The organism is Williamsia sp. Y844, assembly GCF_056786475.1.
Window position 1 is genome coordinate 402006 of record NZ_JBXCJB010000001.1, and the last position, 57671, is coordinate 459676.

General features: G+C 64.0%; 51 protein-coding genes, 3 tRNA genes and 1 other RNA gene (2 of these 55 cut by a window edge). 22 read left to right on the forward strand and 33 right to left on the reverse strand.

Annotated elements, in window-relative coordinates; translation table 11 throughout:
• Nucleotides 1-305 carry the 5' end (the start) of a 3-oxoadipate enol-lactonase gene (pcaD, locus tag AC1TQG_RS01945; protein ID WP_482135270.1) on the reverse strand. It extends 445 nt beyond the left edge of the window, so only the first 305 of its 750 coding nucleotides appear in the window; the start codon lies at nucleotides 303-305; its stop codon lies beyond the left edge, outside the window.
• 91 nt (nucleotides 306-396) lie between these two features.
• Between pcaD and AC1TQG_RS01950 the strand changes: the two genes are divergently transcribed.
• Nucleotides 397-1146, forward strand: coding sequence for a CoA transferase subunit A (locus AC1TQG_RS01950; protein WP_482135271.1), 750 nt, complete (start codon nucleotides 397-399; stop codon nucleotides 1144-1146).
• Entirely contained in the window at nucleotides 1143-1790 is a 648-nt protein-coding gene (locus AC1TQG_RS01955; protein ID WP_482135272.1) for a CoA transferase subunit B, read from the forward strand. Before AC1TQG_RS01950 ends, AC1TQG_RS01955 begins: the two co-directional genes overlap by 4 nt.
• A gap of 76 nt (nucleotides 1791-1866) precedes the next feature.
• Here AC1TQG_RS01955 and AC1TQG_RS01960 read toward each other — a convergent pair whose 3' ends face one another.
• The 6 genes from AC1TQG_RS01960 to AC1TQG_RS01985 form a co-directional block, all read right to left on the reverse strand.
• The gene (locus AC1TQG_RS01960) at nucleotides 1867-2805 is read right to left on the reverse strand and encodes a type IV toxin-antitoxin system AbiEi family antitoxin domain-containing protein (RefSeq protein ID WP_482135273.1); all 939 of its coding nucleotides are present in this window, start codon (nucleotides 2803-2805) and stop codon (nucleotides 1867-1869) included.
• Nucleotides 2806-2981: 176 nt separating this feature from the next.
• Entirely contained in the window at nucleotides 2982-3263 is a 282-nt protein-coding gene (gene catC / locus AC1TQG_RS01965; protein ID WP_482135274.1) for a muconolactone Delta-isomerase, read from the reverse strand.
• Nucleotides 3264-3292: 29 nt separating this feature from the next.
• The gene (locus tag AC1TQG_RS01970; protein WP_482135275.1) at nucleotides 3293-4414 is read right to left on the reverse strand and encodes a muconate/chloromuconate family cycloisomerase; all 1122 of its coding nucleotides are present in this window, start codon (nucleotides 4412-4414) and stop codon (nucleotides 3293-3295) included.
• Nucleotides 4415-4420: 6 nt separating this feature from the next.
• Complete coding sequence (catA, locus tag AC1TQG_RS01975) at nucleotides 4421-5275, reverse strand: catechol 1,2-dioxygenase (protein WP_482135276.1); 855 nt, start codon at nucleotides 5273-5275, stop codon at nucleotides 4421-4423.
• A 224-nt stretch (nucleotides 5276-5499) separates the two neighbouring features.
• On the reverse strand, nucleotides 5500-7059 hold the full coding sequence (locus AC1TQG_RS01980) for an adenylate/guanylate cyclase domain-containing protein (RefSeq protein ID WP_482135277.1): 1560 nt from the start codon (nucleotides 7057-7059) through the stop codon (nucleotides 5500-5502).
• Between the two features lie 164 nt (nucleotides 7060-7223).
• Nucleotides 7224-7808, reverse strand: coding sequence for a TetR/AcrR family transcriptional regulator (locus tag AC1TQG_RS01985; protein WP_482135278.1), 585 nt, complete (start codon nucleotides 7806-7808; stop codon nucleotides 7224-7226).
• A 109-nt stretch (nucleotides 7809-7917) separates the two neighbouring features.
• On the opposite strand from AC1TQG_RS01985, the gene AC1TQG_RS01990 reads away from it, so the two are divergent.
• From AC1TQG_RS01990 to AC1TQG_RS02000, 3 genes are all read left to right on the forward strand, one after another.
• Nucleotides 7918-9693: an acyl-CoA dehydrogenase gene (locus AC1TQG_RS01990; protein WP_482135279.1), complete on the forward strand. Its 1776-nt coding sequence runs from the start codon at nucleotides 7918-7920 to the stop codon at nucleotides 9691-9693.
• Nucleotides 9694-9764: 71 nt separating this feature from the next.
• Nucleotides 9765-10550: an SGNH/GDSL hydrolase family protein gene (locus AC1TQG_RS01995; RefSeq protein ID WP_482135280.1), complete on the forward strand. Its 786-nt coding sequence runs from the start codon at nucleotides 9765-9767 to the stop codon at nucleotides 10548-10550.
• 134 nt (nucleotides 10551-10684) lie between these two features.
• Nucleotides 10685-11650, forward strand: a complete 966-nt coding sequence (locus AC1TQG_RS02000) for a DUF3616 domain-containing protein (protein WP_482135281.1) — start codon at nucleotides 10685-10687, stop codon at nucleotides 11648-11650.
• Here the strand turns inward: AC1TQG_RS02000 and AC1TQG_RS02005 are convergent.
• Complete coding sequence (locus AC1TQG_RS02005) at nucleotides 11614-13272, reverse strand: CotH kinase family protein (protein WP_482135282.1); 1659 nt, start codon at nucleotides 13270-13272, stop codon at nucleotides 11614-11616. The genes AC1TQG_RS02000 and AC1TQG_RS02005 overlap by 37 nt on opposite strands.
• A 404-nt stretch (nucleotides 13273-13676) precedes the next feature.
• Between AC1TQG_RS02005 and AC1TQG_RS02010 the strand changes: the two genes are divergently transcribed.
• Entirely contained in the window at nucleotides 13677-14525 is an 849-nt protein-coding gene (locus AC1TQG_RS02010; protein WP_482135283.1) for an SGNH/GDSL hydrolase family protein, read from the forward strand.
• A 130-nt stretch (nucleotides 14526-14655) separates the two neighbouring features.
• On the forward strand, nucleotides 14656-15711 hold the full coding sequence (locus AC1TQG_RS02015; protein WP_482135284.1) for a zinc-dependent alcohol dehydrogenase family protein: 1056 nt from the start codon (nucleotides 14656-14658) through the stop codon (nucleotides 15709-15711).
• Nucleotides 15712-15777: 66 nt separating this feature from the next.
• Here AC1TQG_RS02015 and AC1TQG_RS02020 read toward each other — a convergent pair.
• Together AC1TQG_RS02020 and AC1TQG_RS02025 are read right to left on the reverse strand one after the other, a co-directional pair.
• Nucleotides 15778-15850: transfer RNA gene (locus tag AC1TQG_RS02020), tRNA-Ala, on the reverse strand.
• 122 nt (nucleotides 15851-15972) lie between these two features.
• A complete protein-coding gene (locus AC1TQG_RS02025; protein ID WP_482135285.1) occupies nucleotides 15973-16719 on the reverse strand; it encodes a DsbA family protein in 747 nt (248 codons plus the stop codon).
• A gap of 132 nt (nucleotides 16720-16851) precedes the next feature.
• Between AC1TQG_RS02025 and AC1TQG_RS02030 the strand changes: the two genes are divergently transcribed.
• Nucleotides 16852-17601, forward strand: a complete 750-nt coding sequence (locus tag AC1TQG_RS02030) for a VIT1/CCC1 transporter family protein (RefSeq protein WP_482135286.1) — start codon at nucleotides 16852-16854, stop codon at nucleotides 17599-17601.
• A gap of 15 nt (nucleotides 17602-17616) precedes the next feature.
• On the opposite strand, the gene pgm is transcribed toward AC1TQG_RS02030, so the two are convergent.
• Nucleotides 17617-19257, reverse strand: a complete 1641-nt coding sequence (gene pgm / locus AC1TQG_RS02035; RefSeq protein ID WP_482135287.1) for a phosphoglucomutase (alpha-D-glucose-1,6-bisphosphate-dependent) — start codon at nucleotides 19255-19257, stop codon at nucleotides 17617-17619.
• Nucleotides 19258-19471: 214 nt separating this feature from the next.
• Here pgm and AC1TQG_RS02040 point away from each other — a divergent pair, with 214 nt between their 5' ends.
• The 3 genes from AC1TQG_RS02040 (at nucleotide 19472) to AC1TQG_RS02050 (ending at nucleotide 22643) form a co-directional block, all read left to right on the forward strand.
• A complete protein-coding gene (locus AC1TQG_RS02040) occupies nucleotides 19472-20659 on the forward strand; it encodes a lipase family protein (RefSeq protein ID WP_482135288.1) in 1188 nt (395 codons plus the stop codon).
• Nucleotides 20659-21237 (forward strand): alpha/beta hydrolase, encoded by a 579-nt coding sequence (locus AC1TQG_RS02045; RefSeq protein ID WP_482137228.1) that lies wholly within the window; start codon nucleotides 20659-20661, stop codon nucleotides 21235-21237. The genes AC1TQG_RS02040 and AC1TQG_RS02045 overlap by 1 nt, the downstream gene beginning before the upstream one ends.
• Nucleotides 21238-21356: 119 nt before the next feature.
• The gene (locus AC1TQG_RS02050; protein WP_482135289.1) at nucleotides 21357-22643 is read left to right on the forward strand and encodes an alpha/beta hydrolase; all 1287 of its coding nucleotides are present in this window, start codon (nucleotides 21357-21359) and stop codon (nucleotides 22641-22643) included.
• Nucleotide 22644: 1 nt separating this feature from the next.
• Here AC1TQG_RS02050 and AC1TQG_RS02055 read toward each other — a convergent pair whose 3' ends face one another.
• From AC1TQG_RS02055 to AC1TQG_RS02065, 3 genes are all read right to left on the reverse strand, one after another.
• Complete coding sequence (locus AC1TQG_RS02055) at nucleotides 22645-23490, reverse strand: aldo/keto reductase (protein WP_482135290.1); 846 nt, start codon at nucleotides 23488-23490, stop codon at nucleotides 22645-22647.
• An 85-nt stretch (nucleotides 23491-23575) separates the two neighbouring features.
• Nucleotides 23576-23943: a transfer-messenger RNA gene (gene ssrA / locus AC1TQG_RS02060) on the reverse strand.
• 256 nt (nucleotides 23944-24199) lie between these two features.
• Nucleotides 24200-25987, reverse strand: coding sequence for a cutinase family protein (locus AC1TQG_RS02065; RefSeq protein ID WP_482135291.1), 1788 nt, complete (start codon nucleotides 25985-25987; stop codon nucleotides 24200-24202).
• 350 nt (nucleotides 25988-26337) lie between these two features.
• On the opposite strand from AC1TQG_RS02065, the gene AC1TQG_RS02070 reads away from it, so the two are divergent.
• Nucleotides 26338-30240, forward strand: coding sequence for a WD40 repeat domain-containing protein (locus AC1TQG_RS02070; protein ID WP_482135292.1), 3903 nt, complete (start codon nucleotides 26338-26340; stop codon nucleotides 30238-30240).
• Nucleotides 30241-30273: 33 nt separating this feature from the next.
• On the opposite strand, the gene smpB is transcribed toward AC1TQG_RS02070, so the two are convergent.
• The 7 genes from smpB to AC1TQG_RS02105 form a co-directional block, all read right to left on the reverse strand.
• Nucleotides 30274-30747 (reverse strand): SsrA-binding protein SmpB, encoded by a 474-nt coding sequence (gene smpB, locus AC1TQG_RS02075; RefSeq protein WP_482135293.1) that lies wholly within the window; start codon nucleotides 30745-30747, stop codon nucleotides 30274-30276.
• Nucleotides 30748-30846: 99 nt separating this feature from the next.
• Entirely contained in the window at nucleotides 30847-31752 is a 906-nt protein-coding gene (ftsX, locus tag AC1TQG_RS02080; protein ID WP_482135294.1) for a permease-like cell division protein FtsX, read from the reverse strand.
• A gap of 64 nt (nucleotides 31753-31816) precedes the next feature.
• On the reverse strand, nucleotides 31817-32506 hold the full coding sequence (gene ftsE / locus AC1TQG_RS02085; RefSeq protein ID WP_482135295.1) for a cell division ATP-binding protein FtsE: 690 nt from the start codon (nucleotides 32504-32506) through the stop codon (nucleotides 31817-31819).
• A gap of 82 nt (nucleotides 32507-32588) precedes the next feature.
• Nucleotides 32589-33059, reverse strand: coding sequence for an Rv3103c transmembrane domain-containing protein (locus AC1TQG_RS02090; protein WP_482135296.1), 471 nt, complete (start codon nucleotides 33057-33059; stop codon nucleotides 32589-32591).
• Complete coding sequence (locus AC1TQG_RS02095) at nucleotides 33056-33994, reverse strand: mechanosensitive ion channel family protein (protein ID WP_482135297.1); 939 nt, start codon at nucleotides 33992-33994, stop codon at nucleotides 33056-33058. The genes AC1TQG_RS02090 and AC1TQG_RS02095 overlap by 4 nt, the downstream gene beginning before the upstream one ends.
• A gap of 78 nt (nucleotides 33995-34072) precedes the next feature.
• Nucleotides 34073-35191 (reverse strand): peptide chain release factor 2, encoded by a 1119-nt coding sequence (gene prfB / locus AC1TQG_RS02100; RefSeq protein WP_482137229.1) that lies wholly within the window; start codon nucleotides 35189-35191, stop codon nucleotides 34073-34075.
• Nucleotides 35192-35240: 49 nt separating this feature from the next.
• A complete protein-coding gene (locus AC1TQG_RS02105; protein ID WP_482135298.1) occupies nucleotides 35241-35648 on the reverse strand; it encodes a hypothetical protein in 408 nt (135 codons plus the stop codon).
• A gap of 67 nt (nucleotides 35649-35715) precedes the next feature.
• Between AC1TQG_RS02105 and hisN the strand changes: the two genes are divergently transcribed.
• Both hisN and AC1TQG_RS02115 read left to right on the forward strand, forming a co-directional pair.
• Nucleotides 35716-36522, forward strand: a complete 807-nt coding sequence (hisN, locus tag AC1TQG_RS02110; protein WP_482135299.1) for a histidinol-phosphatase — start codon at nucleotides 35716-35718, stop codon at nucleotides 36520-36522.
• A 39-nt stretch (nucleotides 36523-36561) separates the two neighbouring features.
• Entirely contained in the window at nucleotides 36562-37224 is a 663-nt protein-coding gene (locus AC1TQG_RS02115; RefSeq protein WP_482135300.1) for an MBL fold metallo-hydrolase, read from the forward strand.
• A 13-nt stretch (nucleotides 37225-37237) separates the two neighbouring features.
• On the opposite strand, the gene AC1TQG_RS02120 is transcribed toward AC1TQG_RS02115, so the two are convergent.
• From AC1TQG_RS02120 to AC1TQG_RS02130, 3 genes are all read right to left on the reverse strand, one after another.
• On the reverse strand, nucleotides 37238-37675 hold the full coding sequence (locus tag AC1TQG_RS02120) for a DUF2752 domain-containing protein (protein ID WP_482135301.1): 438 nt from the start codon (nucleotides 37673-37675) through the stop codon (nucleotides 37238-37240).
• On the reverse strand, nucleotides 37672-38091 hold the full coding sequence (locus AC1TQG_RS02125) for an NINE protein (RefSeq protein WP_482135302.1): 420 nt from the start codon (nucleotides 38089-38091) through the stop codon (nucleotides 37672-37674). Before AC1TQG_RS02125 ends, AC1TQG_RS02120 begins: the two co-directional genes overlap by 4 nt.
• Nucleotides 38092-38237: 146 nt before the next feature.
• Entirely contained in the window at nucleotides 38238-38657 is a 420-nt protein-coding gene (locus AC1TQG_RS02130) for a nuclear transport factor 2 family protein (protein WP_482135303.1), read from the reverse strand.
• A 267-nt stretch (nucleotides 38658-38924) separates the two neighbouring features.
• Here AC1TQG_RS02130 and AC1TQG_RS02135 point away from each other — a divergent pair, with 267 nt between their 5' ends.
• The 3 genes from AC1TQG_RS02135 (at nucleotide 38925) to AC1TQG_RS02145 (ending at nucleotide 42309) form a co-directional block, all read left to right on the forward strand.
• On the forward strand, nucleotides 38925-40292 hold the full coding sequence (locus AC1TQG_RS02135) for an acyl-CoA dehydrogenase family protein (protein WP_482135304.1): 1368 nt from the start codon (nucleotides 38925-38927) through the stop codon (nucleotides 40290-40292).
• A gap of 85 nt (nucleotides 40293-40377) precedes the next feature.
• Nucleotides 40378-41601, forward strand: a complete 1224-nt coding sequence (locus tag AC1TQG_RS02140) for an acyl-CoA dehydrogenase family protein (protein WP_482135305.1) — start codon at nucleotides 40378-40380, stop codon at nucleotides 41599-41601.
• Nucleotides 41602-41982: 381 nt separating this feature from the next.
• On the forward strand, nucleotides 41983-42309 hold the full coding sequence (locus AC1TQG_RS02145; RefSeq protein WP_482135306.1) for a transglycosylase family protein: 327 nt from the start codon (nucleotides 41983-41985) through the stop codon (nucleotides 42307-42309).
• On the opposite strand, the gene AC1TQG_RS02150 is transcribed toward AC1TQG_RS02145, so the two are convergent.
• The 5 genes from AC1TQG_RS02150 to AC1TQG_RS02170 form a co-directional block, all read right to left on the reverse strand.
• Nucleotides 42306-43382, reverse strand: a complete 1077-nt coding sequence (locus tag AC1TQG_RS02150) for a zinc-binding metallopeptidase family protein (protein WP_482135307.1) — start codon at nucleotides 43380-43382, stop codon at nucleotides 42306-42308. The two genes, AC1TQG_RS02145 and AC1TQG_RS02150, sit on opposite strands and share 4 nt — an antisense overlap.
• A 390-nt stretch (nucleotides 43383-43772) precedes the next feature.
• Nucleotides 43773-44252: a DUF5709 domain-containing protein gene (locus tag AC1TQG_RS02155; protein ID WP_482135308.1), complete on the reverse strand. Its 480-nt coding sequence runs from the start codon at nucleotides 44250-44252 to the stop codon at nucleotides 43773-43775.
• Nucleotides 44253-44398: 146 nt separating this feature from the next.
• Nucleotides 44399-44472: transfer RNA gene (locus AC1TQG_RS02160), tRNA-Met, on the reverse strand.
• A 229-nt stretch (nucleotides 44473-44701) separates the two neighbouring features.
• Nucleotides 44702-44775: transfer RNA gene (locus AC1TQG_RS02165), tRNA-Met, on the reverse strand.
• An 86-nt stretch (nucleotides 44776-44861) separates the two neighbouring features.
• Nucleotides 44862-47849, reverse strand: a complete 2988-nt coding sequence (locus AC1TQG_RS02170; RefSeq protein WP_482135309.1) for a UPF0182 family protein — start codon at nucleotides 47847-47849, stop codon at nucleotides 44862-44864.
• Nucleotides 47850-48133: 284 nt separating this feature from the next.
• Between AC1TQG_RS02170 and AC1TQG_RS02175 the strand changes: the two genes are divergently transcribed.
• Nucleotides 48134-48739 carry a PPA1309 family protein gene (locus AC1TQG_RS02175; RefSeq protein WP_482135310.1) on the forward strand — a complete coding sequence of 202 codons (606 nt, stop codon included), beginning with the start codon at nucleotides 48134-48136 and terminating at the stop codon, nucleotides 48737-48739.
• Nucleotides 48740-48841: 102 nt separating this feature from the next.
• Here AC1TQG_RS02175 and AC1TQG_RS02180 read toward each other — a convergent pair whose 3' ends face one another.
• On the reverse strand, nucleotides 48842-49897 hold the full coding sequence (locus tag AC1TQG_RS02180; protein ID WP_482135311.1) for a YlbL family protein: 1056 nt from the start codon (nucleotides 49895-49897) through the stop codon (nucleotides 48842-48844).
• 131 nt (nucleotides 49898-50028) lie between these two features.
• Here AC1TQG_RS02180 and AC1TQG_RS02185 point away from each other — a divergent pair, with 131 nt between their 5' ends.
• From AC1TQG_RS02185 to AC1TQG_RS02195, 3 genes are all read left to right on the forward strand, one after another.
• Nucleotides 50029-51390: a zinc-dependent metalloprotease gene (locus AC1TQG_RS02185; RefSeq protein WP_482135312.1), complete on the forward strand. Its 1362-nt coding sequence runs from the start codon at nucleotides 50029-50031 to the stop codon at nucleotides 51388-51390.
• A 123-nt stretch (nucleotides 51391-51513) separates the two neighbouring features.
• Nucleotides 51514-52413 (forward strand): hypothetical protein, encoded by a 900-nt coding sequence (locus AC1TQG_RS02190; RefSeq protein ID WP_482135313.1) that lies wholly within the window; start codon nucleotides 51514-51516, stop codon nucleotides 52411-52413.
• 48 nt (nucleotides 52414-52461) lie between these two features.
• Nucleotides 52462-53778: an ABC1 kinase family protein gene (locus tag AC1TQG_RS02195; RefSeq protein ID WP_482135314.1), complete on the forward strand. Its 1317-nt coding sequence runs from the start codon at nucleotides 52462-52464 to the stop codon at nucleotides 53776-53778.
• 75 nt (nucleotides 53779-53853) lie between these two features.
• On the opposite strand, the gene AC1TQG_RS02200 is transcribed toward AC1TQG_RS02195, so the two are convergent.
• Nucleotides 53854-54177, reverse strand: coding sequence for a WhiB family transcriptional regulator (locus tag AC1TQG_RS02200; protein WP_482135315.1), 324 nt, complete (start codon nucleotides 54175-54177; stop codon nucleotides 53854-53856).
• Between the two features lie 506 nt (nucleotides 54178-54683).
• Entirely contained in the window at nucleotides 54684-56768 is a 2085-nt protein-coding gene (locus AC1TQG_RS02205) for an ATP-dependent DNA helicase UvrD2 (protein ID WP_482137230.1), read from the reverse strand.
• Nucleotides 56769-56968: 200 nt separating this feature from the next.
• On the opposite strand from AC1TQG_RS02205, the gene AC1TQG_RS02210 reads away from it, so the two are divergent.
• Nucleotides 56969-57193 (forward strand): mycoredoxin, encoded by a 225-nt coding sequence (locus AC1TQG_RS02210; RefSeq protein ID WP_482137231.1) that lies wholly within the window; start codon nucleotides 56969-56971, stop codon nucleotides 57191-57193.
• Nucleotides 57194-57212: 19 nt separating this feature from the next.
• On the opposite strand, the gene nudC is transcribed toward AC1TQG_RS02210, so the two are convergent.
• Nucleotides 57213-57671 carry the final stretch of an NAD(+) diphosphatase gene (gene nudC / locus AC1TQG_RS02215; protein ID WP_482135316.1) on the reverse strand. It continues 486 nt past the right edge of the window, so the window shows 459 of its 945 coding nt (coding positions 487-945); the start codon falls outside the window, past its right edge; it ends in the stop codon at nucleotides 57213-57215.

Below are 57671 nucleotides of genomic sequence, written 5' to 3' on the forward strand. Positions count from 1 at the left end.
GTCTTCACGCGGGCCGTACAGGAGATGGCGAGTTGTTGCGCAATGGCACCGCCGAGCGAGAGTCCCACGGCGTGAAACCCGTTGACACCCAATTCATCCAGGGTGACGATCACGTCATCGGCAAGGTCGGCGACACTGTACGGTCCCACCGGCGTCGGCGAGGTTCCGTGCCCACGGAGATCGAGGGCGATGACCCGATTCCCGGCACGCGCCAGGGCCTCTCGCTGCGGATCCCACATCGAACGGTTCGAACCGAGAGACCCCAGTAATACAACCGTCTGTGCGGCGTCGCCGGCACCGCTCACCACATGACCTAACCGGACAGGCATCATCACCCTTTCGTTGTACGCTGATCGTACACTTGTACTATATGCGTACAAGCGCTACGGTGTCCATATGCTCGACAAAGTCATCAGCACCCCAGCCCAGGCCGTCAGCGACATCCCTGACGGCGCATCACTCGCCGTCGGCGGCTTCGGTCTGGTCGGTGTGCCGGAGGTCCTCATCAAAGCCCTACTCGAACAGGGCGCAACCAACCTCGAAACGGTGAGCAACAACTGCGGCACCAACGGGTTCGGTCTCGGCCTGCTCCTCAATGACCACCGCATCCGGCGGACGATCTCGTCCTACGTCGGGTCCAACGAGGAGTTCGCCCGGCAATATCTGTCCGGCGAACTCGAGGTCGAACTGACCCCGCAGGGCACGCTTGCCGAGCGCCTCCGCGCCGGTGGTGCGGGTATCTCCGCGTTCTTCACCCCGGCCGGTGTCGGCACTGCGGTGGCCGAAGGCGGACTGCCACTGCGTTACGACGGATCGGGGGGCGTCCTCCTGGCCAGTCCACCCAAGGAAACCCGGGTATTCGACGGCGAAACGTACGTCCTCGAGCGCGGCATCGTCACCGACTACGCACTTGTGCACGCATGGAAGGGCGATCGCCACGGCAATCTCGTCTTCCGCCGCAGCGCACGCAACTTCAATCCGCCTGCCGCGACCGCCGGGCGAATCACCATCGCCCAGGTCGAAGAGCTTGTCGAGCCCGGGGACATCGATCCAGATCAGGTACATGTCCCGGGTATCCACGTCCAACGCGTGGTTCACGTCGGCAAGGTCGAGGTGGGCATAGAGAACAGGACGGTACGAGCATGAGCTGGACACGCGCACAGATGGCCGCCCGGGTGGCCGCTGAACTAGAGGACGGTCAATACGTCAACCTCGGCATCGGCATGCCCACCCTTGTCCCGAGCTTCCTCCCGCCGGACATCTCCGTCGAATTGCATTCGGAGAACGGCGTATTGGGTGTGGGTCCGTACCCGACCGAGGAAGAACTCGATCCGGAACTCATCAACGCGGGCAAAGAGACCATCACTGTGAACCCCGGCGCCTCCTACTTCGACTCGGCCGATTCGTTTGCGATGATCCGCGGTGGACATGTCGATGTCGCAGTGCTCGGCGCCATGCAGGTCAGTGCCTGCGGCGATCTGGCGAACTGGATGGTCCCCGGCCAGATGGTCAAAGGCATGGGCGGTGCGATGGATCTGGTCCACGGAGCCCGCAAGGTCATCGTGATGATGGATCACCTCACGCGCAAAGGTGCCCCGAAGATCCTCGACACCTGCGACCTGCCACTGACCGGAAAAGCCTGCGTCCAAAGGATCATCACCGATCTCGCGGTCCTGGACGTCACCCCCGCCGGTCTGCGCCTGGTCGAACTCGCCCCCGACGTGACCTACGACGAACTCCAGTCAAAAACCGGCACGACCATCCTCGTCGACGCCGACGTCCCCGCCTGACCCCACAGAAGCACACGTTCCAGTCATAAGCACATGTTGCAACGTGTGCTTATGACTGGAACGTGTGCTTCTGTCGTCAGATCACACCGGCGATGGTGAGTGCTCTGCGAATCCGCGCACGCAACTGCTCAGGATTTCGGAAGTCGTCCCAAACCCAACGGATCACCAGCAGACCATCCTCACGTAGCCGATCCTCGCGGCGTTTCTCCCGGACCACGGCGTCCGCCACCGATTCGCCGGGACGGCGATGCTTTTCGTACTTCACCCGACCGTCGAACTCGCCGACCACCTTTCCGTCCCAGTCGAAGTCGACTCGGGCAATCAATCTCCCCGACTCGTCGCGGTACTCGGTCTGTAGCGCCGGAACCGGAACGCCCACCCATTCGATGAACAGGGCCCGGCTCACGGACTCGCCGACGGACTCCGCGTTTCGATCCGCGACGTCGAGCGCCCGGCGCAGTACTGCGATGCCGCTGGTGTTCGACAACCTGCTCACAACTGCTTCGAGTTCTCGGCGGTCGACGCCCAGACGAAGCGCATGGTCCAGGACCACCACCGCCTGCGTGAACGACCCCTGACGCGCAATGTCGCATGCAGTAAGCGCCAACTTGGTCAGCAGCACCCCGTCCACGATGGCCACATCCGACGTCGTCAACATTCCTGCGCCTTTGTGCAGGTGCACCTCACGGCCGACGCGCCCGCCGGCGCGGACGTAGAAGTGGACGCGACTCTGGTCAGGCGCAAACTGGTTCAGCCCGTGGATCACCGCGGCCGACGAGTGGCTGACAACCCGGGTCGTCGATCTGCCGGCAACCGCTTTCACCAGTTCGCGGTAGGCCTCGTCGTAGATCGGGTCGTCGGCGTTCTCGTCGGGATCGACAGGCCGGTACACCCCGCGGGTTACCCGTACCAGCTTTCCCTGGCGCCTCGCCCGCCGCAGTTCGGCCTCATCTCCACCGCCATGAACAAATGTGTTCCGGCGAATGAGGCCATCTGAATCGGGGGTGAGGTCCATAGAAGCCGATGATGGTCGATCACCAGTACCGAAACCTGCGACGTTCTTCGGTTTCGTCGCGACTGTGGATCACCCCGCCAACTGGGGACAACGGCAAAAGCACACGCTTAAGTCATAAACACATGTTTGAACGTGTGCTTATGACTGGAGTGTGTGCTTCTGGGTTGTGGCGCAGTCTATTTGATCGACGAAGGGTGCTTGGCCAGCGGATGGATGTCGATGTTCATGTAAGGGAACAGCGGGAGGTTCCACAGCAGGTCGTGGAGTTCGTCCGGGGTCTCGACGTCAAAGATGCTGACGTTGCTGTACTTTCCGGCGATCCGCCAGATGTGTACCCACTTGCCCTGACGCTGCAGATCCTGCGAGTACGCCTTCTCTTTCGCGAGTGTCTGCGCCCGAACCTCGGGGTCGAGGTCGCGGGGGATGTCGACGTCCATGCGTACATGGAATAGTGCCATTGCTGTGTACCTTTCGGATTTTCCGCGGATCAGTCCCGGGTCAATTTGTCGACCATGTCCATATCGAGTTCTACGCCGAGTCCCGGGCCTTCCGGCAACCGAACCTGGCCGTCGCCGTACCGCAGCGGCTCCTGCAGGATGTCAACGGCAAAGAGCAGCGGCCCGAAGAGTTCGGTCCCGAAGTTGATGCCCGGCTCACTGCAAGCGAAGTGGATCGATGCCGCGGTTCCGATCGGTCCCTCGATTGAGGTCGCCCCGTGGCAGGCGATGCCTGCAGCCTTGGCGATGGCAGCGATTTCACGACTGCGCGCCAGGCCACCGCACTTGGTGGTCTTGATGGCGATGACATCGGCGGCACCGAGGCGGACCACCTCGAGTGCGTCATGCGGCGTACTGACACTCTCATCGGCCATGATCGGTATCGGCAGAAGATGATTCAGTTCGGCGAGGACGTCGATCTGCTCCCCCGGCGTCGGCTGCTCGATGAGTTCGACACCACCGTCGGCCAGACGCGGAAGATACTTCAACGCGGTGAACCGATCCCAGCGAGCGTTGACGTCGACGCGCACGCCCGCGCGCCCGCCGAGTCCGTCGACGATGTCGAGAATCCGCCGGGTGTCGACCTCGGGTTCGAGGGCACCCATCTTCAGCTTGAAGCTGAAATGCATTCGGGTATCGAGCTTTTCCATCGCCTCGTCGAGGATCTCTGCGACCGGTGCGGCGCCGAGCGCCCAGGTCACGTCGACGCTGTTGCGAAAGGCTCCGCCCAACAATGTGTGCACCGGGACATTCAGACACCGCGCCCATGCATCGTGTAAGGCGATCTCGACGGAGGCTTTGGCGAACCGTGCATTTGCCACCACCCGCTCGATGTCGAGCATGATCTTGGTCAGGTCATCGACGGTGCGGCCCAACAGAATCGGGGTGATGTACTTCTCGACGATGACCTGCATCGTCTCGACCGATTCACCGCCCCACCACGGACCGCCCGGGACAACACCTTCGCCGTGACCGACCACTCCACCGTCCGTCTTGATCGACACCAGCAGGATCGGCTGGGCGTCCATCGAGGTGGTCGCGAATTTGTGGCTGCGGACCAGGGGGACGTCGATGATCCGGGTTGCGACCTCGACAATCTTCAGATCAGGCACTGGGCGCTACTTTCCCGCCGGATCGAGCGCAAAGTCGTAGCCGACGTGGTTCTTGCCGTCGTCACCGAGTGTCGGCGACAGGATCAACTCGGGCTTGGTGGCTGATGCGACGTCGCTGTCGATCCATTCTCCGCCGTCGAAGTAGAGCTGGGTGGTGACGGACTCTTTGCCCGGGGCCGAGACGATCAGGTGCAGGTGCGCCGGACGCCACGGGTGACCATTCTGGGCAAGAACGAATGCACCGGTCGGCCCATCGGTCGGAATCTGGTACGGCGCAGGCTGAATCGTGGTGATCTCGTAGCGACCTTCGGCATCGGTGATGATCTTGCCGCGCAGGTTCCACTGCGGCAGATGATCGGCGAACTGCGAGTAGTAGCCGTCTGCGTCGGCGTGCCAGAGTTCGATGATCGCGCCGTCGATGCCCTTGCCATCGAGATCGGTGACCTGACCGCCGAACACCAGGAGCGTCTGCTCGCGGTCCACATCCCGCATCGGCAGGGTGCAGACCGAGGGCAGTTCCGGAGCATCCGCGACGTAGTAGGGACCCTCGATGCTGCCCTTGGTGCCCTTACGGCTTCGAGCCAGCACCTCTTCGACGGCGTGCTCGATGAAGACGTCGAGGAACAGGGGCCATTCGCCGCCCTCACCGACATCGATCAGCCATTGCTTGAGCACGCGGTACTCGGGATAAGTGACGTTGTGGTCGAGGATGACCTTGTGCAGGGCCGACAGCGCATCCTTGGCGATGGCGGCGACCCGCTCGGGTGAGGTGTCGGCACTGACCCGCTCGTTCTTGAACTTGTCGGTGGCAGCAGTGCCGGAACCGACCGCGGACGGGCTGTTGAAATCGGTGGTTGTCATGAGGATCTCCCAGGTCGCAGACTTTGTGTGTACGCATTGCGTACGTCTGGATCGCATTGCGTACTCACACTGTGCGGCCAATCACACCGGCTTGTCAAGTACCTCCCCGACCACACCGCTCATCGGATGTCGAAATGCAGCCCCGCCCAGCCGCGACAACGGCCGCCGCCGCCGCGCTACTTCTCGGTGTGCGAATCCTTGCGATCGCGCTGACTTCGAAGCGTTCAGCTGCGACGGGTGGTCGGGGCGAGGCGGGCCATCCCGCGAAGGATCCACGGTGTCCGCCTCGCCATCATCCCCACGGCGAGGTCCGTTCGGCGCATCGCGAGACGAGGGCCGGGGGTCGAGGCGGACGCGAGTACGGCCTCGGCCGACCTCTTCCGCGCATCATGCCGATCGACCGCCAGGAGTTGCCACATGCCGGGCACGCCGCGCAACTCGACGCTGCCGCGGACCTCAAAGCCTGTGCCCGAGCCGACGACCAGGTCACGGACGGTGCCCGAGACGAGGATGTCCCCGGCACCGGCCTGGCCGAGGATCCGCGCCGCGATGTGTACGGCGAGTCCCCCGATGTCGTTGTCGAGCAGTTCACACTCGCCGGTGTGGATTCCCGCGCGGATCTCGATGCCCAGCGTCTCGGCGTCAGAACGCAATGCCTCGGCACACCGAATCGCCTGCGTTGGACCGTCGAACGTGGCGAGGTGCCCGTCGCCGGTGTTCTTGACCAGCGTGCCGCCGAAACGTTGGGTGACCGCGATGGTCATCTCACCAAAGCGTGCCAGCACCGCCCGCCACCGCTCGTCACCCGCTGCCGCAGCGTGTCGGGTCGAGGCAACCATGTCGGTGAACAACACGGTGCGCAGCGCGCGATGGGATTGCGCAGGCGCGGCATGGCTACCGGTGAGGAACTCCTCGATCGCGGCCAAGATCCTGTCGGGACCGGTGATCCAGGGCGCGTGGTCCATGCCGTCGACTTCGAGCCACCGCGCCTCCGGGATGTGGTCGGCGAGATAGCGGCCGCATTGCACCGGCATGCAGTCCTCACGGGCATGAATGACCAAGGAAGGCACGGTGATCGTCGGCAGGATGGTCCGGATATCGATCCGAAAAACCGATTCGGCCGTTGCCCGCACCATCCCGGGGCTTGCGCTCATCCGCTCGAACATTGCGAGCTGGCGTATCGACCGGACTGACGGGAACATGCACTTGGCTGCCGCACCGGTGCCCCACTCCGAACGGGTCGCGCGTCCCAATTTCTGAAGGCGGACGATCTGCTCGGTCGACGGAAGGTAGTCCGCACCGGTCCCGGACAAATCCTCACCGGCGTCGAAAACGAAGCGCTTCCGCACCTCCGCCGGATCTCGATCGAGGTCGTCCCAACCGGTTGCCATGAACGGGTAAGCGCCGTAGAGGATCAACGCCCGCGTTCGCTCTGGCCGTTTCGCCGCGAACAGGATCGAGGCCGTGCCTCCCTCGCTCATACCGAATACGGCGGCCTTTCCGAAGCCGGCGGCGTCCATGACGGCCTCGATCTCCGTCACCCGATCATCCAATGTACGAACTTTCGCCACCGGATCCGACAGCCCGACCCCTGCCTTGTCAAACAGTAGGACGCGACAGAACGTGGCGAGTTGGTCGAAGAAGGCCTTGAATTCGGGCAGAGTCCAGAACAGCTCGATATGGCTGACGAAAGGCCCGACAAAGACGAGGTCGACGGGTCCATCGCCGAACACCTGGTAAGCCAGACTCAGATCGCCGCAGGGCGCGTACGAGGTTTCTGGCACGGCCTTGATCCTACGGTCTCCACACGCTACAGACAACGACGCGAAACCGGTTCGGCACCAGTATCGAGCGAGTATCGACAACCTTCGCGATTCCTGTCGGACAATTCAAAAACATTGCGGAGCACCAATATTGGATGCAGATGACCCATGAACGACCGCGGCGCCTAACGCACCATCCGCACGGCCAGTTCGCCGTACGCCTGACCCAGCGCCACCGGATCGCGATGACTCCGGGTCGGGAACCATCGGCACACGTCGACGCACAACGACGACAACGCCAGCACCGCATCGTCGGCGGCAGCGACGGAGAACTCCCCCGAGTCGACACCACGGCGCACGATCGCCGCGAGTACCGCCGAGGTGTCGCGGCGGATGGCGGTGATCGTCAGATAGTGCTCGCGGGTGAGTTCGTGCAGTTCGTACTGCACCACCTTCGCCAGTTCGTGTTGCTCGGCCTGCCATCGCGCAAACTCGCCCACCACAGCCCGGAGCCGATCACTGTCAGACAAAACAGGCTCGTCAACCGCGCGCAGCGCGGCCAGCACACCGCGGTGCCCCTCCAAGGAGATCGCGTACAGCAGTTCCTCTTTCGACCCGAAGTGCGGGTACATCGCCGCCGGACTCATGCCAAGCCGCTTGGCGATCTCGCGGGTCGACGTGCCGGCATAGCCCAGTTCGGCGAACGAGGCGATCGCCGCCTGGCGGATCCGTTCCGCTGCAGCCGAGCCGCGGGCGTTCGTCACAGCCATCTGGCGACCTCGTTCTCCCGATCGTGGCCCGGTTGACCCGATCGCATTGTCGAGGGCATCATAAGCGAACGCTTAGTAAATAAGCGATCGCTTGGTTTGAAGGAGTCCCATGGCCACCCCACTGTCCCGTCGCGACCTCGAGTTCATGCTCTACGAATGGCTCGATGTCGAGAAGCTGACAACCCGTGACCGGTTCGCAGAGCATTCCCGGGAGACCTTCGACGCGATCCTCGAACTCAGCGAAGACCTCGCCACCAAGCGCTTTGCCCCGGTCAACAAGATCGGCGACCAGAACGAACCGTTCATCGGGGACGACGGCAAGGTCGTGCTGCCGGACGGCATCGGGGCCGGCATCGACGAGTTCGTCAAAGCCGGACTGCTGTCGGGCTCGTTCGATGAATCACTGGGCGGCATGCAGCTGCCCACCGTTGTCAACAGGGCCGCGATGGCGTGGTTCCAGGCCGCCAACGCAGCGATGTCGTCGTATACGTTCCTCACCGTCGGCAACGCGAATCTCGTCGCCGAGTACGGCTCCCCCGAGCAGATCGACACCTGGGTGCGACCCATGGTCGAAGGCCGATACTTCGGCACGATGTGCCTGTCCGAACCGCAGGCCGGATCGTCGCTCGCCGACATCACGACCAAGGCCGAACCGATGTCCGACGGCACCTACCGGATCACCGGGACCAAGATGTGGATCTCGGCAGGCGATCACGAATTGTCTGAGAACATCGTCCACCTGGTCCTCGCCAAAGCGCCCGGCGGCGGCCCGGGGGTCAAGGGGATCTCGCTGTTCATCGTTCCCAAATATTTGACCGACGGTACCCGCAACGACGTTGCGCTCGTCGGCCTCAATCACAAGATGGGCAACCGCGCGACCACGAACACCCTCCTGAACTTCGGAGACGGAACCCACTCTCCCACACCGGAATCGGGCGCGGTGGGCTATCTCGTCGGCACGGAGCACCGCGGCCTGTCGTATATGTTCAAAATGATGAACGAGGCCCGGATCGGAGTCGGCTTCCTCGCCACCTCACTGGGTTACGCCGGCTATCTCGCCTCGCTCGAATACGCCAAGGTGCGGGCACAGGGCCGACCGGTCGATCAGAAGGACCCGGCGTCGCGGCCCGTCCCGATCATCGAGCACGCCGACGTCAAGCGGATGTTGCTGGCCCAAAAGTCTTATGTCGAAGGCGCTCTCGCTCTCGGCCTGTACTGCAGCAAACTGGTCGACGAGCAGAGCACCAGCACCGGAGAGGACCGGGATCGCGCCGGCCTTCTTCTCGACGTCCTCACCCCGATCGCAAAGAGTTGGCCATCCCAGTGGTGTCTGGAGGCGAACAGCCTGGCGATCCAGGTCCTCGGCGGCTACGGCTACACCAAGGAATACGACGTCGAGCAGTACTACCGCGACAACCGGCTGAACCCGATCCACGAAGGCGCGCACGGCATCCACGGACTCGACCTCCTCGGCCGCAAGGTCGTCATGCAGGGTGGTGCCGGGCTCACGCAGCTCGCCGAGACCATCGGCGACGCCATCCACCGTGCCACCGACGATGATGCCGCCTCCGTGTACGCGGCAGACCTCCGAACTGCCCTGGACCAGCTGGTCACCACAACCACAACCGTCTGGTCGTCGGGCGATCCCGCACTCGCGCTGGCCAATGCAACCGCCTACCTCGAGGCTGCCGGCCACATCGTGATCGCCTGGATGTGGCTCGAACAGCTGCTCGCGGTCGGCTCCAAGACCGGCGACTTCTACGACGGCAAACGCGCTGCGGCCCAATACTTCTTCCGCTACGAGCTGCCCAAGACCGCCGCACAGCTGTCGCTGGTCGCCGCGCTCGACCGCACCACCCTCGATGCCCGGCCGGACTGGTTCTGACCGGCGATCGGGCACAGATGTCAATCGGTGACGCCACCGCCACCGCCGAAGTCGAGAGTTACAGGAGCACAATGCGTTACGTTGCAGTCGGAGACAGTTTCACCGAGGGAGTCGGCGACGAACCCGACGGTGTGAACCCGCGTGGTTGGGCAGATCTCGTCGCAGCAGGGCTTGCCGCGGAACACGGCAGCGCCGACTACGCGAATCTCGCGATCCGCGGTCGCCTGCTCGCGCCCATCGCCACCGAGCAGATCGATGCGGCGCTGTCGATGGACCCGCTGCCGACGCTGCTCACGTTCAACGGCGGCGGCAACGACATGCTGCGCCGAGGCAGCGACCTCCCCGGCCTCATCGAACTGACCCGCACCGCAGTGCGGCGGTGCCGCGATGCCGGGATCGAGGTCGTCCTACTCGCCGGCGCCGACCCGTCCGATGGGCTGCCGATGCGCGAGAAGATCCGCGGACGCGGCGAGTACCTCACCACCGGGGTCGCCACCCTCGCCCACGCCGAAGACATCACGTTTGTGGACATGTTCCACGACAGCGAGATCCGCCGCGCGGTCTATTGGTCTGATGACCGTCTGCACCTGAACCCGATCGGGCATCAACGGGTGGCGGCCCACATCCTCCGCGCGCTCGGTGTCCACACGATCCCGGTACCCGACCGACCCACCGACGCCGACAAGCGACGGGTCATCGAGAACATGCGCTTCGTCCGCAGTCATCTGGCGCCGTGGGCGATCAGACGGCTGCGTGGCAGGTCATCGGGCGACAATCGCTCGGCCAAACACCCCACGTGGGTGAGGGTGAACGCGTCCGACGTCCACCGGTCCGTCGACGGCGCCAACACACCCTGATTCGGTGACCACTTTCGGCCCCGAGAGCGGGGCCGAAGGGCAATACGCCCTCGGAGGTCACCGAGGTGGATGAAGTTGGGCCGGAGTAGTGCATGCAAGTCCGCGACTCGGCGTGCGGTGGTAGGAAGGATCACGTGGAGCGGTGGGTCGCCTCAGGCCGGAGACGGAAGAAGGTCAGGTCGACGCCGTTCCGTGAGAAGAACGGCACCAAGCCGTTCAACGCCTCGGGGGTCGCGCAGGTGGGTCCGCGCCGCTTCGTCTTCGTCGACAATCGGGACCCGGGCGCGCTCTTCGAATTCACGCTCGACGTCGACGGTGCACAGGTCGACAAAGTTCGGCGGCGCCCACTGGTCGGCATTGCCGATGGGATATTGCGCGATCCCGAAGGCCTCACCAGCATCGAATGCCAGGGCGAGACCTACCTCGTCATCGCGTCGTCATTCAGTGTCGCGGGCGGCGGCGGGTCCAGACGCGAAAAGGTCAACGACGGGTTGGTGCGAGTCCGCTACACCTCTGATGGTGACCTCCACGCGGATGCCATGCACGGATTCCGCGCGTGGCTACTGGCCAACGAACCCTCGCTCGCCGTACTCGGCGACCGCGAACCGGACGCGGGCGGACTCAACGTTGAAGGCCTGGCCTGGGATCCGCGCGCGAGCACGCTCGTGTTCGGGCTGCGAGGTCCCGCGAATCCCGGAGGAATCGCGGTCGTGGTGATCCGCGTCGCTGCCGGCGCAGCCTCGTGGACAACGGCGTCGATCGAGGCTCCATCCATCCTCCGCGCACGCGTCGCGCGCTCGATCGCGAGACAGGGCATCCGGGATATTTCCTATGACGAGCGAACCGGCGACTTCCTGATTCTGTTGGGGCGTGCGATCAGTCGAGACAACGAACCGTTTCAGCTGTGCAGGTGGAACGGCCGGAGCGACGAGGTCCTGCTGCTTGATGTTGACTTCCATCGATCCATGAAGCCAGAAGGCATCACGACGTTTTCCAGCGGCGGCGCGAACAAGATCCTCATTGTCGACGACGATGGCGGGTACGCGGTACTCGGTCGCACCGATCACGTGAAGAAGAGTTTGGACTCGCCGGAATCCTGATGAACTCTCGGTTCGCCTGACGGCGTGGGGTCGGACCCGAACTTCGTACTCAGACCGGTCCGTATGCTGACCAAGTTGAAATAGCCACTGAAGGTGAACGTGTCCGGCGTCTCGATGGGAACTACCGAAAACTCTTCGGCGCTTTCGTTGTTATTCGCCGCACAGGTGTAGAGCAACTTGTGCCCTTGGCTCGACACAATCGAGCTAGCATGGAGCAAACGGTCGAAAGCCTTACTGGTAACCGACTTTCCCGATCCGAGATCGTCGAAGCACCACAGATCCGAATCGTCGACAACGGGCGGACGTCGGCGATGGACGACCTCGAAATTCACCGGATTCGGTGTACCCGCCGGAATCCCCTCAGAATTGCCGGCATGCAGACAGTCGTTGGTGACGTCGTCGCGAATGTAGGCCCCGTCTGCGTCCGGCAGTCCGGCGCAAAGATAGCCGGCCGATCCGGCCAATCGCAATTGCTTCCGAACCACCCCCAACTCCGCTGACGCGTTGGGCACACCGAATCCGTTCAGCAGCGCCTCCATCTTTTCGATCATCGGATGCAGCACGGTCTCCTGGGTAGCGCGACCGAACACAGTGTCTCGATAGGTCCTGATTTGACCGATCAATTGCGCCCGGCGTGCCGGGTCGTTGCGCACCAGCTTCGCGATCAGCCCACTGGTGTCGAGCTTGAAATGTCTGGTGGGTTGGAGAGTTTGGTCGAGGCCCCACGGGATCATCTTGAACTTGACGTCGTCCTCACCAGGTACTGCCACGGCTTCCGTGTCGTTGTAGACATAGGTGTTGTTGGTGTTTCTGGAGTAGCCGTCCCAATGTTTCAGAAAAAATTCCATCGCATTGATCCGGATGAACTGATCCAGGTCGAATACCTCGCTCGCCCCGGCCAGTCCGTGTTCGTCGATATGGTCGATGGCGACCCGTAGGTCGGCCTTGTCCTCGAATTCGGAAAGCGACTCCACCCCGATGAACTGCAACCGGCTGCTGACGAAATCGTCGTTGTGTTCGAGTTCGTACAGGTTCCCCTTCATGTTGCCGTTGAAGTTGCGCTCGATATAGCGCGGCATGATCGGTTCTGCGTTGACGAAGACGCCCGGACTGTTGACGCCCGCGAACCCTTGGCCGATTGGCTTGCCGTTCACCAAGACCCGGGCGAAGTTGCATCGCGAGTTGGGCAGGCCGGCCATGGCGAGCAGTTTGTAGCCCAGCGGCTGCCGAATGTAAGAGGGATCCTGGATGGAATTGTTGAGGGTCAGATAGCGTGACCCGATGAGCTGGTTGATGACCGGAACGTTGGCCTTACGGAATTTTCCGAAGTCGATGTGAAGGCACGGCTTTTCGCTGCTGATCGAGCCGCAGAACGATTTCTTCTTGATGCCGACCTCGGTGAAGGTGGTTCGAGCGGGGAAACGGGTTCCCTCAATCTCGACCGAAATTGCCTTTTGCCATGTGTACCGGCTGCCGCCGGACCAGTCGAAGTTGCACCTCCCACCGGCCGGCTGCTCGGTTCGCACTGCATCCCAGTCGTTTTGCGACATCGAAATCTTGATCGTCAACACGTTGTCAAGCGCGTAGAGGGAATCGAGGGCTTGCTGTTCTTGAGCGCTCATTGTCGGACCCCTGTGCGTAGGTGCAAGCTCACGACACGGCCATCCCTATCCGTAGCCAAGCGCCCAGCCTGCACATGCGGCGCAGTCGACTGAATCCGACGGTAGTCGATTCCCTGCGGCGCATCGTGAGTACTCGACTACTCGATCCGGCGACTGGAGTTACCTCAATTCACACCCGCGTCGACGAACCGAGAGCCGGGAGCGCGACAAGCCGGTTCTTCAGGGGCATCCCCCCGAGCGTGAAGGGCGAGAACTCAACTCCCGTACATGAATTGAGTGCGACGGTCCGAAATGCACCTGGGGTGACCGCGCCGAGACGCGAGGCCGAAAACAACACTCACGCGTTCGTATGAGCGCTGCTGATTTGCCACCTCATGGGGATCGGCCACCCATACGCTGCGCCGGTGAAGATCCTGGTCGTAGTACTCGTAGCCCTACTGATGTTCGCCGGCACAGGGGTGGCAACCGCCGACGCCCGAGGGCCGGAATACGTTGCGCTCGGCGACTCGCGTGCCGCCGCGCCGACGTGGATGTCGGTTCTGATCGGCGACCATTGCGGCCGGACCGCAGATGCATATCCGGTGAAAGTGGCCGCCCTGATGGGTCTCACCTACCGCTCGGTGGCCTGCATCGGCGCCACCTCCGCCAACGTCCTCGAAGGGCAGCAGATGCTCGCGGTTCGGCCGCTGCCGCCGCAAGTCGATGCGCTGTCGAAGACCACGAAACTCGTCACGCTGTCGATCGGGGGCAACGACATCGACTGGTGGGGGTTGATCTCATCCTGTTTCCCGTCGTTGCCCATTGCAGACGCTCGCTGCCGCACCAGCGCCGCTGTCGGCGCGGCGATCGACACGAAACTTGCGGCACTACCGGCCAAGCTCGATGCAGTACTCGCCGAGATCGGCCGCCGATCGCCGAAGGCGCGCGTTGTGGTCGTCGGCCATGGCGGCTATTTCGGATACTTCGGACCGCGGGGTTGCGTGCCGCAGGCGAACATCTCGGCCGCCGATTCGATGTTCGTCGGCAGGTTCTTCGAGCGATTCGACGGTGTGCTGTCGTCGGCCGCGCAGAGGGCCGCCGCTACCCATGTCGACATCGTGGCGGCAGCGGTCGGGCATGACGTGTGCACCGGGGCGAAGAGATGGTTCGAAGGGAACGCACCCCGATCAGCGACCCAGGTCCGGCACCCGACACCGCTGGGATCGTCGAACATGGCCCGGCTGATCGTTGCCCAACTCGATTCCACGATGTAGGCACGTCCGAGTTTCCTTGAGCGGTCGGGTTGCCAGAGTTCCCAAGGCCCTGCGAACGACACTGTGCCGACGAACAATGGGGAGTGTCCAGCCCTCAACGGGAGGACCGGATACCGCATAGGAGGCACTGATGAAGGCGCTTGTGTATCACGGACCCGGCAAGAAATCGTGGGACGACGTCCCCAACCCGACAATCAAACATCCGACCGACGTGATCGTGAAAATCGATACGACCACGATCTGCGGCACGGACCTCCACATTCTCAAGGGCGACGTGCCGGCGGTCGTCGAGGGGCGCATTCTCGGCCATGAAGGCGTGGGCACCATCACCGAGATCGGCGATGCGGTGACCACACTGAACGTGGGCGATCGCGTCATCCTGTCGTGCGTGAGCGCCTGCGGACGGTGCAGCTTCTGCAAGAACGGTGTCTACTCCCACTGCCAGGCCGATGAGGGGGCGCCCGGGATCGGCTGGATCTTCGGACATCTCATCGACGGAACCCAGGCCGAATACGTCCGGGTGCCGTTCGCCGAGACCTCGGTGTACAAGCTGCCCGACGGGGTCAGCGACGCCGAAGGCGTGCTGTTGTCGGACATCCTGCCCACCGGTCACGAGATCGGCGTTCAGTACGGCCGGGTGAAGCCCGGTGACGTGGTGGCGGTGGTCGGCGCAGGCCCGGTCGGCCTGGCCGCGATGCTCACAGCCGGCCTCTACGGCCCCTCCCGGATCATCGCCATCGACCTGGACGCGAACCGTGTTGCAGAGGCGAAGAAGTTCGGGGCGACCGACGGGGTGGTTTCCTCCGACGCGGACTGGAAAGAACAGGTCGTGGCGCTCACGGACGGGCTCGGGGTCGACGTCGCGATCGAAGCCGTCGGTATCCCCGCCACCTTCACGATGTGCCTCGACATCGTTCGCCCGGCGGGCACCGTCGCCAACGTCGGCGTGCACGGCACCGGGGTGAACCTCCCACTCGAGACCCTGTGGATTTCGAATATCGCCATTTCGATGGGGTTGGTCAACACGAACACCACCGACACCCTGCTGAAGATGGTCGCTTCGAAGAAGCTCGACGCGACACCGTTTGTCTCCCACACGTTCGCACTGAACGACATTCTCGAGGCCTACGACATCTTCGGGCGGGCCGCGGAGACGAAAGCACTGAAAGTGGTACTGACCACCTGAGTCACCGCCCAACCCACAACAAAAAGGCAGGCCAGAGAAAATATCCTCTGACCTGCCTCTTATGGGTGGAGCTAAGGGGATTCGAACCCCTGACCCCCACACTGCCAGTGTGGTGCGCTACCAGCTGCGCCATAGCCCCGTATTCGGTTTTCGCAAGCTTTGCGGCTAATTTCTCCGCTCTGCTTGCTCGACCGAAATTACACCATCAGCGTGAGCCCGACCAAATCCGCTCGTCGGCGGGACCCGGTCGGGCCCCACCGCTCAGCCGTTGTCGGAGCTGATCAGCTGCTCGACCCATTCCGGTCCACTGGTGACCGTGACCTGCTTGCCGTCGCGGAGCACGCTGGGTGTGCCCACCTGACCGCCGAGCGCGTCGGACAGCTCTTCCTGCGACTGCTTGGCAGAAGCCTGCGCAGCGGCCACCTCAGCGCCGTCCGCGATGCACTGCTGCGTCGCCTCATTGGCACCGACATCTTTGGCGTAGGCGGCCAACGCCTTATTGTCGTGGTCGACGTCACCTTCGGCGGGCTGCTCCTCGAAGAGCTTCGAATGGAAGGCCAACTGGACGTTCTGGTCCTCACCGTCCGCCACACACTTCATCGCCCCCGCGGCGCGCGAGCTGTAGTCACCCGACCCGGATCGCTTGTCCAGGAAGTTCAGCATGTGATAGCGGACCTGCAGCTGGCCGCTGTTGATCGCATCGGTCAGCGCCGGACCCGAGGACTCCTCCAGGTTGCGGCAGGCGGGGCACTGGAAGTCTTCGAACAAATCGATCGTCGTGGGTGCCGCCGCGTCACCCGCGGTGAAGGTGGCACTCGATGCCAGGGCATTGACGTCTGCAGTTCCGCTGTCGCGGTTGCTGTTCCAGATGATCCCGCCGATCACCACGGCGGCGATGACCACCACGGCCAGTCCGGCCAGGATGTAGGTCGTGGTGCTCGACTGTGCACGGGGCTGGTAGTTACCGCCCGACACCTTGGGCACCGACTGCTTCTTCTTGTTGCTCACTTTGTCCTCACCGAACCGATTCTCACCGACTGAAGTCACCGCGCGACACACGCGCATCGCCTACCAGGGTATCGAGCGACGCCTGAGAACAATCTGAGCAGATCCGCCGATGGCCCGGCGTACGATCGCGAGGTGTCGCCGCGAATACCTCCGCATGAGCAACCCCATCCGCCCCAATCCGGGCGCAGCGAGGCCACTCACACCCATGCCGACGTCGCAGGCGGACGCCTACGCGCGGCCACCTTCGGTGCGATGGATGGCCTGGTCACCAACATCAGCCTGGTCGCAGGCGTCGGTGCGGCCGGAGCGTCGGGCCACACGATCATCCTCAGCGGGGTGTCCGGCCTCGCGGCAGGCGCCTTCTCGATGGCGCTGGGTGAATACACCTCGGTGACCACCCAGAACGAACAGATCGACGCCGAAGTCGCGGTCGAACGCCGCGAACTCGCCAAACACCCCGAAGCCGAACTGAACGAACTGATCGAGACGTTTGTCGACATGGGAATGAGCGAGGACACCGCACAAGCCGCCGCAACCGAGGTCCACGAAGACACCGAGCGGGCCGTGTATCTGCACTTGACCCACGAGCTCGGCGTCGACCCTGAGGACAAGCCGTCGCCGATCGTCGCGGCCGTCTCATCATTTGCAATGTTCTCCGTCGGTGCGGTGGTCCCGCTGATCACCTACCTGTTCGGATTCGAGTCGCTGACCGCCGCCCTCGTGGTCGGCGCGATCGGACTGCTCCTGGCAGGTGGAATTGCCGCGCAGTTCACCAACCAGCCGATCTGGAAAGGTGCACTGCGACAACTCGCCTTCGGCGTGATCGCCGCCGCTGCAACCTATCTCGTCGGTTACCTGATCGGCGTCCCGGCATCCGGTTGATTTGAGGGCATCGGCTCAGCCCAGGACACCATCGACAAGTTCCTGCGCCTGCGCCTGCACTTGCGCCAAATGCTCTGGCCCGTTGAATGATTCGGCATAGATCTTGTAGACGTCCTCGGTACCCGAGGGCCGCGCGGCGAACCAGGCATTCTCGGTGGTCACTTTCAATCCACCGATCTTTGCCCCGTTACCCGGCGCCTCGGTCAGGATCGCGGTGATCGGCTCACCGGCGAGTTCGGTCGCGGTGACCTGAGCCGCCGAAAGCTTCGCCAGCTTGGCCTTCTGCTCTCGGTCGGCCGGAGCATCGATGCGCGCATACGACGGCGAACCACCATGCTGCTGCGCCAATTCCGCGTAACGCTGCGAAGGCGTCTTGCCGGTCACCGCCAGGATCTCCGAGGCCAGCAGAGCCAAGATGATGCCATCCTTGTCGGTGGTCCACACAGTGCCATCGGTGCGCAGGAACGACGCCCCGGCACTCTCCTCACCACCGAAACCTACTGAGCCGTCGAGGAGTCCGGGTACAAACCACTTGAATCCGACCGGCACCTCGATCAGGTTCCGCCCGATACCGGCAACAACGCGGTCGATCATCGACGACGACACCAGCGTCTTGCCCACCGCCGCACTCGGCGACCAACCGCCGCGATGGGTGAACAGATAGTCGATGGCAACGGCCAGGAAGTGATTCGGATTCATCAGTCCACCGTCCGGGGTCACGATGCCGTGCCGGTCGGAGTCGGCATCGTTGCCGGTGGCGATGTCGTACTGATCGCGCGCACTGATCAGCGAGGCCATCGCGTTCGGTGAGCTGCAATCCATCCGGATCTTGCCGTCGGTGTCGAGGGTCATGAACGAAAATGCCGGATCCACAGAGGGATTGACCACGGTCAGGTTCGGCAAGTCGTAGCGGCGTCCGATCTCTCCCCAGTAACCGACCGAGGCACCACCGAGTGGGTCGGCACCGATTCGGACACCTGCGGTCCGGATGGCCGCCATGTCGATCACCGACGCCAGGTCGTCGACGTACGCGGCGAGGTAGTCGTAGGTTCCGTAGAACTCCGATTTCTGGGCACGCTCGAAGGGGATCCGTTTCACACCGGACAATCCGCTGCGGAGCAGCTCGTTGGCGCGGGCGGCGACCAAGCCGGTGATGTCGGTGTCCGCCGGGCCACCGTTGGGTGGGTTGTATTTGAAACCGCCGTCACGGGGCGGATTGTGCGACGGGGTGACAACGATGCCGTCGGCCTGCGGGCCACTGCCCCGATTGTGGGTCAGGATCGCGTGGCTCAACGCCGGCGTCGGAGTGAAACCGTCTCGGCTGTCGACCAGGACCCGGACACCAGCTGCAACCAGGACCTCGATCGCGCTCTGCCAGGCAGGCAGTGAGAGGGCGTGGGTGTCGCGGCCGATGAACAGTGGCCCGGTGATGCCTGCACCGGCCCGGTACTCGACGATGGCCTGCGTGGTCGCCACGATGTGATCTTCGTTGAACGCGTTGTCCAGACTCGATCCGCGATGGCCGGAAGTACCGAAAACTACTTGCTGCAAAGGGTTTTCAGGATCTGGTTTGCCGGAATAGTAGGCATCGAACACAGCCGACACATCGATCAGATCTTCCGGCAACGCCACGGTTCCCGCGCGCGGATGAGCCATTGGTCTTTCCTTCCGGTTGTGCTGCAGCGAACCGGCGAACCGTCCGCTGCGTCCTGGCGACTTCGACTGGACGCCCTGAATTCTGCCACCGATCGTCCTTGCAGGTCGGGTGAGCGGGCTACACTCCACCGTAGAAATGTCGCGCCCGGTAGCATTCCGGTCCGACGAAACCTCGGTTGGGGGACGGAGGGGCACCATGCGTGTTCGGAAACCGATGAGACGGCGAATCCTGCGAAGCCTTGCCGCCGTTGCACTCACCGCTGCAGCAGTCGCCGGCTTCACCGCGGCCCCGGCGGGCGCGGCACCGTTCATGCCGGCCCCCAACAGCGACCCGTTCTATGCCGCGCCCGGCAATCTGAACTCGGCAGCCAACGGACAGGTACTCAAGGTGCAGAACCTGAGCAGCCCGTTCCCGGGGTCCACCGCCCAGAAGATCCAGTTCCGGACCACCAACTCCGCCGGTGACCCGATCGCCGCGGTGACGACGCTCCTCGTCCCCGACGGCGGTGGCCGCCACGACCTGCTCTCCTACCAGCCGTTCACCAACTCCCTCGGTCTGCAGTGCGCACCGTCGCACCAGCTGTTCTCCGGCGGGTTGCAAGAACAACAGTTGATCGCATTGGCCCTGGCCCGGGGTGTCGCGGTCAACGTGCCCGACCACCTGGGCCCCACCAGCGCGTACGGCGCGGCCAGGCTGGGCGGCACCATCACTCTCGATTCCATCCGCGCGGTGCAGTCCGACGCCCGATTCCGGGTCGGCACGACCCCCACCGTGCTCGCCGGATACTCCGGTGGCGCGATGGCCAGCGCGTTCGCCGCGGTCCTCGAACCGACCTATGCCCCTGAACTGAACCTCGTCGGACTCTCCGCAGGCGGAACCCCCGTCAACCTCGATGCCATCGCCCGTACCCTCGGCGTCACCGCAAACCCGCTGTTCGGGCTGGGCTTCGCCGCGTCGGTCGGTCTGGAACGCGAATACCCGGCCGAACTCCCCCTGTCCCGACAACTCAACGGACGGGGTACGGCTTTGGCGAACCAGATGCGCAATGCCTGCACCCAACAGATCATCGACGCCGGGGCAGGACTCAAGATCTCCGATGTCGTGACCGGCGGACGTCTGCCGGATGATCCGGCCGGTACCGCCGCCCTGAACCTGAACAGTGTGCAGATGGTTCCCGAGGTACCGCGGATTCCCGTGCTGCTTTATCAGGGCGCCGACGATCAACTCACCCCCACCTCACGAGTTCTCGCCACCGCCGCGAAGTGGTGCAGCCAGGGCACCCGGGTGCAGACGCTCATCCTGCCCGGCGACCACGGGTCGACGATCGCAACGGGTGTGCCGTTTGCCTTGGCGTTCATCAACGATCGACTGACGGGCGCGCCCGCACCGAGCACGTGCTGATCCCCGGCCGAAAACCGAGGGCATCGGTCCTGGTGCTGCCGGGCGGCACCGACTCGTCCCACGAGCCGTACAGCCGGAAACAACCTGCGGCGTTGCGCATGTACCCGTTCACGTTGTCGCTCACCGCGCTGCCGGATGTGGCCGTCCGCCAAGCCGTGTACGAGGTATACGGCTGGAACGGCGACGAGAACAGCCCGATGGCCAGGGCCCAGCAGGCACTCGACCGTCTGCTGCAGGCCGCACCCGACGCCCCGGTAATCGTCATCGGGCATTCGATGGGTGGCCGCGTGGCCGCTCGGCTGGCCGCCGACAAACGGGTGGCCGGAGTACTCGCGTTGGCACCGTGGTGGCAGCACGGAGATTGGCGTTACATCAACATCGACGCGAAAGTGCTTGCGCTACACGGAACCGCGGACATCCGAACGTATCCGAGTCGCACCGCCAAGGGTATCGCCGAGCTGCAGGAACGCGGCGTGGATGCGACCTACGTGCCGATCGAGGGCGGCGGCCATGCCCTCCTCGACCACGTATGGACCTGGCAATCGACCGCGGTGCGGTTCGTCCGGAGCTTCGGCTGAGCCGGTGTCACGGGCGGCATCGGCCGATTTGCCCGTAAATGTCCCGGGACTGGGCTTTCTTGGCCGTTTGCAGCTGACTACACAGCGAACCCACAGGAAGTATCTGGACGATCAGACCTGTGAATCTCGCGGGGGTGTCTCTGTTCGGTGGTTGGTTCCCACCGGCGGTGCAGGGTCTGGCGGTGGCGGCCATGCTGACGGCGATCGGCTGGAGAAATCGTCGGTGGCGGTTGTTGTGGGTGCCGATTTCGACGGTGGTTGCAGTGGTCGCCGCCCTCGGGACCTACTGGATTCTGGCCCACCGCGACCTCGCCCCACAAGCGGCGCCACTGACGTTCTGGATCTGGTTGTCCGCCACCGTGATGATGGCGGTTCTGGTGGTGGTCGGCTGGATGGGCACGGGCTGGTGGCGTCGTGCGCTGAGTCTGACGGCGGTACTGCTGACCGCGGCCGCGGTCGGGTTGGCCGCCAACCAGTGGGCCGGCTTCTTTCCGACAACCGGCAGGGCGTGGCAGGCGTTGTCGTCGCAACCACTTCCCGATCAGGCCAGATTGAACACGCTGTCCGGGCTACGTGGCGCACCACAACCCGACGGAAAGCTCGTCCCGGTCCGAATTCCCGATGTTGTCAGCGGCTTTCGGCACCGCACCGAGTACGTCTACCTGCCACCGGCGTGGTTTGACGGAACGACACCACCGCAACTACCGGTGGTGGTCATGATCGGCGGTGTGGTCACCACGCCCGAGGACTGGGTTCGCAGCGGCGATGCCCCCACCACCGTGCGCAAGTACGCGGACGAACACGGCGGACAGGCACCCATCCTGGTGATGATCGACCCGACCGGATCGCTGACCAACGACACCGAATGCGTGGACGGCCCGCACGGAAACGTGGACACCCACATCACCAAAGAGGTTCGACCGTACGTGATCTCGAACTTCGGCGCCTCCGACTCACCAGCCCGATGGGCGGTCGCCGGCTGGTCGATGGGCGGCACCTGTGCCGTGAACCTGGTTGTCAGACACCCGGATCAGTTCAGCACCTTCATCGACATCTCGGGTGATGAAGGCCCCAACCTCGGGGATCGGCGGCAAACCATCAAAACCCTGTACGGAGGCCGCGAGAAAGAGTGGGCTCAATGCGATCCCGCAACAGCGATGGCCGAACACGGCAGATACACCGACACCGCAGGCTGGTTTGAATCCGAAGGACACCCGTCAAAGCAGACAGGTGGTCTCACCTCCCCACAGCTCCGGGCTGCGGAAAAGCTCTCAAAGGTCGCCGACGCCAACAACATCACCACGGTGATGCGGCCTGTCACCGGCCGCCACGATTGGCCATTCGCGTCGCAGGCATTCGCCGATGCCACCCCGTGGTTGATGCAACGCCTCGAGTTGCCCGGCTGAGTCAGCCCACCCAGTCGAAGGTGTCCGGGTTGGGGCCGTTGCGGCCGTCCTCTCCCTTGTCGAGTCCATCGATCGCGCTGATCGCGTCGCTGTCGAGTTCGAAGTCGAAGATCGCGAAGTTCTCTTCGACGCGCTTTGCCGTGACGGACTTCGGAAAGATGATGTCGCCGCGCTGGATGTGCCAGCGCAGGACAACCTGTGCGGTCGACTTCCCGATCTTGTTCGCGATCTCCGTGATCACCGGATCGCCCAGAACCTTGCCCTGGGCGATGGGCGACCAGGCCTCGGTCGCGATGCCGTGATCCTTGCCGTACTGCCGGGCGACCTCGTTGGTGAAGTACGGGTGTACCTCGACCTGGTTCACCGCGGGCACCAGAGATGTTTCGGCAGCCAGTCGGTCGAGATGAGCCGGCTGAAAGTTCGACACACCGACGGACTTCGAGCGGCCGTCCTCGGCGAACTCGATCAGGGTGTTCCAGGTCGACACGTAGTCGCCGCCGTACTGCGTCGGCAGCGGCCAGTGGATCAGGAACAGGTCGATCTGCTCGAGTCCGAGGTCCTTGAGCGTGGTGTCGAAGGCTTTGCGGGCCGCATCGGGCTCGTGGAACGTGTTGTTCAGTTTGCTGGTCACGAAGATCTCGTCACGGGCGATCCCGGACGCGCGGATCCCTTCGCCGACCTCTTTTTCATTGCCGTACATCTCGGCGGTGTCGATGTGGCGGTAGCCGACCGCGAGTGCGGTCTTCACAGCGTCGGCGGTGTCTTCCGGCTTGATCTGGAACACACCGAATCCGAGCTGCGGGATGGTGTTTCCGTTGTTGAGTGTGATGTTCGGAACCTGAGTCATCGTCGTCCAATCCACTGTTGATCGGAGCCCTGAACACAAAAGCGGGGAGAGAACCTTTTCTGGTCCTCTCCCCGCTTCTGCGAGACGGTGGAGCTGCCGGGAATCGAACCCGGGTCCTTCGCCGTGTCAGTAGGGCTTCTCCGTGTGCAGTTCGCTAAGTCTCTACTCGGATCTCTCAGTCACGCGAACAAGCCGAGATGACGATCCCAGTCGCTGTTGGATGTCCCACTGTGGTCCGCGACCGACCGCAGTGGTGAGCTCCCTGAATGATGCCGGTACCCGGGGCGGAAGCACACCCGGGCCGACAGACCAGCCTTCGCTTAGGCAGCGAGGGCGTAGTCGCGCTGATTTTTGTCGGCGCTTAATTGGTTGCTACGACGCTTACGGTGGTCTCTAGCCTGCACCGACACGCTTCCCCTACCTCAACGCACCAAGTCGAAACCGTTCAGCCCCTGGTCGGTGAATCTCTAGCAGGATCCAGCCGCTGGCAGCGACCGGACAAGTCATTGTAACAAGCCTGTCGCGCTTGTCATTCCCAATTGCCTGTCGGCTCGCCGACGCCCAATTGCCTGTCGGCTCGCCGACGCCCTTTGTCGGCCGAGACGCCGGACGTGGCAGGCCGGACATACGAAAAGGGCCTCACCGCCGCGTACCACGCGGGGATGAGGCCCTCTCAAGAGTTCGTCGAGGACGTACCCCGATCGGATCTCTACTTTCCGTAGTCGACTGCAGCGGTCCCGGTCTGCGACACCGTGTCGGCAGTACCGCTCTGCGACATCGCATCGGCGAGCTGCAGGAGCCCAGCGGGTCCCTGCTGCGCCGCGTCGACGATCTCGGTGACCTTCTCGACGGTGTCAGTGACCTTCTCGACGGTGTCGATGACAGGTCGGACCTTCTCGACGATCGGTGCGACGGTATCGGACACCGTCTGCTTGATCGTGTCGAGACGCTGCTCGGCCTGGGCAACAGTCCGATCAATACCGTCGAACACCTCGTCCACCACGGCCGCACTCTGATCGATCGCCCCGGTCACATCGGTGACCTGGGTCTCGACCGCGGTTCCCCGAGCAACGTTGTCGACCTCGTCAGTGACCGCGTCGGCAACCTTTGGCAGTTGCCGAACGATTACTGCGCCCACCTGGGCAACCGCAACTCCGGTGGTCACGCCGTTGGCAACCGGATCGGTCGTCGACGACGTTGTCTCCGCCGGAGCCGAAACAGGTTCGACACTTCCCGACGGCGCGTCGCTGACCGCAGACTCCCGCAGCCACGAACTCACGTAGTTCGCGCCGGTGAGGCCTGCCTCGTCCGGATCAGTGAAATAGCTGGTGTGCGAGATACCCGGGTACCAGTACTCCGGGTGCACCGCCATGAGCAGCACCCCGACGTTGTTGTTGATACCGAGGACGAACTCTTGCGCCACTTTTGCTTCCCAGGTGGACGAGACCTCGGATGCAAACGTCGCCACACCGTAAGCCGACTGCAAGACAACCAACGGGTCCGTGTAGTCCGGCACCGTGTAGTACGGATCGGTCGTCGCTGCGACCACATCGCCCAACGTCTCCGACGACAGCATCCAGTGCGGCGTCGTCACCACGTGGAGTCCGGTCAGCAACGCCGACCGCAGTACCACTGACCCCAGATCTGTCGTGATCTGTCCTGGATCGGTCGTGTCGATGTGGATCTGTTCGGCCACATTGGCACCGATCCGGACCACCTGAGCATTGTCAGGGATCGCACAGGCGAAATCGCCGGTCATACACAGGGACACAACGCGCCCGGTCAGCTCACCGAACTCGGAACCACGTCGCGAGTCCATGCCGGCGCCCAGTGCGGCGTCCGAACTCGACGCAGCGGTCCGCGCACCGTTCAGCGGTGCCGACAGTCCCGGTGCACCCGGAACCAGATCTGCACCCGCACCCCGGTTGGGGTCGGAGATGAGGTAGACACCACGCACCTGCGATGCCGGTACGGGTCCATTACCTGCACCGATATCGGCCGCTACCCGACTGGCGATATCCGCGCCCTGGCTGTATCCGACAATCGCAATCTCGGTGTCGGATCCACATTGCTCTTCGATCTGGGCGATCTGTGCTTCCGTCGCCGCCACACCGGCATCCACCGATTGTGCATACGGTGTGCCGTCCGACGTGTAGCCGAAGTCTGCGGGATACGGCACGTAGGTCGTCTGCATCGACCCTTCGGGCGCATCCCGCTCGGCATCCGCGATCACTGGGGCGAGAACGCCACTTTGATCATGCGGATCCCGACTGTTACTCGAATCCAACGTTCCCGGGACCGCCACCACATGGAGGTCCGGGCAGTCGCTGATCGGTCGTGCCGACACGTTCGACTGAACCAGCGCCGGCATCACACCCATTGTCATGGTCGCCGCGAGAGAGGCGAACATCATCGCCACCACCGGGCGCCATCGACGATGCCGACGATCCATCAGGATCGTGGCACCACCCCCGGCCCTAGATCGTTTTCGGGTCATTGTTCGAATGCTCCTGTTGAGGCTCACGTCCGTATGGACAGTGCGCGTGGGACTTGTGAGTTGCCCCCAACTCAGAGCCAGACCGGACCCGCGGCCAATTCCTCGTTAGTTAGGCATCCCTAATCCTTCATGTGAATCTCATGTTTGACTCCTGTGGAAACTCTCCGGAGCTGAAAGGTACTGTTCACAGGGCATGAATCCCTGTCCGGTCCGGATCCTGAACAAACCAGACCGTTTTGCGTACAGTCAGGGAGCCGTGTGACCTACATCTCGTTTCGTTGTGAAAACAGTTGGCGCAATCAACAATCATTTAGCTCTCCTACAGATCGGCAGAACCGGGGTTGGACGAAGTGACACCGGGCATCGCGGCCCGCGACGCCCGCCTCGAGTTCGCCGCGCGCTTTCGATTGCTGCACGAAATCGCCGGATCTCCGGCCCTCAAGACCCTCGCCTCGCGCGCCTCCGCATCGATGCTCACCGGCGATTCACCCCGTCCCGGTGCTGTCTCCCCACAACGTCTGTCCGATTGGCGAACCGGCCGCAATGTTCCCGCCAAGTTCGACGGGCTCGCGGCCACACTCCGCGTCCTGATCGCCGCCGCCCGGAAACGATGTCCGGAACCACCGTCCCGCGGGCTCTACTCGATGGTCGAATGGCAAAACCTGTGGAACCAGGCACTGACCTCACCGGCCATTCCGGAAAAGGGCAAGGAAACCCGATCGAAGCCGGTCGAGAAGCCTGATTTCGAGCGGCTGAACGTCTGCCCGTTTCCCGGCCTGACACCACTGTCGGATTGCGACACCGACTTCTACTTCGGCAGAGCCAAGGCGATTTCGATACTCGTCGAGCGATTCACCGCCAACCTCGGATCCCGGCGACTGACATTTGTGGTCGGCGCCTCGGGGTCGGGCAAATCCTCGCTCCTGCAGGCCGGCTTCGCCGTGGCGATCGGCGCGGACTACACGGTCGCATCGATGACCCCGGGTTCGCGACCCACGCAGGCACTCACCGAAGCCCTGGGTTCCGCGAGTGCCGCCACGCCGCGGGTACTCATCGTCGACCAGTTCGAAGAGGTGTTCACCAACTGCGACGATGTCGAGCGCTCGAAGTTCATCTCCATGCTGACCCAACTGCCCGACAGTGAGCTCTGCGCGCCGGGCAGTTACGCAGGTGTGGTCGTCGCGGTGCGTTCGGACTTCTACCAGCAGTGCGTGGAACTCCCTGCCCTCACCGACTCGCTGGTGCACAACCAGATGGTGCTCGGCCGGATGTCGCGCGCAGATCTCACCTCCGCCATCGTCGGTCCAGCGGGCGCAGTGGGACTCTCGGTGGCCGACGGACTGGTCGACGTCATCCTGTCCGACCTCGGTGTCGCCTCGCGGAGCGCAACCGCGGTCCCCTCCGATCCGGGCGTGCTCCCCCTGATGGCGCACGCTCTTCACCGCACCTGGGAAGCCAGATCCGGCAACGTCCTCACCCTCGCCGGATACCGCGAAACCGGCGGCGTCCACGGCGCCATCACGCTCAGCGCCGAAGAGCGCTGGTCGCAGTTCACCGACGTCCAGCGCGATGTCGCCCGCGACCTGCTGCTGCACATGATCCACATCGGAGAGGACGGGCGCGGCACCCGGCGCCACGTCCCGACCGTCGAACTGCGCAACCGCCATCCGCAGGCCCCGGCGATCCTCGACGCACTCGGCCAGGCCCGCATCGTCGTCCATGATGAACGCGGGACCACCCTGGCCCACGAGGCCGTCATCGAGGCGTGGCCGCGCCTGTCGCAATGGCTCGACGACGACCGCGAAGACGTCCTGCGCCGGCAGCGTATCGACGCGGACGCGCGCGAATGGCAAGCCAACGACAACGAACGGTCGCTGCTCTACAGCGGCACCCGCCTGGCATCGGCAACCGAGTGGCAGAAGGACTCGCGCAGTCCGATTTCACCGATCACAGTCGAGTTCCTCGGTGCGGCCCGAGAATCCTCACGCCGGGGCTCCCGGTTGCGCCGCGGCCTGGTCCTGCTCCTGGTGATCTTGCTGCTGACCACGGCGATGGCAGCGCTGGTCGCGGTGCAGCAGCAACGCCAGGCCGACGCCGACCGCTCCGACGCCCAGTTCAACGCGCTGCTGGCGCAGGCCGCGCTGACGCAATCGGTCGATCCCACGGTCTCGGCCCGCCTGTCCCTGGCCGCCGCCGAGCAACGTCCCGACGACCCGCGGCCCAGCGCCCTGCTGATGGGAACCCAGACGTCCGCGCTGGCAAGTGTGGTGGACGGACACCAAGGCGCCGTGTACGACATCGCCGTCAACAACCGCAACCTGGTCGCGACGGCAAGCTACGACCGCACCGTCCGGCTATGGCAGGAGTCGGGAGCCGGTCTGCCGACCCCGATGGGTCAGCCGCTGGCCGGACACCAGTCGTGGATCACCAGCGTCGAGTACTCCACCGACGGCGACACCCTGTTCTCCGGCGACGGCGACGGCGTCGTTCAGGTCTGGGACGTCACGGACCCGGCCAATGCACATCTACGCACGGCCACGCCGCTGACCGGACACACCGGGGCCGTCTATCAGATCGCCGTGCGACCCGAAGCCGACGGCGTCACCCGCTGGATCGCCACCGCAGGCGACGACCACACCGCGCGCCTGTGGAACCTGGAGACCGGCCAGACAGAGGTGCTGACCGGGCACGACGACGCACTTCGCACCCTGGCGTTCTCACCGGATGGCAAGACCCTCGTCACCGGCAGCGACGACCGGACCGCAATCGTGTGGGACACCACCGATCCGGCGGCTCCCGAGCAACTCGGCACGCCTCTCACCGGCTACGACGCCACAGTGCACGCGGTCAGGTTCAGCCCGGACGGATCACTGCTGGCAACCGCAAGCGACGACCAGACCATCCGGATGTGGTCGATGTCCGACCGGACCGCACCCAAGGCCATGGGCGCTCCCTCCGAAGCGCACACCGCAGCGATCTGGTCGCTCGAGTTCAATCACGACGGCTCGCTGTTGGCCACGGCCAGCTGGGATGGCACGGCCAAGGTCTGGAGCCTGACCGATCCGGCCCGTCCGGTGCTTCTCGGACAGCCGCTGACCGGCAGCAGCGGTGGTCTGACCACCGTCGCGTTCGGCGGTCCGGACGGCCGATTGATCACCGGAGGACAGGACGGCGCCATCCGGTTCTGGACCCTGCCCGCCGCAACCGTCCTCGGCCACACGGGGCGGGTCGCGCAACCGGCCTTCAACGCATCCGGGTCACTGATGGCAACCGGGTCGCGTGATGGCACGGTGCGGATGTGGGACACCACCGAGGGCAACGCCCCGCGCCCGATAGCTCTGTTGGTCGACCCGGCCGGACCTCAGGAGGTCGAGACCATCGCCTTGTCCGGGGACGGCCGCACGTTGGCGTACACCGGCGTGGGTACCGGCCAGGTGCGCCTGTGGGACGTCGCCGACCCCGCCTCCCCGCGACCGCTCGGCGCGCCGCTGAACTCCCGCGCGCGGTACACCCACGGGCTGGACTTCTCCCCCGACTCGATGTCGTTGGCGACCGCCTTCGATGATCAGAGCGTGCAGATCTGGAACCTGACCGATCGGCGCAAACCGGTCGCGGCGGGGGCGCCGCTGACCGGACCTCAGGGGTGGATCAACGACGTGGCGTTCTCACCGGATGGGCGCTATCTGGCCGCCGCGAGCAGCGACAAGAACCTGCACCTGTGGGACCTGCAGAAGGGCTCTCCGCTGTCGCAGATCTACCCGGGGCACAGTGGACCCATCAACGCGGTGGCGATCAGTCCGGACTCACAGTGGGTGGCGACCGGCAGCGACGACCAGACCGTTCGGCTCTGGAATCTCGACGCCCTTGATTCGAACGCGGTGAAGGTGACCGGACACGAGTCGACGGTGCGGTCGGTGACCTTCGACCCGAGTGGCTCCATGCTCGCCACGGGCAGCGACGACCAGACCGTGCGCATGTGGGACCTACGCCAGATGACCCATCCCACCGCGATCGGCCGAACGGTGACGCCTCCGGGCACCGTGCGCTGGCAGGTTGCCTTCAGTCCGGATGGCAAACATCTGGCAGGCGCGGGTGAGAACGGTGCGCTGCGCTGGTGGACCCATCAGGTGACGGCCGACACCGGGCTCTGCCAGGCCACGGCAGGCGGGATGACCGAGAGCAAGTGGAAAGACCTCCTGCCCGACATCCCCTACCGCCAGACGTGCTCGGGGTACGAGTCGGTGCCGGGCTGAGATCGGGCCGAGGACCGAGGTCTCGACCGTAGGTCAGCGCATACCCTTCACGCGACGCCCCAGCTCCCGGGTGACCTCGCGTTCGGCGTCGCGTTTGGCCAGATCGTGGCGCTTGTCGTGGGCCTGTTTGCCTCGCGCCAGCGCCAGTTCGACCTTCACCTTGCCGTCGTTGAAGTACATCGACAGCGGCACCAGGGTCAGGTTGCCGTCCCGAATCTTGCCGACCAGGCCGTCGATCTCCTTGCGGTGCATCAACAATTTGCGACTGCGCCGAGGCGCGTGGTTGGTCCACGTACCGTTGCCGTATTCCGGGATGTGCAGTCCGCGGAGCCAGACCTCACCGTTGTCGACAGTCGCGAACGCGTCCACCAACGAGGCTTTTCCTTCGCGCAGGCTCTTCACCTCGGTTCCCACCAACGCGATACCGGCTTCATAGGTGTCGAGGATGGCGTAGTTGTGCCGCGCCTTACGGTTCGTCGCGATTGCCTTGCGGCCCTTTTCCTTCATCCTTTTCACCTACTCTCAGTTCGTCGATCACGTCGGCGCCTGGCGGCGTCATCGATGGCCCCGCAACAATACACAGCAGTAGGCGGGGGTGTCGCATCCTTATTCGCGGACGTAGAACCGCAACGTCGCGTAAGCGGTCAGGCTCGACATCACCACGCCGATGATGACCAGCCACGGCGCCACGAACAGCACGTCCGAGATCTCGATCTTGGCGAGGATGTTGACCCCGTACAGGTCCTCGAGGGCCTTGTCGAAGAACAGCACCTTGGCCCCGAAGAGTCCGCCGACCGCCAGCAACGAACCCACCAGTGTCGCGATCACCGCCTCGAGCAGAAATGGCAGCTGGGTGTACCAGCGGGTAGCACCCACCAACCGCATGATGCCCACCTCGGTTCGGCGGGTGTAAGCGGCCACCTGCACGGTGTTCGCGATCAGCAGGATCGCGGCGATCGCCTGGACGAGGGCGATCGTGAATGCGGCGTTGCGCGCGCCGTCGAGCACGCTGAAGATCCGGCTCACCAGTTCCCGCTGGTCCAGCACGCTGTCCACGCCTTCGGCGTCGCGGAACTCGTCGAGCACGGCTCCGAACTTGTCCGGATCGGCCATGCGGACCTTGAACGACGCGGGCAAGGTGTCCTCGCGGACCAGCGCGGCGATGTCCGGGTTGTTGGCGAAGGTCTTGGTCGTGGCGTCACGGAATGCCGCGGCCCGGTCGATGTACTGCACCGAGTCGACCCCGTCGGCCGCCTCGATCTGTTCCCGCAGCGTCAGGCACGGCGCGCTCTGGCAGTTCGGGTCGGCATCTGTGACCTCATCGGAGATGAAGATCTGCATCTCCACCCGATCGAGGAAGATTTCCTGGGTCTTGTCGGCCATCTGGACCACCATCAGACCGGCACCGAACATGCCAAGGGTGATGGCAGTGGTGATGATCATGGCCATGGTCATGGTGATATTGCGGCGCAGTCCGTTGAGGACCTCGCTCAATATGAAACTCGCACGCATGTGAGTTGGGGTGTCCTCCCGGTCGGGACTGCAGAAACGAAAGTCTTGAGGGTGAGACTGCTACTCAGCCGCCGAGGCCGTACACGCCGTGCTCGTCGTCGCGGGCGAGGCGTCCGTTGCTGAACTCGAGGACCCGGCGGCGCATCGAATCGACGATCGCCCGGTCATGGGTTGCCATCACCACGGTGGTTCCGCGGCGGTTCACCCGGTCGAGGACCTCGACGATCTCGCGACTGGTGTCGGGATCGAGGTTTCCGGTCGGCTCGTCGGCGAGCAGGAGCAGCGGCCGGTTCGCGATGGCGCGGGCTATCGCCACGCGCTGCATCTCGCCACCAGATAGCTCGTACGGCATGCGGTCGGCCTTGCCGGACAGCCCGACGTATTCGAGGACCTCGGGCACCACCTTGTCGACGGTGCTGCGCGGCTTTCCGATGACCTCGAGGGCAAATGCCACGTTCTCGGCCACCGACTTCTGCTGCAACAGCCGGAAGTCCTGGAATACACATCCGACCGACTGCCGGAGCTTCGGCACCTTCCGGCTGGGCAGCTTGTTGACGTGGAAGTCGCCGACGTAGACATCACCCGTGGTGGGTTTGTCTTCTTTCAGCAGCAGCCGAAAGAACGTCGACTTGCCCGAGCCGGAGGGCCCGATGAGAAACGTGAAATCGCCTTTGTCGACGTCGAGGGACAAATCCCGCAGTGCGGGCCGGGTCGATGCCTTGTACTGCATCGTCACATTCTTGACGCTGATCACGGTCTGCCAGTGTAACCACGGATGTGCCACAAACCGCTCAGGCGTGCCCGGCGGGGCCGGACACAGTTCCCGACAGCCCGATTCACGGGGCGATACTCATCGTCGGTAATTCCAGTCCGGGCAGGAGTCCGCGGGTCGACTCCGACGTGGACGCCGGCGGCGGCACCGTTTGGGTCTGCGGACCGTTTCGCTCTTGCTCTGTCGTCTCGACGGTCTGATCGGTCTCGGGGGTCGTGGTGGTCGACTGTTCTTGCGTGGACTCCGGCGTTTCGCTGTACTCCGGTTCCGGCACGGGGGTCTCGGTTACCGGAGTGGTGGTTCGCGGCTGTTGCACCTGCTCGACCCTGGCCTGACGGTCTTGCTCGTCCACCTGCGCATAGTGGTCGGACCGCTGGCCGTACAGGACGAGCGCGGCGAGGAACAGCACACCGAGGACCACGGTGGTGGTCCGGACCTTCCCGTGGAACAACCGTGGCGGAATGCGTTCCCACAGCGACTTTTTCGGTTCGGCCGGCTGTGCGGCAGTGGGGTTGGTCGGCGTCTCGTCGCTCATCGGCTTGCCTCCTCGGCAGCGGCGGGATCCACCGCGCTGGTTTCGATGACCGATCCGGGAGCGAGCGCGATACCGGCCCGGCTGAACGCCCGAACGAGCCGCGATCGCAGGTCCCGACTGACCTCGAACTGGCGGCCGGGCAATGTTCGCGCCACGATCCGCACGGTCACCGTGTCGACCTCGATGTCGATGACGCCCATCGCGGTCGGTTCGTCGAGCAGCAACTTGCCCATGCGGGCGTCGCTGAACGCCTGCTCCCCGATCTGGGCGATCAGGTCGTTGACCCGGCCCATGTCGACCCCGATCGGTAGCGGGATGTCGACAACCGACCTGGCCCAGTCCTTCGACAGGTTGACGGCCTTCACGATCTGCCCGTTGGGAATCGTGATCATCTCACCGTCCGCCGAGCGCAGCTTGGTGATCCGCAGGGTGACATCTTCGACGGTGCCCTCTGCCGGTTCCGCGGAACCCACGATCGCCAGACTGACGACGTCACCGAATCCGTACTGCTTCTCGGTGATGATGAAAAATCCCGAGAGCAGGTCCTGCACGATGCGCTGGGCACCGAAACCGAGAGCCGCGCCGAGCACTGTTGCCGGCGCCACGAACCCGGTGATGGGCACGCCGAGCTCACGGACGATGCTGAAACCGGCGATGATGTAGACGATCGCGATGGCACCCCACGCGATCACCTGCGCAACGGAATGGCGATGTTTGATGGCCTCCGATCGCACCAGGGCGTCGGATTCGGCGAAGCCCGCGTCGATCCGGGTGGTGATCTTGTTGACCATCCACTGGATGAACCGGGTCACCAACAGAGCACCGACCACCCACAGCAGGATCGATAGCCCCTGCAGGGACAGCCAACGGATCAAGCGATCCGATCCGGCCAGACCGTCCGGGGAAGCCGTGACAAGCGCATTGAAGTCATGCATCAATCGGGTGGTCCTCCAGGTCGTGTGATGGCGGCGGCGGCTGCTGCGTGATCTCCGACGATCGGGTAGCCGTCAGATTCAGGCGCTCGCGTTCTGCGCCATCCTCCACCGGATACCCGACTCGATGAATCCGTCGATGTCACCATCGAGCACCGCAGTCGGGTTGTTGACCTCGTACTCGGTCCGCAGGTCTTTGACCATCTGGTACGGATGCAGCACATATGACCGCATCTGGTTGCCCCAGCTGGACCCGCCGTCGCCCTTGAGAGCGTCCATCTCGGCGCGCTCTTCTTTGCGTTTACGTTCGAGAAGCTTTGCCTGCAGCACGCGCATGGCGGCTGCCTTGTTCTGCAATTGGCTCTTCTCGTTCTGACAAGTCACCACGATACCGGTCGGAATATGTGTGAGCCGTACAGCGGAGTCCGTAGTGTTCACAGACTGCCCACCGGGGCCGGACGATCGGTAAACATCAACGCGCAGTTCGGTTTCCGGGATGTCGATATGATCTGTGGTTTCGACCACAGGTAGCACCTCGACCTCGGCAAACGACGTCTGGCGACGCCCTTGGTTGTCGAACGGGCTGATCCGCACCAACCGGTGGGTCCCCATTTCGATGGAGAGTGTGCCGTACATGTACGGCCCCTTCACGGCGAACGTCGCGGACTTGAGGCCGGCCTCTTCGGCGTAGGAGGTGTCGTAGACCTCCACCTTGTGATCGTGCTTCTCGGCCCAGCGGATGTACATGCGCATCAGCATCTCGGCCCAGTCGGCGGCGTCCACGCCACCGGCGCCGGACCGGATGTTGACGAGCGCATCACGGTGGTCGTACTCACCGGCGAGCATGGTCTTGACTTCCATCGCCTCGATGTCGGCGCGCAGTGAGGCACGCTCGGCATCGGCATCGGCGAGCGCCTCGACCTGGGAGTCGCCTTCTTCGGATTCGGCCAGCTCATAGAGCAGCGGCATGTCCTCGACACGCTGGCGCAATTCGGAGACGCGCCGCAATTCGGTCTGCGCGTGCGAGAGCTCGCTGGTCACTTTCTGGGCGTGATCCTGGTTGTTCCACAGTTCCGGATCAGCGGCCTGATGCTCGAGTTCGTCGATCCGTCGCCGGAGCTCCTCGAGATCGAGAACCTTCTCCACTGTGGTCAGGGTCGAATCGAGGGCGTCGATGTCTGCTGAAACGTCTGGATGCACGGTCACTCAGGCTACCGGTCTTGGGGACAGAGTCCTATCTGCGTAGTTCTCAGTCTTTGCGCAGGTTGGGTCCGGCGCCGCCGGGTTCGTCACCGATCGGGCCGGCGATCTCCCACGTCGACTCGGCTTTGCCTGGCTTGTAGGTCACCGGGATCTCGTCCCCGATCGACGGCCAACTCATCGCCATGGTGACCACAAAACGGCCGTAGACGTCGGTCGGAGATGTGTCCGGGCCGGTGATGGTTCCCGAGACCGTGCAGAAGACCTGGTTGTTCTTGTCCCCTTCGACGGGTTTGTCGGACACCCCCGTCACCTTCAACGTGCCCGGCACCCGGTTCACAAAACGTGGGTCCCCTGGCGCGCCGCCAGTGGGCCGGCCCGGACGCGAACGCCGCCACTGGACGAGTACGGCGCCGAGCATCGCCGCGAACATGAGGATGATGATGATCTCGAACATGGCCGGTTGGCTCCTGAGATGGTGGGGTCGGTGGGTTCCAGGTTAGTGCCGGGTAGCGTGGCAAACCGTGACCGACTCAAGTGGCCTGCCGAACGCTTCGAGCGACCTAGAGCTCGCGTTGTCGCTGGCCGAGCTCGCCGACATCATCACCATCGACCGGTTCGGCGCCATGGATCTGCAGGTTGATTCCAAACCCGATCTGACGCCGGTTTCCGATGCCGATCTGGCGGTCGAGACAAGCCTGCGCAATGAACTCCAGCAGATTCGGCCCGATGACGCGGTCCTCGGTGAAGAGTTCGGTGGCGATGTGGCCTTGACCGGACGCCAGTGGGTGATCGATCCGATCGACGGCACCAAGAACTTCGTCCGCGGCGTTCCGGTGTGGGCGACCCTGATCTCACTGCTCGTCGACGGGGTTCCCCGGGTCGGAGTTGTCAGCGCACCGGCGCTCGGCCGCCGATGGTGGGCAAGTGCCGGCGACGGTGCCTTCGCCCAGTCCCCCGACGGTTCGGTCCGGCGTATCCAGGTGTCGCAGGTTTCCGACCTCGCCTCCGCGAGCCTGGCCTTCTCGAGTCTGTCGGGCTGGCGCGACCGGGGTATCCGCGATGAGTTCATCGATCTGACCGACACTGTCTGGCGGGTCCGGGGCTACGGCGACTTCTACAACTACTGCCTGGTCGCCGAAGGTGCGGTGGACGTCGCCGCCGAGCCCGAGGTGTCGCTGTGGGACCTGGCCGCGCTCGACATCCTGGTTCGCGAGGCCGGCGGCACGTTCACCGGACTCGACGGGATCGCCGGGCCACACCGGGGCAGCGCCGTCGCCTCCAACGGGATCCTGCAGCCGAAGGTTCTGACGGCGCTGACGCCTGCCTGATTCCTACTTGGTGCCCACCCGAGGCGCATACTTGATCTCATGCAGATCACACATTTTGGGCATTCCTGCATCCTCGTCGAACTCGACGGCACCAAGGTTTTGTTCGATCCGGGCAACTTCTCGCACGGATTCACCGGTGTCACCGACCTCGACGCCATCTTGATCACCCATCAGCATCCCGATCACGTCGACGTGGCGGCATTGCCGGATCTGGTGGCAGGCAACCCCGATGCGGTCCTGTACGCCGATCCGCAGACCACTGCGCAGCTCAACGGCGACGACGTCGCAGGTACGTGGACCGCCGCCCACCCGGGCGACGAGTTCGCCATCGGCGCGCTCACCGCACGTATCGCAGGCGGCACCCACGCGGTGATTCACCCGGACATCCCCACCATCGACAACGTCGCATACCTGCTGGGCGACAACAAGAATCCGGCCCAGCTCATGCATCCGGGCGATTCGCTGTTCATCCCGGACGAGAAGGTCGACGTACTGGCGATGCCTGCGATGGCTCCGTGGATGAAGATCAGCGAGGCCATTGATTACCTCCGCGCGGTGAGCCCGCGCCTGAGTTTCCCGATCCATCAGGGCCTGCTGTCGAATGTCGGACTGAAGTTGCACTATGCGCGGCTGTCCGAAATGAGCGATCCGGCAACCGAATTCATCGTCCTCCCGGACCAGGACGCACTGACACTCACCTAGGCGGCGATCCTCGCTACGCGATGTCGGGGAAGATCCCGGTGCCGGCGAGTTGATCGATCACGCGGGCAATCCCGTAGAGCACCCAGAGTGCTACGGCGGCGATCACGATGGGATTGCGCAGAGCCCGAACGATCGGTGCCATCGGGCGCTTCCGCACTTGCAATACGGCAACCGCGATCACAAGTGCGGCGACAGCGATCAAGCTGATCGGGCCGAAGAGGTTGTACGAGAAGGCGTCGGCAAAGTGTCCGTGTGCCGCAGCGGTCCAACTGCGGGTCAAACCACAACCGGGACAAGGCAGACCGGTGACCAGCCGCATCGGGCAGAGCGTGGGACCGGACGTGCTCAGCGCCGGGGTGACGGCGAATGCCGTGACGATCGCCGCGGCACCGACACCGGCCGCGACCCGAACAGCTCGTTCGGGTCGCCGTCGGGTCGGCAAGGCCGTCACTTCAGCGGCAGGCCGTCCGAGTCGGGAACCTTGCGCATCGCGATGAGCACGATGTCGATGAGCGTCCATATGCCCAGCCCACCACAGGTGAGGAGCTTGGCAACTCCCAGGCCGGTGTATCCGAGGTAGAAGCGGTCGATACCGAATCCACCCACGAACACCGAGATCAGCAGGGCGGTCAGCCACTCCTTGGAGGAGAACAGACCGGGCACCTGCGACACCGGGAACCAGCTGCTGGTCTGGGTACGAATCTGGGTCTCGGGCTTGACCTGACCGGAGCGGACCAACCCGGCCAGATCCTGGTAGCCCATCGGGCCCTGTTCCTGACCGAACATCGAAACGATGAATGTGTCGTTCTGGGGGCCGCCCACTGGCTGGGGCGGCTGCGGCGAGAAGCCGGGAGGAGGTTGCGTCATGAGGGGAAGGCTATGACACCGGACGGGCGTAGATCGGTACCACGCGAAAATTTGGCTTGATTGAATGACGCCCGGAGACACCCCACGTGAGCAGCGACGATATGAAGAATGCTTCATGCGTGCGACGAGCCATCTAACCGCTCGGCTCAGGCGGGCGCGATGACGCCCCGGTCGCCGATCTCGGCACGGACATCGATCACTCTCCCGGACAGCAACCAGCCAGACGGTCCGCGACGCCACTCGTCCCGGTACTCGCCGAGACATTCGTACGTCACCCCGGCACGATCTCCGAGGCCGCAGTGAAAGGCCCGGAAGTACGATCGCGTTCCTGCCGCGTCACCGTCGATCTCGATCTCGATGTTGCCGAGCATGTGTTGAGTGGCACCGCAGACGTCGAGGTGGGAGCGAACGCGGGCGACCACCTCGGCTGCCCCGGTCCGGCCGTAGGCCACGGCGTCCTCCGCGAGCGCCGCGGCGAAACCCGGCCAGTCCTTCGCGTCGAGCAAGGTGGCCACGTGGTGCAGACTGTCGATGATCTGGAAGCGATCGCGAAGAGGCTCGTGCATGGCTTCATCTTCCTCGGCGAACTGGTGAAGCCGGTGCGGCTGTCCCGCTCATCGAGACATTTTCGGGTGCATCCGACGAGGTGGATCCACTGCGCCTGCCACAGCACCGCCGTCCCAGGTGCCGGCAAACCAGGCGAAAGCGAAGGGGCGTGACAAACGACCTTACTCCGGAGTAAGGTCGTTCTTACTGTTGAGTAAGATCAACTGTGTCCGGGCACCGTCCGGACAGCAGCCACGCCCACACACGCACGAGACAAGCTGGTGAGAATGAGTACTCATACCGAGCCCCGCGACACGTCCGCTGTTGGCAAGAACCCCCGTCGACGCTCCGCAATCGGTACCGCTATGCGCGTGCTGACCACGGTGACGGGCTCTGAGTTCGCCGACAAGTACAAGATTCGCGAGCCACTCAACCGAATTGCGTACGAGGGCACCAAAACCGGATTCAAGACGATCGGTGCCGCGAACCGCGCATTTGCCGCAGCGCAGGGCGGCGGCAAGGCCAAGCGCCTGGCCACCACCCCCAAGGACTACTTCAACCTGTATCCCGATGACGAACAGAAGATGATCGCGGACACCGTCAAGGAGTTCGCAATCGAAATCCTGCGGCCTGCCGCCTACGACGCCGATGCCGCCGCCGCCACTCCTGCGGAAATCCTCACCCGCAGTGCCGAATTGGGCATCACCATGGTGAATGTCCCCGAGGAGTTCGACGGCGCCGCCAGCGAGCGCGGTGTGGTCACCAACTCACTGGTCGCCGAAGCGATGGCGTACGGCGACATGGGCCTGGCGCTGCCGCTCCTCGCCCCGAGCGGTGTGGCCACCACTCTCACGCAGTTCGGCAGCGATGCCCAGCAGAAGACCTACCTGCCCGCCTACGCCGGCGAGAATGTGCCCCAGTCGGCGGTTGTCATCGCCGAGCCGCGGCCACTGTTCGACGCTCTGTCGCCTGCGACCAAGGCAACTCGCGTACCGAGCGGATACCGGCTCAACGGAGTGAAGTCGTTTGTCCCGGCCGCCGGTTCGTCGGAGCTGTTCATCATCGGCGCACAACTCGATGGCAGGCCCGCGCTGTTCATCGTCGAGTCCGGCACCAATGGCCTTGTCGTAGAAGCCGATCCGGGTATGGGCGTCCGCGCCGCCGGAATGGGCCGACTGCTGCTGACCGACGTCACCGTGCCCACCGGTGCCTTGCTCGGTGAAGAAGAGGGCGAGGCCGCCTACAACGCCTACCGCGACGTCGTCCGGCTCTCGCGCCTGGGCTGGTCATCGCTGGCCGTCGGCACCGCACATGCGGTTCTCGACTACGTCATCCCGTATGTCAACGAACGTGAGGCGTTCGGCGAACCGATCTCCAATCGCCAGGCCGTGGCATTCATGGTGGCCAACATGGCAACCGAGCTCGACTCGATCCGCCTGGTGACCCTGCGCGGGGCCGCCCGCGCCGAGCAGGGCTTGTCGTTTGCGCGCGAGGCCGCCCTGGCCCGCAAGCTCACCGCCGACAAGGGCATGCAGATCGGTTCGGACGGTGTGCAGTTGCTCGGCGGACACGGATTCACGAAGGAGCATCCGGTGGAACGCTGGTTCCGCGACCTGCGCGGCGCCGCCATCGGCGAAGGCATCGTTGTCCTCTAGGGACACCGCCCACGCCTCCCCCATTCGCCCCTGACGTCACCTTCTCCACGTCTACGACGTCGACTTTCACCGAAAGACAACAGATATGGCTATCAATCTCGAGCTTCCCCGGAAGCTGAACGCGACGGTCGATCAGGCCCACCAGGCCGCTGCCCAGATCTTCCGGCCCATCTCCCGCAAGTACGACCTGCGTGAGCACGACTACCCGGTCGAACTCGACACCCTCGCCAGCCTGTACGACGGCTTGTCCGAGGCCGGCGCAGCAGGCGCGGGCGCCGACGGCGGCCGCAGCCAGAAGAAGGACAAGAAAGAACTCCCTGCGGGCGCGGTTGTCAACGGCGGCAACATGCAGTCGGTGCTCAATGCACTCGAAACCTGCTGGGGCGACGCCGGAATGATGTTGACGATCCCTTACCAGGGCCTGGGCAACGCAGCGATCGCCGCAGTGGCAACCGATGAGCAGATCGCCAAGTTCGGCAAGGTGTGGGCCGCGATGGCCATCACGGAACCGAGTTTCGGATCCGATTCGGCCGCCGTGTCCACCACGGCCACCCGCGACGGCGACGACTACCTCATCAACGGTGAGAAGATCTTTGTCACGGCCGGCTCACGCGCCAGCCACATCGTGGTCTGGGCAACGGTCGACAAGAGCCTGGGCCGCGCGGCCATCAAGAGCTTTGTGGTGCCGCGCGAGAGCGAAGGCCTCACAGTGGTGCGCCTCGAGCACAAGCTCGGCATCAGGGTTTCCGACACCGCCGTGTTGCGCTTCGACAACGTCCGGGTGCCGGCCGAAAACCTGCTCGGTTCACCGGAAGTCGATGTCAAGAAGGGCTTTGGCGGGGTCATGCAGACCTTCGACAACACCCGACCACTGGTGGCCGCGATGGCCGTCGGTGTCACCCGCGCCGCACTCGAAGAGCTGCGCAGGCTGCTCGAAGAAGCCGGCGTCGAGATCGACTACGACAAGCCGGTCAACAACCAGCACGCCGCGGCCGCCGAGTTCATCCGCATGGAGGCGGATTACGAAGCCGCGTACCTGCATTCGCTGCGGGCAGCCTGGATGGCCGACAACAAGGAGCCGAACTCCAAAGAGGCTTCGATGTCCAAGGCCAAGGCCGGTCGCACCGTCACCGACGTCACCACCAAGACGGTGGAACTCGCCGGCACCTTGGGCTATTCAGAGCGGCTCCTGCTCGAGAAGTGGGCCCGCGACTCGAAGATCCTCGACATCTTCGAGGGCACACAGCAGATCCAGAACCTGATCATCGCCCGCCGGGTTCTCGGCAAGAGCAGCGCCCAACTCAAGTAGGCACCCGGCGAGCTCACCACTCGCACATCAGAGAGTCCCGCGGCATCGAGGGGTTGCCTGCGGGGCTCTCTGCGCTCTGGGGCCCAACGACTTTCGGCGCTGTGACCGAATCCGGCATACCCGGCGCCATAATTGTGTTCCCCGTCACAATCTTCGTTCAATCAGGCAATTGAAATCGACGCGTTTTCTCCCGACTGACCTGCGCGGACCCAAACCGCATGCAGCACTGGTCTTTTAGCGCTGAAACACCACCAGCGTGACCTTTCCGTGATCCACCCGTACTGTCGCCAACGTGCTCAGGACGACCTGGGCATGTCAACGGAAAATCACCGATCCCCTGCTGCCCGAAATCCGGGGAGCTGCGGTGCGAGGAGGAAACCAATGACCGATATTCGTAAGCTTGCCGTCCGGACCGCTGTGACCGGCGCGCTGACCCTGGCGCCGTTGGGCGCTTTTGCCGCCAACGCCTCAGCGGAGGGTGAGCACAACTGGGACGCTGTCGCCCAGTGCGAGAGCAGCGGCGACTGGGCGATCAACACCGGCAACGGCTACTACGGCGGACTGCAGTTCTCCCAGTCCACCTGGGAGGCCAACGGCGGTGTCGGCAGCGCCTCCGACAACAGTCGCGAAGAACAGATCCGCGTGGCCGAGAACGTCCTTGCCACTCAGGGTGCCGGCGCATGGCCGGTCTGCGGACAGAATCTCTAAGCCTGAGCAGAACTGTGGGTCACCGCCGGAGCCGAACGCCTGGCTCCGGCGGTGACGATCACCCGGTGTACGAACTCCAGTTTGCGGACCACCGGCTCTGAGATCGTGAACGGGTACAGATCGCCCTTGCCCATCGACTGGTTGATCCGGTTGAACACGTCGGACAGGATGTGCCAGTCCCCGAGCAACTCGTCGATACCGGCACCCGAATAGTCAGTGCGGGGTACGACATCGGCCGCCGGCTTCCACCGCACCCGGTCGGCGTGCACGGCCAACCCGGATTCGGATGCCGTCGCCAACGTGTCCGTGATGTGCAGGTAGTGGGCAAAGCATTCGGCGAAGTCCTCCCACGGATGCATCGTCGCGTACTCGGAGATGTACGACTGCTCCCAGCCCTGTGGAGCCCCAAACCTGTAGTGCCGGTTCATCGCATCGGCGTAACTCGTTCGCTCGTCCCCGAAGAGGGTTCGGCATTCGTCGATCATCGGACCGTTTTCCACCAAGATGCTCTGGTAGTAATGGCCGACCTCGTGGCGGAAATGGCCGAGCATCGTCCGATACGGTTCACCGAGGCGCACCCGCAACGATTCTCGGTGCGCGTCAAGTGATTCAGCGAGGTCGATGGTGATCACACCACCGGCATGCCCGATCACCACCGGGGTACCCGACGTTCGGCTCGAGAGCAGATCGAAGGCCAGTCCACCGTCATGTCGATAGTAGGGCTCAACCGGAAGGTTCAGGTCGAGCAACTGAAAAAGCAACCGGCGCAATGACTTCGCCGTCTGCGCCAATTTCTCCAGAGCCAGGGTGTCGTCGGCGTCCGGCCGAGTGCGGATGAAGGATCCAGCAAAACACTGTCCACTGCCGGAATCGTCGGCAACGAGCCAGTTGCACTCCCACGCCCAGTTCGAGCATCGCAACAGTCGGGTGCCGTCGACCGTGACCGAGTCACCGGGGATGGCAACAAGTCGCATCGAGGGCAGGTGGAACGCCAGCGGTACCTGACAGGTGGGGCAGCTCTGTGCCTCGAACGGGGCTGGTCCCCCGCACTCGGGACAGTCGAAAGCACGCATATCCACAGCCTGGCACACCGTGTCCGGTTTGGTGCGGCACATCGACGATCACAACGTGAACATCAACCAAACCACCGCAATCATCGACGGGCTGTTCACCCCGCAGGTGATCTGCGGTGTCGGACGCACCGAATCCGAACTCGCCACCGCCGTCGCCGGCGTGCGGACGCTGCTGGCCTTCTACGGCTCCACACCGGCCTATCGGCCCGTCCCGGAGGTGGCCGGATGCCCGAGCTCCAGGGCACACTCCAAACGCTTGCCAGGACCGGTGACCACCCGCGGATGTTCGACCTCATCGACGACGACGGGTCAGGACCTACCCCCGGAACACCGGCGAGACCTGGTCGACGCACTCCACAACGGTTGGTCCCGGCTGCAGAGGCCTACAGATCAGTCCTCGTCGTCGATCACGTGCACGGCGGCTTCTTCGGCCGAGGCCGCCCCGCCATCGATACCGGCGTCGGTCGCCACCCGTTCCTGGATGTCGTGGACCGCGGTGCCTTCGTCGGGGGCGACCAACCGTCCGGCCCGCCGATTTCCGACCTCATAGTCAACGGGGAACTCCGGATCCGAATCGAACTCGTCACTGCGCCAGTCTTCTTTTTGCTTCTCCGGCTGGTAGGCCTTCGAGGCGGGATCGGGCTCTTCCTCGGCCAGATGTTGGGCCAGACTCTCACCGGCGGCCTGTTCGGCGGGGGTCAGACCGAACTTGTCCGTCCCCAGCGGTCGTTCCGGCGGTGAGTAGCCCTCATCGAGGATGTCGTCGACACCGCGGTAGTCGAGGGTGTCTTCAGGCTGGAGCTGATCGTCCTCGTCCAGGCTGTACTCGCCGGTCGAACCTTCCGGCGTGCCGTCAGGAATGTTGGTCATCTACCCACGATGCCACCAGGATCGGCGCCGCGCATCCTTCCCACCGATCGCGCTCCGCAAGCAGCGCGGTCGCGAAAAGAATGCGCGCTTGGAAATGCAACGCAAGAGGCCCTCGAGACATTGTCTCGAGGGCCTCTTGACCTTCGTAGCGGGGACAGGATTTGAACCTGCGACCTCTGGGTTATGAGCCCAGCGAGCTACCGAGCTGCTCCACCCCGCGGTGTGAATACAACGTTACAGGCCAGTGCATCTGAAACCAAATCGCCTTATCTACCAACGTAAGAGGCCCACAACCGTGGCGGCGGTGATACTCGACTGATGCTCGATGAGTACCTCGTTCCCGCCTGCGCCGGTGTTGCTGCCGGCCTGGGTGTCGCCATGCCATTGGGCGCGGTCCGGACAAAGCAAGAGGCCCTCGAGACATTGTCTCGAGGGCCTCTTGACCTTCGTAGCGGGGACAGGATTTGAACCTGCGACCTCTGGGTTATGAGCCCAGCGAGCTACCGAGCTGCTCCACCCCGCGGTGTGAATACAACGTTACAGGCCGGTCCTTCCAGCTCCAAATCGCCGGCCTGTAACGCGCATCACCTGCCTTGAACTGCGCGAACGCTAGCTCGTGGGCAATGCCTCATAATCTGAAATGGCCGCCTGCAGATCAGACTGCGCCTTTCCGTAGGCGGTGAAGTCGCCCGACTTCATCGCCTCCTCCATCGCACCGATCGCCGTATTCATCCGATTGACGACCGCATCGCGCTCGGGTGAGGCAGGAACGGCTCCCTGAGTGTTCCCCGGCGCCGGTGTCTGCTCCGGCGTTGCCGATGTCTGTCCCTCCGGCTGCGGAGTGGTCGGTTCGACGTCGGCCTCGGATATGTCGGCCACCGACGACGGATCGATCCCGACGCCCCTGAGGGCACCGGCAACCGTCGGTGCGTACCCGATCTTGTTGTTGTACCGAACGATCACCCTGAACAGTCGCGGGAAGGTACCCGCGGTGCTCTTCGCCTGGGCGTACATCGGGACCACGCTCAAGATGCCGTTGTCGCCCACCGGCAATGTCAGCAGGTTGCCGAACGTGACATTCGCGGTGTTCTCGAGGTTCTTCCGACTCTCGGCGACGCGACCATCGGTCTCCATCGCACTGAAAACCTGTTTCGGACCCTCACGTTGGGTATTCGCCGGCAACGTCTTGATGGTCATCTGCCCATAGTTCTTGGGATCAGACGAGACGGTCAGATAGGCCGACAGGAACTCCTGCTTCAAGACGTTGAACACCGAGGTCAACTGGAACGACGGTTCCTTCGATTCCGGGTCGGCCGCGACGAAGTAGTACGGCGGCTGATCGAGGCCCTGCGTGACGGCCGCGCTGTCGGTTGGATCAGCAGGCACCGACCAGAATGCGTCGCCCTGGAAGAACGTCTGAGGGCTGTCCACGTGGTACTTGGTCAGCAGTGACCGCTGGATCTTGAACAGATCCTCCGGGTACCGCACATGCTCGCTCAAACTGACGTTCTTGTCGAACTCGGCGCGCGACTCGACGGAGTCGGGGAAGACCTTCATCCAGGTCTTGAGTACCGGATCCTGTTCGTCGAACTGGTAGAGCTTGACCTCGCCGGAATATGCATCCACCGTCGCCTTGACGGAGTTGCGTACGTAGGAGATCTGCTTGTTGACCTGTGATCGACCCGTCTGGCCCTGATTCAGTTCCTGCGCATCAGAAGTCGCATCGTCCAGCGACATCTTCTGTGCGTACGGGTAGGCATCGAGGGTGGTGTAACCGTCGACGATCCACTTGACCGAACCGTCCGCCATCACGGCGGGATAAGTCTTGGAATCGACGGTGAGCCACGGCGCCGCCTTCTTCACCCGGTCGCGAGGGTCACGGTTGTAGATGATTTTCGAATCTTTGTTGATCGCACCGGACAGCAGGATGTTGCGTTCGGTGTATTTGATCGAGTACGCCATCCGATTGAACCAATTCGACAGCGGCACACCGGCATCACCCTGATAGGTGTATGTCGAGTCGGCCGTGTCGAACTCCCGCGCCTGGCCGTTGTCCGAACCGACGATCGCGTAATCGGGGTTGACCTTGGCGATGAGCTCGCCGAAGTAGATCCTCGGCTGGGAGACCTGGATCGGGGCGGTCTTCTTGTATTCCTCGGTCTGGTAGTTGGTCAGGTCGCTGACGTAGAACACCGGCTCGCCGCCACCGCTGGTGACATCGTTCTCGTTCGAAACCGCTTCGTTGACGGTGTTTGCCGGCGCGGCGATGAATCCCTGGCCGTGGGTGTACACGGTGTGCTTGTTGAGCCAGTTCTGCTGGTTTGCCTCGAACTTGCTCGGATCGAGCTCTCGCGCCGCGACCACGAAATCGCGCAGCTGACCGTCGACCGTGTACCGGTCCAGAGCCAGTTGACTGGGGAATCCGTAGAAGTTCTGCTGCCGCTTGAGCTGGGTGAATGCCGGCGACACGATATTTGGATCGAGGATTCGAATGTTGGACAGGGTCGGCTCGTCCTGATCGACCTGCGTCTGGTTGACCGGCTGGCCGGTCCAGTTCTCTTGGTAGTTGATCTTGTCCGCACCGATGCCGTACGCCTGCTCGGTGGCCGTGATGTTCCGGCTGATGAACTCGGCTTCTTTTTCTGCCGCGTTCGGCTTGACCGAGAACTGTTCCATCGCCGCGGGCCAGCCGACACCGATGACCAGTGCCGAGAGCAGCATCATCGCGGTTGCCAGTGCCGGGATACGCAGATCCCGCAGCACCACACCGGCAAAGAATGCCAGTGCACAGATGATCGCGATCGCCATCAGGATCAGTTTCGACGGCAGCACCGCATTGATGTCGGTGAAGCTGGCGCCGGTGAAGATCTCCTGCTTTCGGGTGCTGCTGAGCAGGGTGTACCGATCGAGCCAGTAGGCAACCGCCTTGAGCAGCAAGAAGGTTCCGGCGATGACCGCGAGCTGGACGCGGGCCGCGTTGGTGAGCGATCCCCCACGTCCGGCCAGGCGGATCCCGCCAAAGATGTAGTGGGTCACCAGGTTCACGATGAACGCGATCACCACGATGACGAACAGGAAGTTCAGCACAAACCGGTAGAACGGCAGATCGAATGCGTAGAAACCGACGTCGAGTCCGAACTGCGGGTCCTTGATCCCGAACGACTCACCGTGCAGGAACACCTGGATCGTCGCCCACGAACCCTGTGCCACCAGACCGGCGAGAAGACCGACCAGGACGGACGGGATGATCGCGAACCAGCGGATCCGGCTCATCACGACCGTGCGGTAGCGGGCGATCGGATCTCCCGGCCCGCTGGTCGGCACAAAGACCGGCCGACTGCGGTATGCGAGCCAGAGCGCGCCGAAGACGATCAGACCGGCGATGACGGCACTGATCGCAAACACCGCGATGCGCGTCCAGATGATCTTGGAGAACACCGACTGATAGCCGATGTCGTCGAACCACAGCCAGTCGGTGTAGATCGAGATGAACCTCGGACCCACCAACAAGATCAGCAGTACGGCTACTGCGACTGCGATGAGCGCCTTGCTACGTCGCGACAGCGATGGCATCGCTGCCGGACCCCGGATTCCCACGTGAACTACTCCCAGCTTTTTGCCGGACGCACCGCGGCCGGTCCTTGACGAACACTTTACTTATCGAAAAACCGCAGTCGGCAGGTGGTTATAGCCGGGGGCTACTGCGGGCGGCCCGCAAGTACTGTGCATTCGCTTAGAACACTACCTATCCCTGCGCAGACCGGCTTCGACGGCGAACTTCCGACGGTTTGTGTGGTTCTTGTCACTGCCAACGGACGACCCACCACACCGGTTCCCGAGGCATTGCATAAAAGCCCCGTCGGCAATGCGACTATGGAGTTGTGACCGACTCGCAGCCACCCATCCTCTCCCCTGATGCCTTGGGCAGCGCGATCCGCGAGGTGATCGAGTTCGTCGATGCCGCCGGCTGGGGACAACCTCCACAGCTGTTCGCCCTCGTGCCCACCGCGCTGCTCGCCGACACCCAACCCGACTGGGTCGACGACCACGACACCTCCGAGTTGACGCTCATCGAGCAGGAGCCCCTGCCGGTCTCCCCCGAAAGCGGGATGGCCGAGCTCGAACACGTCCTGGCCACCACCAGCTGGCCGTCCGAGGTCGAAGGATGTGCGCTGGTCCAGGAGATCATCGTGTTGCCGCCCGAGGCGCAGCACGACCTCGACGACGCCGTCGGGCCCCTGGTGTCCGACCCCGATTCCGGCGATCACGTCGCCCGCAGCGCTGCCGAAGCCCTCCCCGACAGCCGGACCGCACGATTGGCTGCCGCGGTCCTCCGCGACGGCCGGTCTCTGTGTCTGCTGCAACTGGCACCGGACGACGACGAACAATCTGACGGTCCGATAGAACTGCTGCAACATCCGGAGCTGGCACCGAATCTGGTTGCCGCACTGGCCGCGACGCTCGAAAACGTCCCGTTCGACGACTGATCGGTCAAACATCGTCCCCACCAGCGGTTCGGACGGTAACGGGTTCGGAGGGCAACACGCCCTCCGGAGCCCGTCAGGGGCCTGATCCGGGCCCGAATCCGATCAGCAGGTCGGCGGGGTCCTGCCGGCGTCGATATCTGCCAACGCGTTGATCGCGTCGGGGAGGGTGTCGACCTTGACCAGGGTCAATCCATCCGGGGCATCGGTCTTGGCTTCGGCGCAGTTTCCGGACGGGACCAGGAACGCGGTGGCGCCGGCATCTCGCGCGGCACGCATCTTGTGGAGAATCCCGCCGATCTCCCCGACATCGCCCGACGAATCGATTGTGCCGGTGCCTGCGATGAACTCGCCGCCGTTGAGCTCGCCGGGACTGAGCTTGTCGATGATGGCCAGGGTCAGCATCAGGCCCGCCGACGGTCCCCCGATGTCGCCGACATCGAAGTTGATGTCCAGGTTGGGATCACCATTTTGTTCTGACAACGTGATCCCCAGAATCCCCTTGGTCTCGTCTTTGGGATCCGGCTGCAGCGTCACCGTCTCGGTCACGGGCTGACCGTCGCGGATGAGGTCGAGGGTGACCGGGGTTCCCGGCGGAATCTCGGCGAGCGCCTCACGCAGCGCCACGGACGTGGCGACCGAGGTGCCGTTGATCGCAATGATCTCGTCACCGGACTGCAGCTTGCCGACGGACGGGCCGTCTTCGGCGACACCGGCGACCTCGAGGTCGATGGGACGGTCGAGATAGTCCAACGCGGCGATGGTGGCCGAGTTCTCCGACCCCGTCATCTGCTGGCGGTTCTCTTTGTCGACCTCTTCGTTGGACCTGCCCGGCGGATAAACCCGGTCACGCGGCTGCAGTTCGTCGTCGCCCGACACCCACAGGCCGATCGCCTGGAACAGGGTCAGGCCGTCGGTCACCGACACCGTCGTGAGGTTGAGGTTGCCTTTGGTCGGATCCAGATCGGCACCGGTGATGTTCACCACCTCGCGGCCGTCCACGGATCCCAGGGTGTTGACGGTCGGACCCGGACCGAGCGCCACAAAGGGCACCTTCACGAGAGTTCCGATCAGGACGAACACGATCAGGAATGCCATTGCGACCAAGAGGGTGACAATCCGCCGGTATCCCGGACCGATTCTGAGGGACTGCAGTTTCACCAGCCCAGCGTAGAGGGTCGGCGCCCCGGGACCCCGCCCCACCGGGCCGCCGGTTGACCGGCTGCCCCGGTTTCGCGCAGAGCTGATCATGACGTTCGGGGTACCGACCGATTCGCCGGTACCGTGGAGGCATGAATGACTTGCCCTTCGGTTTCTCCCCTTCGTCCGGCGACGACGGGGATGGTGATCCTGGCAAGAAGCCCGGTGACTTCGATCCGAACCAGCTCGGCCAGATGCTCTCGCAGCTCGGGCAGATGCTGTCGGGCATGGGCGCGGGCATGGGTTCAGGTGGCACCGGCGAACCGGTCAACTACCAGGTCGCGACGAGCCTTGCCCGCCAGCAGATCGGCAAGCACTCCCCTGTCAGTCAGGGTGAGCTGTCGGCGATCACCGACTCCGTGCGCCTGGCCGAGGTGTGGCTCGACAACGTGACCACTCTGCCTGCCGGGGTCACCACCACCGAGGCGTGGACGTCCGTCGACTGGCTCGAGAAGACGCTGCCGATGTGGAAGTCGCTGTGCAATCCGGTGGCCGAACAGATCGCAGGCAGCTGGTCGACGAACCTTCCGGACGAGGCGAAACAGTTCGCCGGTCCGATGATGGGCATGGTCAGCCAGATGGGCAGCATGGCTTTCGGGACCCAGCTGGGTCAGGGCCTCGGCCAGCTCGCCAAGGAGGTCCTCACCTCCACCGACATCGGTCTTCCGTTGGCGCCCACCGGAACCGCGGTTCTGCTGCCCGAGGCGATCAACGCCTTCAGCGAGGGCCTCGAACAACCAAGCCAAGAGATCATTGTCTTCCTCGCCGCCCGCGAAGCCGCGCACGTCCGGCTGTTCTCCCACGTGCCCTGGCTGCGCCAGCGACTGCTCGCGACGGTCGAGGAGTACGCCCGCGGGATCAGCATCGACTTCTCCGGCATCCAGGACGCGGCCGCAGGCATCGACCCCGCCACCCTGCTGTCGGATCCGAGCAAGCTCGAAGAGTTGATGTCCGGTGGCGCGGCGTTCGAACCGAAGACCACCCCGCAGCAGCAACACGCGCTCACCCGCCTCGAAACGCTCCTCGCATTGATCGAGGGTTGGGTCGAAACGGTCGTGTCCCAGGCACTTTCCGATCGGATCCCGTCGGTGGCCGCACTGACCGAGACCATGCGTCGCAGGCGCGCCACCGGCGGTCCGGCCGAGGAGACCTTTGCCACGCTGATCGGACTGGAACTGCGCCCGCGCAAGCTCCGCGAAGCCGCCGACCTGTGGCGCAAGCTGGCCGAGTCCTCAGATGTCGAGACCCGCGACGGCGTCTGGGCACATCCGGATCTGATGCCCGATGCCGATGATCTCGATCATCCCGCTGCTTTCATCGACCGGGTGATCGGCGGCGGCAGCCACGCGTTCGACGATCCGATGGCCCAGCTCGAGAAGACCATCGCCGACGAGGCCCGCAAGCGCGAAGAAGAAGGCAAGGGTCCGGCAGACGGCGACACCCCCACCGCCTGATGGACCGCCAATCCTGATCAAACGCCGACAGGCCGCGTTTCGGCTGGTCCCGGCCCCGAAAACCTGTGGATAACCCGCCGCTGACGGGCGCCCGGACCGTCACCGGTCTGGTTCGGTGTTGCCATGACACTCGCGCCTTTGCCGCTGCTCCGCGCCGGAGCGGTGATCTTGCTCCGGCCCGGCGGCCGTATCCAGGTCGGATACGACCCCGACCGGGCAGTGATCATCGACCCGCCCGCACATGTTGTCCCGGACCGGCTTGCTGCGCTGTTGCGGTCGTTGACGGGTCCACAGCCCCCCGAGGACACCGCCGCCCGGGCAGCGGCGGCGGGACTGACGGCCGACGAGGTCCGCGAGCTGCTCGATGCGCTGGTCGACGCCGGTACCGCCCACCACAGCAGATCTGCGATCACACCGATGCAGATCAGGATCCATGGTGCCGGCCCACTCGCCGACGCAACGGCGAACGCGCTTGCCCAGCCGGAGTTCTCGGTTGTGCAGTCGGTCCGGCGGCCACGATTGTTCGACGGCGAGGTCGATCCGATCACCCACGAGGACCGGATGGTCACCTGGGCCACGGATCTGGTGATCCTGACCGACTTCCTCAGTCACGATCCGTGGCTGGTGTCGTGTCTGATGCGGCACCGGATCCCACACCTGATGGTCCGTCTACGCGACGGGACCGGGGTGATCGGTCCGATGGTGTTGCCCGGGCTGTCGAGTTGTCTGCACTGTGCCGACCATCACCGCCGCGATCGGGACCGGGACTGGCCGATCGTCAGTGCCCAGCTTCTGGGTCAGAGCGGCTGGGCCGGGTCGGCAACGATCGCCGGAACCGCCGCGATCGTGCAGGCCGAGGTCGAACACGTGGCAGCGGCAACCCGTCCCGATCGGCGCGGCACCCAACCGCTTCCTGCACCGACCAGCCTCGACGCCACCATCGAGTTCCGTGCGGACCCGTCATCGCTTGTCATCCGGGGCTGGTCACCACATCCATTGTGCGGCTGTCGGCTACCGCAATGAACCAACAGTCGTCAACTAAGCTCGGGTCCATCGGAAAGGGGAAACTCAATGGCTGAGATCACACGCGGCGGGGCGCGGCGAAACGCCAAGCTCGCCGCGCTTCCGTTAGGGGTGGCGGGACGAGCAGCATCGGGCTTCGGTAAGCGGCTCGCAGGTGGGGACAAAGACGAGATCACCGCGGACATGATGGAAAAGGCCGCGCAGCAGCTGTTTGCAGTACTCGGCGAACTCAAGGGTGGGGCGATGAAGGTCGGGCAGGCGCTCTCCATCATGGAGGCCGCGATTCCCGAGGAGTTCGGGGAGCCCTTCCGCGACGCGCTGACCAAGCTGCAGGCCGAGGCACCGCCCTTGCCGACCGACAAGGTGCACGCGGTCCTGGACAACCAACTGGGCACCAAATGGCGTGAGCGGTTCAAGGATTTCTCCGATGAACCGGCCGCGTCCGCGTCGATCGGCCAGGTACACAAGGCGATCTGGCACGACGGACGCGAAGTGGCCGTCAAGGTTCAGTACCCGGGCGCGGATCACGCGCTCAAGGCCGACCTGAAAACGCTGTCGCGGATGACCGGCCTGCTCAAACGACTCTCCCCCGGCACCGACGTGAAGTCGATGATGGATGAGCTGATCGAGCGCACCGAGGACGAGCTCAACTACACCCTCGAGGCGAACAACCAGCGGGCCTTTGCCAAGGCCTTTGCGGGCGACCCGAACTTCGTGGTTCCGCGCGTAGTTGCCTCTGCGCCGAAAGTTGTTGTCTCCGAGTGGATCGATGGCACACCGATGTCGAAGGTGATCAAGAACGGCACCGTCGACGAACGCAACGACGCCGCCGCCAAGATGACCGAGTTCGAGGTCAGTTCGCCCAGTCGCGTCGGTTTGGTCCACGGCGATCCACATCCGGGCAACTTCCAGTTCCTCGCGGACGGCCGTATGGCGATCCTCGACTTCGGCGCCGTTGGCCACTACCCGGACGGACTGCCTGCGGCCACCGGGCCGATCCTTCGTCTGTGCCGCGACAAGAAATACGACGAGCTCAAAGAAGAAATGGTGCGCGCGAACTTCATTCAGCGTTCACACCAGGACAAGGTGACCCCCGCCGACCTCGAGGCGTATCTGCGCCCGTACGTCGATCCGCTCTACAGCGAGTCGTTCCACTTCACCCGGAAATGGTTGCAGCGCGCCGCGGGTGCCGCCTCCGACCCGCGCGGTGACGTCTACAAGACCTCACGAAACCTGAACTGTCCCAAAGAGTTTGTGATGGTGTTCCGGGTGCTCGGCGGATGTGTGGGCATCGCAGCCCAACTCGACGCCGAAGCGCCCTACCGCGCCATCATGGAGAAGTGGGTTCCCGGCCTGACCGAATAGGGCTTACACAGCAAAGAGCGGGCGGACACAAGAGTTCTTGTGCCCGCCCGCTTTTCGCATACGGAAGGGGAATTGTCATGCCGCGGCCTGATTCTTGCGCGGTCGGCCACGAGGACGCTTGCGTGCGATGACGACGCCCTGATCAAAGATCTCGCCACCCCAGACGCCCCACGGCTCGGCGCGTTCGAGCGCTTCGGCCAGGCATTCGCGCCGCAGCGGGCAGTCGATGCACAGCGCCTTGGCCTGCTCGAGTTCTCCAGGGTTCTCAGAGAACCACAGGTCGCTGTCCACCATCTGGCACGGAAGCTCCGTTTTGGATGCATCCAGTGCGAGTCCGCAGGCCCCGATACTGTTGTCGCCGGACCTGTTGTCACGGTATGACTCGAGTAACTCGGTCATTGGGGTTCCTCCACTGTCGAATGTGCTGCTCGGATTGATTTGGGACCCGGGCCTCGACTGTGGTGGAACAAGCATTGTTCTCAGATCACAAAAGAGGCCACGGTTTCGCTGTTGCGATTCGCCGTGGCCTCATCTGGAGTCTGAACTGTGTCAGATCTCTATTCGTTGAGAGAACACGGGAAACGCGTGGCGGGCTCGGCGACGGACTGCTACCACCGTCGGCGGCATGAACGCCGGAATTGCTGCTGTCATAGCCAGGAATTCCGGCTTGATGGCGGCGGCGTGCGCAGTATGAACAGCCTTCGGGCGGGCAGCGAGGGGCGGTTCGCGATGCCATGAGGCACATGCCGTGACGGCATGGTCGACTGCTCTCTCGGCGTTGTAAAAATCAATCATCGAACCTCTCCTCTCCTGCTCCTCTGCGCGACCGCAGTCGCGCATGGTGTTGTTCGCTGTGTCACACAATGATGTTGTCCACAGTAGGGGCTGCCCAGAAAACGCACAACCTATTTTTGACCTGCGGTTTTCCCACCCCGGACAAGCGTGAGGATGTCTTCCCCGTATTGATCGAGCTTCTTCTGCCCGATCCCCTGGATGCCGACCAATGCCGTGACATCGCCGGGTTGCTGTTCGGCAATCGCGATCAGCGTGTTGTCGGTGAACACCACGTATGCGGGAACCTTTTGCTCCTTGGCCCGTCCGCTGCGCCACTCCTTGAGCGCGAGCAACAACCCTTCGTCAAGGTCTGAGGGGCATCGTTCACATCGCCCCAGCAGCGTTGCGGTCTTGCCCAACAACGGTTTTCCACAGACCCGGCACTTGGGGCCGGAGCGTGTTCGTTTGGGCTCGGCGATCTTCGAGGCCGGCGAATCGTCGGGTACCAGATTGATCACAAAGCGAGAGCGACGCCGAGAGGCCCGGCCACCCTCGTTCCGCGACAACGCCCACGACAGCTGCAGGTGCTCCCGCGCACGGGTGACACCCACGTACAGCAGCCGACGTTCTTCTTCGATGGCGTCGTCACCTGCCTTGATGGCCTGACTGATCGGCATCGAGCCGTCGACCAGGCCCACCAGGAAAACCGCATCCCACTCCAGGCCCTTGGCGGCGTGCAGTGAGGACAGCGTCACTCCCTGAACCGTCGGTGGATGCCTGGCCTCGGCTCGCGCGGCGAGCTCGCGGGACAGCTCGGTGAGGGTCAGGTCGGCGTTCTCTGCCAGCATGTCCTCGGTCATCGTCACCAGCGCCCGCAGGGACTCCCAGCGCTCGCGGGCCTGTGCACCGGCGGGCGGCTCTTCGGTCAGGCCCAGTGGGACCAGGATCGCCCGAAGGAGCGTGAGCGTCTGCGCTTCGGCGGGCAGATCATCGCGCTGTGCGGTCTGGCTGACCGCCCGCATCGCCTGCCTGATCTCCGACCGCGAGAAGAACGCCTCGCCACCTCGCACCTGGTACGGGATGCCTGCGGCGGTCAGCGCCTGCTCATGTGCCTCGGACTGGGCGTTGATCCGGTACAGGATCGCGATCTCCGAACCGGGCACACCGGACTTCATCAACCGTTTGATCGAGCGGGCGACGGCTTTCGCCTCGGCCGGTTCGTCATCGTATTCGGCGAAGTCGGGTTGCGGACCGGGATCTCGCTGCCCGATCAACTGCAGGCGCGTGCCTGCGATCCGCCCATGCGCGGCCCCGATGACGCTGTTGGCCAGCTCCACCACCTGCGGGGTGGACCGGTAGTCGCGCTCGAGGCGGACCACCGTCGCGTCCGGGAACCGCCGCGAGAAATCCAGCAGATAACGGGGTGTGGCCCCGGTGAACGAGTAGATGGTCTGGTTGGCGTCACCGACCACGGTCAGATCGTCGCGTGGCCCCAGCCAGGCGTTGAGCAGCGACTGCTGCGCCGGGGTGACGTCCTGGTACTCGTCGACGACAAAACAGCGGTAGCGATCCCGGAACTCCTCGGCGATCACCGGATGATCGTCGAGGATGGCCCGCGTCATCAGCAGCAGATCGTCGAAGTCGAGGAGCTGATCGCCCGCCGGAGAGACCTTCGCCTGCTCGTAACGCTCGTAGACCAGTGCCACCTGCTCGGCCGGGATGGGTGACTCACGACGGCTTTTGGCCACCGCCGCCGGGTAGTCCGACGGCCCGATCAACGAGCCCTTGGCCCATTCGATCTCCGAGATGAGATCGCGCAACGATTCGGTGGTGGTCGGCGCTCCGACGGCCCGCGCCGCGCGGGAGACCACGGGAAACTTGTTGTCGAGCAGCTCCCACTGGTTTTCACCGATGGCCTGCGGCCAGAAGTACCGCAGCTGACGCATTGCGGCGGCGTGGAATGTCAACGCCTGCACCGCATTTCCCTGTCCGGAGATACCCAGGGAACGGAGTCGGGTGCGCATTTCACCGGCGGCGCGTGAGGTGAAGGTGACGGCCAGGACCTGACTGGCCCGCACATGCCCATCGCCGACCAGATGCGCGATCCGGCGCGTGATGGTGCGGGTCTTGCCTGTGCCTGCGCCGGCCAGGACACAGACGGGCCCGCGGGGTGCGAGCACAGCGGCCTGCTGCTGCGGGTCAAGTGAGGCATCCATGGCGATCAGTATCCCAACGGCCACCGACAGACGTTCGGCCGGACGGTCTCGCACCAACTCGACCCGGCTCAGCGGGGACATCAGCCGGCTCCGCCGGGGACATCAGGCCGGCTCCGCCGGGGACATCGAGGTGGGTACGGGAACACCGTCGGCCCTCGTGATGTTATGTATGCGTGACTACCGACAACGCTGCTCTGACCATGTACTCCACCACCTGGTGTGGATACTGCAAACGCCTCAAGATGGGCCTGAAGTCTGCCGGTATCGAGTGGGTGGAGATCGACATCGAGCAAAATCCGTCGGCCGCCGACTTCGTCGGCAGCGTCAACGGTGGCAACCACATCGTTCCCACCGTCAAGTTCGCGGACGGCAGCACCGCCACCAACCCGACGGTGGCCGACGTCCGCAAGAAGCTGGGCGTCTGAAGAAGCCGGACGCGGTGGTTCAGCGCACCCCGGTTGCCGGGGTGTAGGCCCAGGCCCGGATCAGCGCGCTGGCGATCGAGATCGATCCCGGCAACCGCAACCGCGCGTTGTCGACGATCGGGTCTCCGTCCGGACTCATCCAGTCCTGCTGCGCCTCAATCGCTTCGATCACCTCTGCCCGACCGAACCACTCGGCTGCCGCGATCTCACCGTCGATGAAGTCGAGTGGTTGGTCCGGGTCTGCGGTGACCTCGAAGCCCACCATCAACGAGCGCGGGAACGGCCAGGGCTGCGATCCGATGTACTGCGGATTCCAGCAGTCGAGACCGACTTCTTCGTGGACCTCGCGGAGCACGCACTGCTCGAGTGATTCCCCGGGTTCGACGAATCCGGCGAGCGTCGAGAACCACCGGTCGGGCCATTGCTTCTGCCTGCCGAGCAAGATCTGATCGCCGCCATCGTGGACAACCGTGATGAT

Bases quoted from the DNA above. Each gene is read 5' to 3' on its own strand.
- AC1TQG_RS02200 (WP_482135315.1), bottom strand. From the start codon at position 54,177: ATGACCGAGTTACTCGAGTCATACCGTGACAACAGGTCCGGCGACAAC.
- AC1TQG_RS02125 (WP_482135302.1), bottom strand. From the start codon at position 38,091: ATGACGCAACCTCCTCCCGGCTTCTCGCCGCAGCCGCCCCAGCCAGTG.
- catC (WP_482135274.1), bottom strand. From the start codon at position 3,263: ATGGCACTATTCCATGTACGCATGGACGTCGACATCCCCCGCGACCTC.
- AC1TQG_RS02115 (WP_482135300.1), top strand. From the start codon at position 36,562: ATGCAGATCACACATTTTGGGCATTCCTGCATCCTCGTCGAACTCGAC.
- AC1TQG_RS02195 (WP_482135314.1), top strand. From the start codon at position 52,462: ATGGCTGAGATCACACGCGGCGGGGCGCGGCGAAACGCCAAGCTCGCC.
- AC1TQG_RS02015 (WP_482135284.1), top strand. From the start codon at position 14,656: ATGAAGGCGCTTGTGTATCACGGACCCGGCAAGAAATCGTGGGACGAC.
- AC1TQG_RS01985 (WP_482135278.1), bottom strand. From the start codon at position 7,808: ATGGCTGTGACGAACGCCCGCGGCTCGGCTGCAGCGGAACGGATCCGC.
- AC1TQG_RS01955 (WP_482135272.1), top strand. From the start codon at position 1,143: ATGAGCTGGACACGCGCACAGATGGCCGCCCGGGTGGCCGCTGAACTA.
- pgm (WP_482135287.1), bottom strand. From the start codon at position 19,257: ATGGCTCATCCGCGCGCGGGAACCGTGGCGTTGCCGGAAGATCTGATC.
- AC1TQG_RS02135 (WP_482135304.1), top strand. From the start codon at position 38,925: ATGAGTACTCATACCGAGCCCCGCGACACGTCCGCTGTTGGCAAGAAC.
- AC1TQG_RS01990 (WP_482135279.1), top strand. From the start codon at position 7,918: ATGGCCACCCCACTGTCCCGTCGCGACCTCGAGTTCATGCTCTACGAA.
- AC1TQG_RS02155 (WP_482135308.1), bottom strand. From the start codon at position 44,252: ATGACCAACATTCCTGACGGCACGCCGGAAGGTTCGACCGGCGAGTAC.
- AC1TQG_RS02210 (WP_482137231.1), top strand. From the start codon at position 56,969: ATGTACTCCACCACCTGGTGTGGATACTGCAAACGCCTCAAGATGGGC.
- AC1TQG_RS02190 (WP_482135313.1), top strand. From the start codon at position 51,514: ATGACACTCGCGCCTTTGCCGCTGCTCCGCGCCGGAGCGGTGATCTTG.
- AC1TQG_RS02105 (WP_482135298.1), bottom strand. From the start codon at position 35,648: ATGTTCGAGATCATCATCATCCTCATGTTCGCGGCGATGCTCGGCGCC.
- AC1TQG_RS02205 (WP_482137230.1), bottom strand. From the start codon at position 56,768: ATGGATGCCTCACTTGACCCGCAGCAGCAGGCCGCTGTGCTCGCACCC.
- AC1TQG_RS02090 (WP_482135296.1), bottom strand. From the start codon at position 33,059: ATGAGCGACGAGACGCCGACCAACCCCACTGCCGCACAGCCGGCCGAA.
- AC1TQG_RS02065 (WP_482135291.1), bottom strand. From the start codon at position 25,987: ATGACCCGAAAACGATCTAGGGCCGGGGGTGGTGCCACGATCCTGATG.
- AC1TQG_RS01995 (WP_482135280.1), top strand. From the start codon at position 9,765: ATGCGTTACGTTGCAGTCGGAGACAGTTTCACCGAGGGAGTCGGCGAC.
- AC1TQG_RS02150 (WP_482135307.1), bottom strand. From the start codon at position 43,382: ATGCGTGCTTTCGACTGTCCCGAGTGCGGGGGACCAGCCCCGTTCGAG.
- AC1TQG_RS01950 (WP_482135271.1), top strand. From the start codon at position 397: ATGCTCGACAAAGTCATCAGCACCCCAGCCCAGGCCGTCAGCGACATC.
- catA (WP_482135276.1), bottom strand. From the start codon at position 5,275: ATGACAACCACCGATTTCAACAGCCCGTCCGCGGTCGGTTCCGGCACT.
- AC1TQG_RS02140 (WP_482135305.1), top strand. From the start codon at position 40,378: ATGGCTATCAATCTCGAGCTTCCCCGGAAGCTGAACGCGACGGTCGAT.
- AC1TQG_RS01960 (WP_482135273.1), bottom strand. From the start codon at position 2,805: ATGGACCTCACCCCCGATTCAGATGGCCTCATTCGCCGGAACACATTT.
- AC1TQG_RS02040 (WP_482135288.1), top strand. From the start codon at position 19,472: ATGAGACGGCGAATCCTGCGAAGCCTTGCCGCCGTTGCACTCACCGCT.
- AC1TQG_RS02130 (WP_482135303.1), bottom strand. From the start codon at position 38,657: ATGCACGAGCCTCTTCGCGATCGCTTCCAGATCATCGACAGTCTGCAC.
- AC1TQG_RS02005 (WP_482135282.1), bottom strand. From the start codon at position 13,272: ATGAGCGCTCAAGAACAGCAAGCCCTCGATTCCCTCTACGCGCTTGAC.
- AC1TQG_RS02095 (WP_482135297.1), bottom strand. From the start codon at position 33,994: ATGCATGACTTCAATGCGCTTGTCACGGCTTCCCCGGACGGTCTGGCC.
- AC1TQG_RS02185 (WP_482135312.1), top strand. From the start codon at position 50,029: ATGAATGACTTGCCCTTCGGTTTCTCCCCTTCGTCCGGCGACGACGGG.
- AC1TQG_RS02055 (WP_482135290.1), bottom strand. From the start codon at position 23,490: ATGACTCAGGTTCCGAACATCACACTCAACAACGGAAACACCATCCCG.
- smpB (WP_482135293.1), bottom strand. From the start codon at position 30,747: ATGAAGGAAAAGGGCCGCAAGGCAATCGCGACGAACCGTAAGGCGCGG.
- ftsX (WP_482135294.1), bottom strand. From the start codon at position 31,752: ATGCGTGCGAGTTTCATATTGAGCGAGGTCCTCAACGGACTGCGCCGC.
- AC1TQG_RS02145 (WP_482135306.1), top strand. From the start codon at position 41,983: ATGACCGATATTCGTAAGCTTGCCGTCCGGACCGCTGTGACCGGCGCG.